Below are 46,847 nucleotides of genomic sequence, written 5' to 3' on the forward strand. Positions count from 1 at the left end.
GTCACCGAGGGGCTGCCGCGGGGCTCGTTCGACACCATCATTCTCAACTCGGTCGTCCAGTACTTCCCCAACGCCGGATATCTCACCGAGGTCATCGACAACGCCATGGAGCTGCTGGCCCCCGGCGGGACATTGTTCATCGGCGATGTGCGTAACCACAGCCTGCAGGGCGCGTTCCAAACCGGAGTCGCGCTGGCGCGCACGACCACTGACGACGTTGCCGAGATCCGCCAACGGGTGTACCGGGCCATGCTCGGCGAACCCGAATTGCTGCTGGCCCCTGAGTTTTTCACCACCTGGGCCGCCGAGCGCACGTCGGTGGGCGGAGTCGGTATCGAAGTCAAGCGTGGCTCGGGCGACAACGAGCTGACCCGGTACCGCTACGACGTCAGCATCCACAAGACGCCCACAGCGGTTCGTTCACTGGCCACTGCACCTGCCTGGCCGTGGACGCGGTGCGCAGGCTTGAGCGGGTTGCACACCGAGTTGACAACCCAACGTCCCGCCACCGTGCGCGTCACCGGTATCCCTCGCGCGGGGGTGATCACCGACGTCGAGATTGAACAGGAGCTGGCCGCGGGGCTGCCCTTGGCCAAGGCGCTGACCCAAGCCGCCGGCGCCGGTGCTGTTGTCCCCGAAGACCTTTACCGCCTGGGTGAGGCCGCCGGCTACAACGTCGCGGTCACCTGGGGCGCTCAACCCGGCACCTTGGATGCGGTCTTCATCGACGCCACCGGTACGGACGCCGATAGCACCCCACCGCTGACCGATCTGTACCTACCCCCCGCGGGGGCGCACCACCGCACCACCTACACCAATGACCCCGACACCAATACCAAGGTGAGTGCGGTCCGGCAGTGGATGAGCGCGCGGTTGCCCGATTACATGGTGCCGACACAGATCGTGGTGCTCGACGAGTTCCCGCTGACCTCCTCGGGCAAGATCGACCGAAAGGCGCTGCCGGCACCGGTATTCGCCGCTACCGCCTTCCGGGCGCCGCAGACCGATACCGAGAAGACCGTCGCCGAGGTGTTCGGCGAGGTGCTGGGGGTGGATCGGGTCGGACTCGATGACGACTTCTTCGCCCTCGGTGGGGACTCGTTGATCGCCACCCGGGTGACCGCGCGGCTGCAGTCTGCGCTGGGCAGGGACGTTTCGGTGCGGTACCTGTTCGACGCGCCCACCGTGGCCGGGTTGGCCGAATGGATCACTGCACATTCGGGGGAACGGGCGGGGACGCAATTGACGGCCCAACAACGGCCTGCGGTGGTGCCGTTGTCTTACGCCCAGCAACGGTTGTGGTTCATCGACCAATTCCAAGGCCCTTCGCCGGTCTACAACATGGCGGTGGCGCTGCGGTTGAGCGGGCGCCTTGATGCCGAGGCGTTGGGGCTGGCGCTGGCCGATGTGGTGGGCCGCCATGAGAGCTTGCGCACCGTGTTTGCCGCGTCTGAAGGGATACCTCAGCAGGTGGTGGTGCCCGCCGAGCGCGCCGACTTCGGTTGGCGGGTGGTTGATGCCATCGGCTGGTCTGCGGACCGGCTGGGTGAGGACATCGGCGCGGTGGTGGGTCACAGTTTCGACCTGGCCGCCGAGATCCCTTTGCGGGCAGGGGTTTTCCGCGTTGGCGAGGACGAACACGTGCTGGTCGCCGTGGTGCACCACATCGCCGCCGACGGCTGGTCGATCGCCCCGCTGGTGCGGGATCTGGGGCTGGCCTATGCCAGCCGGTGTGCGGGGCAGGCCCCCAACTGGACGCCGTTGCCGGTCCAGTACGCCGATTACACGCTGTGGCAGCGTGAACAGCTAGGTGATCTCGACGACGGTGGCAGCCGCATCGCCGCGCAGGTGGGCTACTGGCAAGAGGCCCTGGCCGGGATGCCCGAGCGGCTGCAACTGCCCACCGACCGGCCTTATCCGCCGGTGGCCGATCACCGCGGCGCCAGTGTGATAGTGGACTGGCCGGCCGAGCTGCAGCAGCGGGTCGCAAGAGTGGCCCGCGAGCACAACGCGACCACCTTCATGGTGATGCAGGCCGCCCTGGCGGTGCTGCTCTCCAAGATCAGCGCCAGTCCTGATGTGGCAGTGGGTATTGCGACCGCCGGCCGCGGCGACCCCGCGCTCGATGAGCTGGTGGGATTCTTCGTCAACACCTTGGTGTTGCGGCTCGACCTGTCCGGGGATCCCAGTGTCGCCGAGCTGCTGGCCCGGGTGCGGCAGCGTGGACTGGCCGCCTACGAGCACCAGGACGTGCCCTTTGAGGTACTCGTCGAGCGGCTCAACCCCACTCGATCGCTCACTCATCACCCCTTAGTCCAGGTGATATTCACTTGGCAGAACCTTCCCGGGCAAGTCAATAACCCTGCGGCCCAGCCGGTCTTGGGTGATCTGCAGGTCACGCCGCTGCCGGTGGACACGCAGACCGCCCGCATGGATCTGACATTTTCCCTGGCCGAACGCTGGACCGAGACTGGTGAGCCCGCCGGGATTTCCGGGTCGGTGGAATTCCGCACCGACGTGTTCGACGCCGACAGCATTCGGACGCTGATCGAGCGGTTGAGGCGGGTGGTGATGGCGATGACCGCCGACCCGACGCGGCCGTTGTCGTCGGTGGATCTGCTCGATGCGCCTGAGCACGCCCGGCTGGATGCGATCGGCAAGCGGGCGGTGTTGACCCGGCCCGCGACGGGGGAGTCGATTCCGGCGTTGTTCGCCGCGCAGGTGGCGCGCACGCCCGAGGCGGTGGCGCTGACCTGCGCGGGTCGATGCGTGACGTATCGCGAGCTGGACGAGGCGTCGAACCGGTTGGCGCACCTGTTGGCCGCGCACGGCGCGGGCCCGGGACAGTCTGTGGCACTGCTGTTTTCCCGGTCGGCTGAGGCGATCGTCGCGATTCTCGCGGTGCTGAAAACCGGGGCGGCGTATCTGCCGATCGATCCGATGGTGCCGGATGCGCGGATGCAGTTCATGGTGGCCGACGCCGCGCCGATTGCCGCGGTCACCACTGCGGGGTTGGCCGAGCGGCTAGGGGGCTGTGACGTCCTTGTCATTGATGTCGACGATCCCCGCATTGCCGCACAACCCACCACCGCGCTGCCGGAGCCCGCGCCCGATGACCTCGCGCACATCATCTACACCTCCGGCACCACCGGTGTGCCCAAGGGGGTGGCGGTCACCCACCACAACGTGACCCGGCTGTTCGACTCGCTCGATGTCGGCCTAGAGCTTGGGCGGGGACAGGTCTGGACGCAATGTCACTCCTATTCCTTTGACTACTCGGTCTGGGAGATCTGGGGTGCGCTGCTGTTTGGTGGGCGGCTCGTGGTGGTGCCCGAAGCGGTGACGCGGTCACCGGACGACTTCCACGCCCTGCTGGTCGCCGAAAAGGTCAGCGTGTTGAGTCAAACCCCGTCCGCCGTGGGGGTTCTCTCGCGCGACGGGTTGGACTCGGCGACGTTGGTGATCGCCGCTGAGCCCTGCCCAGCCGAGGTGGTGGACCGCTGGGCGCCGGGACGGGTGATGATCAACGCCTACGGCCCGACAGAGACCACGGTGTACGCCACGATCAGCGCGCCGCTGACACCCGGGTCGGGCGCGGTGCCGATCGGCTCACCGGTGCCGGGCGCGGCGTTGTTCGTGCTGGACGGGTGGCTGAACCCGGTGCCTGCCGGTGTGGTCGGCGAGTTGTATGTAGCCGGTACCGGTGTGGGCGTCGGGTATGTGCGCCGGGCCGGGTTGACCGCGTCGCGGTTTGTGGCCTGCCCCTTCGGGTCGCCCGGGTCGCGGATGTATCGCACCGGCGATCTGGTGTGTTGGGGTGCCGACGGACAGCTGCAGTATCTGGGGCGCGCCGACGAGCAGGTCAAGATCCGCGGGTATCGCATCGAACTCGGTGAGATTCAGGCCGCACTCGCCGGGCTGGACGGGGTGCAGCGGGCGGTGGTGATCGCCCGCGAGGACCGCCCCGGCGACAAACGCCTGGTGGGCTACATCACCGGCACGGCAGACCCGGCCACGGCGCGTCGCCAGTTGGCCGAGCGGCTACCTGCCTACATGGTGCCGGTCGCGGTGATCGTGTTGGACGAACTGCCGCTAACACTCAACGGCAAACTCGATACTCGCGCCTTGCCGGCACCCGAATACCAAGATGCCGGCGGCGGGTATCGGGCCCCGGCCACACCCACCGAGGAGATCCTGGCCGGCATCTACGCCAAGGTGCTGGGACTGGAGCGCGTCGGGGTCGAAGACTCGTTCTTCGACCTTGGGGGAGACAGCATTTCGGCGATGCGGGTGGTCGCCGCGATCAACAAGGCATTGGATGCCGGCCTTGCGGTGCGCACCATGTTCGACGCCCCGTCCGTGAGAAGTTTGAGCCGGCGGCTGGGCAAACACGCCGACGCGGCGGAAGTAGTCCCCCTCGAGGTCCTGAAGGCGGGCACGGGCGTTCCGCTGTGCTGTATTCACGATGGTTTCGGGCTTAGCTGGTCGTATCGGGCCCTGGGCGATTACTTGGATTGCCCGATTATCGGGATTAACCAACTCCCGCAAGATGGCGAAACCGAACCCGAATCCATTCGTGGCATGGCGGCAAGCTATGCAGACAGGCTCCAGGCCATTTATCCCGACGGGCCCTACAATCTTCTCGGATGGTCTTTTGGGGGCGTCGTCGCGCACGAGGTCGCAATCGAGCTTCAGCGACGCGGGTGCGAAGTCCAACACCTTGTGCTGCTCGACGCTGCATTCATCGCCAGCAAGCTCATCACAAGATTAAGCGCCAAGCGAGTCAAGGTCGTCGCTAGAAATCAAGCTCTGGTGCAGGGTCAAGTCCTTGAATACATCCTGCGCGCCAATTGCATAGATGTTCCGGCGCAGTCCGGTCCACTTACCTATGCGCAGGCCGAGGAATTAATCCACCAACGAGACGCAGGGGAGTTCGTTCTTCCGCCAAGGCAGCTGTTGGAGTTCATGGTGAAAAGCTTTAATGCAAGCCAGTCGTATCTCCTGCAACACACACCTGAGGTGTTTGTTGGCGATATGGCCATATTCTCCGCTGCACGAAATGGCAACGAGCACGGTCTCGGCCCGAGGTCACGCTGGCGAGGGCCGCGAATCCGGTTGGCTACCCGGTCACACCTGCGGAGTTGGCGACCTCACGTTGCCGGCGACATTACAGAGCGCCCGGTCGACTGCACCCATTACGAGATGCTGACCGCCAGATCGCTCGCTCTCTATGGTCAACAACTCAAGCGTTTATTAGAACCGTAAGGAATCGCGTTATGTTCTCTAGCGCTCGGGGCAACGCAATTTCTGAACGAAGGCGATGCTCAATTGATCCGGTATTTGGCGGCGGCGCGGTCCACCTGTCTCCAGGGTTGCGAAGACCAATCCAATGCTCGGTACAAAATTGTTTCAATCGCGCACTGGCCAGGCGATGCCTGACTTCTGGCTCAACGGTTCAACCGGCAAGTGTTCTCGGGAGTTTCTGATGCAATACCTTGATTTCACCGATGTCGTTCAGATGTACTACACGGAGGTCGACAAGGGGGACGTTGACGGGATCATCGCGCTGTTCGAAGTCGACGCCGAGTACTCGCGGCCCGGCTATGCGCATCTGAACGGAAGGGACGCGATCAGGTCCTTCTACGTGGATGGCCGCATCATCGAGTCGGGCAAGCACAATATCGAATCGATCGTTTTTGATTCCGGAACAGTGGCCGTCGAAGGGAGCTTCGAGGGCACCGTGCGTGGGGGAAAGGCCGCCGACGCCAGGTTTGCCGACTTCTTCCGGCCCGGACCAAACGGGCTGATAAAGAAGCGGTGCACGTATTTCTATGCGCCACTGATATGAAAAATCGACCGATATCGTCAGGCGGAGCAAAATGTCGATAGCCAGGGAAGCGGAGCCTATGTCCGAGGTTTTTCGGATCGATGTCTCCCCATCGCGAATATCGGACGCTGAGCGGGCCGAGATTTTGGCCGACCCAGGGTTCGGCCGTTTCTTCTCCGACCATATGTCGATTGTTTGCTGGGACGCAGACAACGGTTGGCATGGGGCGGCCGTAACAGAACTCAGACCGTTCACCATTCACCCGGCATGTAGCATGCTCCACTACGCGCAAGGCGTCTTCGAGGGCTTGAAAGCTTATGGTCGAACAGACGGCAGCATTTGGTTGTTCAGACCGCTGCTCAACGCTCGCCGCTTCCGCCAATCGGCTGCGAGGTTGGCTCTTCCGCAGTTAAGCGACGACCTTTTCCTCTCGAGCCTGATTTCGCTCGTGCAAGTGGACCGTGCGTGGGTGCCAACCGATGACAGAGAATGCAGCCTGTATCTTCGGCCATTCATGTTCGGCGCGGAAGAGGGGCTCACCGTTCGGCCAAGTCAGCGCGTGACCTATGCAGTTATCGCGAGCCCGTCAGGACCGTATTTTCCAGGCGGAGCCAACGGAATGTGGCAGTGGGTGGGAAAGTACCCTCGCGCCTGGGCGGGAGGCACCGGAAGTGCCAAATTCGGCGGCAACTATTCGTCGAATCTCCTGGCGGAAATGGAAGCTCAGGAGCATGGCTGCGATAACGTGCTGTTCCTCGACCATGATGGCTATGTCCAGGAATCCGGCACGATGAACGTATTCGTCATCACTTCTGACGGGGAGCTCGTCACTCCAAGCTTGGGAACCATTCTAGAGGGGGTTACACGGGCGAGCATGCTTTCGCTGGCGCCGGCCCATGGGTTGGCCCCGGTCGAACGACAAATCCCGTTCGGCGAATTAAAAAGGGATTGCATCTCTGGCAAAATACGCGAGATCTTCGCGGTGGGCACCGGGGCGGTGGTGAACCCAATCGTTGGGTTCAAGGGCCCGGAGTGTGAATTTATTGTGGCCGACGGTGCGCCGGGCCCGCAGAGCCAAGCACTGCGCACCCACCTCCTCGACATTCAATACGGCCGGCGAGATGACCCGTTCGACTGGATGGTTGAAATCCCGTTACCGAACCACCGTGCCGCTCGAGAGGGGAGTTGACCCGTATGGCTACCACGGACTTCGACATCGACACCATGCCGCGCGGCGGACCGGACGCGTCGTGGCTGGATCGGCGGCTGCAGACCGATCGCCTGGAATACCTCGACCGCGACGACGTCGACCACCTGAAACGAAAAGTGGTCCGCTCCATGGAGCGCGTCGGAAGGATTTTCGGTGTGCACAAGGCGTTGGCGCGCATCACGCTCGACGAGGTGGCGGACATACCCGACCCCAAGATTCTCGAACTCGGCGCCGGCCACGGGGAGCTGTCACGAGCGCTGCTGGAGATGCATCCCACCGCCCACGTCACGGTCACCGACATCGAGCCCACGTCGGTGGCCGCCATCGCCGCCGGTGACCTGGGCAAGCACCCGCGCGCGGAGGTCCGCGAGATGGATGCCACCGCCATCGACGCGCCCGATGGGCGCTACGACCTCGCCGTCTTCGCGTTGTCGTTGCATCACCTGCCACCGGCGCAGGCCTCTCGGGTGTTCGCAGAGGGAACGCGCGTCGCAGACAAACTGCTGATCGTCGATTTGCGGCGCCCGCGCCCGCTACGGCACCTCACGAAATTGGCGGTGAGGCTGCCATTCACACCGGTGAGACCGGTACAGCACGACGGGTTCATCAGCTCGCTGCGCGCCTACAGCCCCTCGGCGCTGCTGGCGCTTGCCCGCCACGCCGATCCGGCGATCACGGTCGAGCTGCGCGGCGGCCCATTCAGACCCCAGATCGCGCTGGCCAGCCGGCTGCGCAGCCGTCAGTGAAACTCTGTCCTGAGGTGGCCCGATCCGGAGGTAACTCGACATGGTCGGCGCGACAACGGGTTACGACGTCATCGTGGTCGGATTGGGCGGTATGGGAAGTGCCGCCGCGTATCACCTTGCGTCCCGGGGATGCCGGGTGCTCGGCCTGGAGCGGCATGAGCCCGCGCATGACAAGGGATCCAGCCACGGTGGGTCTCGGATCATCCGCCAGGCCTATTTCGAGGACCCCGGTTATGTTCCGCTGTTGCTACGGGCCTATGAGTTGTGGGAGAAGCTCGCTGCCGATTCTCAGTGCGACGTTTACCGACTCACCGGGGGCCTTCTCATCGGGCCACCGGACAGCCTGATCGTTGCCGGTAGCCTGCGTGCCAGCCGCCAATGGGATCTGCCGCATGAGTCGCTCGACGCTGCCGAGATCACCGCCCGGTTCCCGAACTTTCGCCCAGGCCCTGAGGATATCGCGGTCTACGACGCGAAGGCTGGGTTCGCGCGACCTGAGCTGACGGTGCGTGCACACCTTGAAATCGCCGAAAAAGCCGGGGCCACATTGCAATTTGGTGAGTCCGTGCTGCATTGGAGCCAGACCGCTACGGGTGTGCGGGTCGTTACCGCTCACGGGACGTACACCGCGGGACGGTTGGTGATCTGTCCGGGCGCCTGGGCTCCCCAGGTGCTCGGTGAGTTCGGCATTCCCATCCAGGTGGAACGTCAGGTGATGTACTGGCTAGACCCCGCTGGCGGCGCTTCCGCGTTCGAGGCTCACCCCGTCTTCATCCACGAGAATTACTCCGGCACACACATATACGGCTTCCCGGCGCTCGACGGACCGCGGGGCGGCGTGAAGGTCGCCTTCGCTCGCAACGGGACCGCCTGTACGCCGGAGACCATCGATCGGGTGGTGCACGAGCGGGAAATCAGCGAGATTCAGGCGCGGGTGGCCGAGGTGTTGCCGGCGCTGGCGGGCAAGTGCGTGCGCGCCGCGACGTGCATGTACTCCAACAGTCCCGACCGGCACTTCGTGATCGGGCGCCACCCGCAAAGCGCCGACATCATCATGGCGTGTGGATTCTCCGGGCACGGCTTCAAATTCGTTCCGGTAGTTGGCGAGATCCTTGCCGACCTTGCCATCGACGGAGCCACCGACCACCCCATCGCGTTGTTCGACCCGCTGCGACCGCGCCCCGCATGACCGCCACAACGCGGCAGGCCGGGCTCCTAGCAACAGCTCAGAAGGTGCCCATGCCCTTGGCGACCAGCATGACCCCAACCACCACGAAGATGGCTACCACGATCAGCCGAGTGCGGGGCCGCACCCAGTCGTGCACCACTCGCAGTACCGCCTGGGTTTTCGCCGGCATCACCAGATAGCTGACGAGAATGATCTCGACAACGGCGAGCATCCCGACAACGAACGCGATGGCGGCGCTCACCTGCATGCCGATCGCGGCTCCCGAGGTCGCAATGGTAGTGAGCACGAATAGAAATGGGGAGGGCGGCGGCCCCGATATGAGGCCGACCACGAACGCGACCCATAAGGATCCGCCTTCCCACGCATCGCGGGCGCGCCCGGGCAGCCGCCGGATTGCAGATCCTTTGTCCGCCGGCGCATCATTCCCGCGGTCCAGCACCATGACCGACGTGCCGCCGTTTGCTCTGGGCAGCTGCGCCCGCTGACGCGCCGAGGAGCGAGCCGTCATCAGCGCGGCCATCGACAGTGCGAACAGACCCAGGCCGATTTGGAAGTACCGGACGGACGCGCTCGCCTCCGATCTCGGCGTGGCCAAATCATGCGCGAGATGTGAAAACTCTGGCGTGAAGTGCAGCACCAGCAGCGGAACCAGCAGATAGGAACCGGTCGTTATCAAGCAACCGATCCAGTACACGAACAAGTTTTGCGCGGGACGTGACCGCGAGATGATCAGCAGGATAAAGCCGAAACGCAGGGGATCGAGAGCGGTCAGCAGGGCGACCACCGGCACTGAGCTCCACATGGCCGGAACGGTACCTCGTCGGCTCTTTATCTGTTGGCTCTTTTGAAGCCTTCCCCGTCGAATCCCGCCCCGGGGCATGCTCACAACGTCGCGGGATACCCGCGAGGCCGCATCCTCGCGTAACAGCCGAAGCCGGTGGTGTCGACGAAAAATGCTGTTGCAGAACGTAATCCGCACCAGCACGCTAATTTCGATCGAGTAAATTTCTGCCGCTGCGGAAGCCATTACTCTATTTACTGGCGTCCACCACTCAATGCACGCGCATCGGCTACTCTACCCGCTTCATAAGCCGGACAACAGGATTGAAACCCATAACGCTCTGGTTCATGCGATTGGTCGGACCGTTCAGGGCCATGACCACAAATAGTTAGCGCACTGAACTGTTCGACCGTGCCAGAGCGAAATTTGGAGGACTGGTGAGTATCAATCTGTTCGACGACGACGGTATGCAGCGCTCGCCTTCGACCGATTCTTCGCCCCCGGTCGCCACCACATCTGTCACTCCTGTTGCCGTGATCGGCATGGCTTGCCGGCTACCCGGAGATATCAACTCGCCGGAGCGGTTGTGGGAAGCGTTGATGCGCGGCGATGACCTGGTTACCGAGATTCCGCCCGACCGGTGGGACGCCGACGAGTATTACGACCCCGAGCCGGGTGTGCCGGGCCGCTCGGTGTCGCGGTGGGGCGCATTCATCGACGACGTCGCGGGCTTCGACCCCGAGTTCTTCGGGATCAACGAGCGGGAGGCGATCGCGACCGATCCGCAACACCGGGTGCTGTTGGAGACCTCCTGGGAGGCCATGGAACATGCCGGCCTCACACGGGAGCGCATCGCCGACTCGCGGACCGGCGTGTTCATGGGGTTGACGCATGGCGACTACCAATTGCTGGCCGCAGACGCACACACCGTGGAGCGGGCGTATGGCTTTTCCGGCAACAGCTTCAGCCTCGCCTCCGGACGCATCGCCTATGCCCTCGGCATACGGGGTCCCGCGCTGACGGTAGATACCGCGTGTTCTTCCGGCCTGATTGCGATACACCTGGCCTGCCGCAGCCTGCACGAGGGAGAAAGCGACCTTGCTCTGGCCGGTGGCGCCAGCCTGGCGTTGGACCCAAGGAAATTCTCCGCGGGGTCGGCTGAGGGGATGCTGTCGCCGACCGGACAGTGCCACGCCTTCGACGTCGCGGCCGACGGGTTCGCACCCGGCGAGGGCAGTGTAGTGGTGTTGCTCAAGCGGTTGGCGGACGCGCAACGCGACGGCGACCGAGTCCTGGCGGTGCTGCGCGGGACCGCGGCCAATCAGGACGGGCATACCGTGAATATCGCGACACCGTCGGAGACCTCCCAGACAGCGGTGTACCAGGCGGCGTTAGCCGCCGCGGGTGTGGACGCCCGCACGGTCGGCATGGTTGAGGCGCACGGGCCTGGCACCCCGGTTGGTGACCCCATCGAATACGCGAGCCTCGCGAACGTCTACGGCATCGACGGCCCCTGCGCGCTGGCGTCAGTGAAGACCAATTTCGGGCATACGCAGGCGGCCTCCGGAGCGCTCGGGCTGATGAAGGCGATCCTCGCGCTGCAACACGGTGTGGTTCCACGGAATCTGCACTTCACCCACCTGCCCGATGAGCTTGCCAAGATCAATACGAAACTCTTTGTGCCGCAGGAGACCACACCGTGGGTCACCAACGGGCACCACCCACGACGGGCGGCGGTCTCGTCGTACGGGCTGTCGGGAACCAACGTGCACGCCATCGTGGAACAAGCACCCCCCGAAGCCGCTGTGCCCGAAAGCGTCTCAGCCGAACCGTCGACCACCGAGCCACTGCTGTTCCCTCTGTCGTCCACCTCGGCCGACGAACTGCGCCGCACCGCCGGCCGGCTGGCCGACTGGGTACAAGCACATGACGATCTGGTGTTGCCTGATCTGGCCTACACCTTGGCGCGTCGGCGCGCGCACCGCCCGGTACGAACCGCCGTCATTGCCGACGACCGGTCCGAGCTCGCAGATGCCTTGCGCGAGGTTGCCGACGGCGACACTCCATACCCGGCCGCGGTCGGACAAGACGACCGTGGACCGGTCTGGGTGTTCTCCGGACAGGGTTCGCAATGGGCTGCGATGGGTGCAGACCTGCTGGCGACGGAACCGGTGTTCGCCGCCACCGTCGCACAAGCCGAGCCGGTGATCGCCCACGAGTCCGGGTTCTCGGTGACCGAGGCGATCTCGGCGCCGCATGTCGTGACCGGTCAAGACCGGATCCAGCCGACGCTGTTCACCATGCAGGTCGCGCTGGCCGCCACCATGAGGTCCTACGGAGTCCGCCCGGGCGCGGTCATCGGGCACTCTCTCGGCGAGGCCGCCGCGGCTGTCGTCGCGGGCGCACTGTCGCTGGAAGACGGGCTGCGTGTTATCTGCCGCCGCTCGCGGCTGATGTTCCGCGTCGCCGGTTCCGGCGCCACGGCATCGGTAGAATTGCCTGCGCAGCAAGTGCTTTCGGAGCTGACGGCCCGCGGTATCAACGACGTCGTGGTGGCGGTGGTGGCCTCGCCGCAGTCCACGGTGATTGCCGGCGCCGCGCAGACGGTGCGTGACCTTGTCGCGGCCTGGGAGCAGCGGGACGTGATGGCGCGCGAGGTCCCCACCGACGTCGCCTTCCATTCACCTCAAGTCGATCCGATCATGGACGATCTGACCGACGCACTATCGGATATCAGCCCGATGACGCCGGAAGTTCCCTTCTACTCGGCGACCCTGTTCGACCCGCGCGAGCAGCCGGTGTGCGATGCCAGATATTGGGCGAACAACATGCGCCGTATGGTGCGGTTCGCCACGGCGGTGCAGGCTGCTTTGGAGGACGGCTACCGGGTCTTTGCCGAACTGGCGCCGCACCCACTACTTGTCCGCGCTCTCGAGCAGACCGCCCGCAGTCGCGAGATGCCGATGGCCGCTCTGGCCGGTATGCGCCGCGAACAAGCGCTTCCGCACGGGCTGCGTGGCTTTGTGGCGGATCTGCACAGCGCGGGCGCCGCGGTCGATTTTTCCGTGCTCTATCCGAGTGGGCGGCTGGTGGACGCGCCGCTGCCGACCTGGACGCACCGCCGGCTGTGGTTGAGCGGCGCCGGTCAGGACTCCCCGGCACATGGCGGTTGCACCGTTTCGGTACATCCACTGCTGGGCTCGCACGTGCACTTGCAGGAGGAACCGGAACGCCACGTCTGGCAGGCCGAGGTCGGCACCGCCGCCCAGCCCTGGCTGGCCGATCATTGCATTCGCGACGTACCCATGCTTCCGGGTGCCGCTTACTGTGAGATGGCGCTGGAGGCCGCCCGTACCGTGCTGGGCGACGCGGCTGAGGTTCGTGACATCAGCTTCGAGCAGGCGCTGCTGCTGGATGAGCAGACCACGATCTGCGCCTCGGGTTCGTTGTCGTCGCCGGGCGTTGTCGACTTCACCGTCGAGTCAGATCAGGGCGGCGAACAAGCGCGGCATGCCGTGGCGGTCCTCCATGCCGCAGACGACGAGCAGCCGCCTGCGCACTACGTGTCCGCGCTACTTGCCGCGCATCCGGGTTGCGATGATGGCGACGAGGTGCGCAAGCGCATGGACGAGCGTGGCGTTCACTACGGTCCGGCGTTCGCCGGTCTCGGTGCCGTGCACACCGGCGACGGGACCGGCACCGTGCTGGCCGAGGTCGCGCTACCCCGTCAAATCCGTTCGCAGCAAGACGCTTACGGCGTGCACCCCGCACTGCTCGACGCCTGTTTCCAGTCCGTTGAAGCTCATCCGGACGTCCAGGCGCTGGGCGAGGGTGCGCTGGGGTTGGTGTTGGGTATCCGTCGGCTCCGCTCCTACGGTTCTGCCCGCACCGCGCACTACTGCTACACCCGGGTGACCAAAGCCGATAGTTCCGGGGTCGAGGCCGACATCGACGTGCTCGATCAGCACGGTCAAGTTCTGCTGAGCGTTCAGGGGCTGCGCTGCGGCACCGGGGCTTCCGGGACCGGGCGCGACGAACACGTGCTGGCCGAGCGGCTGCTGACCATCGAATGGCGGCAACGGGAGTTGCCCGCGGTGGAATACGTCGACGCCGGAAACTGGCTGTTGATCAGTACCACCGCCACCGCGGACGTGGTCGCGACCACGTTGACCGACGCCCTGAAAAGCCATGGCGCGCAATGCACCACCATGTGCTGGCCGCTGCAGGCGGTCCATACGTCCAACACGGAGCAGCTCAGGGATCAGCTTCGTGACGGTGGATACGCCGGTGTGGTGATCCTCAGCGGACCGAAAAACGGCAACCCCGACGACCAGGCTCCGCTGTTGGGCCGCGAGTACGTGGAGCATCTGGTGCGCATCACGCGCGAATTGCCGGAGATTCCAGGAGAGCTCCCGCGGCTCTACGTCGTCACGCGCAGCGCCCAGCAAGTGTTGGCCGGCGACGTGACCAATCTGGAACAGGCCGGGTTGCGAGGTTTGATGCGGGTGATCGGCACCGAGCATCCGCATTTGCGCCCCACCCAGGTCGATGTCGATGAGGCCATTGACGCCGAACAGCTGGCGCAGCAACTGCTCGGCGGGTCGGAGGAGGACGAGACCGCCTGGCGAAATGGCGCCTGGTACACGGCACGGTTGTACCCGGCTCCGCTGCTCCCAGAGGAGCGGCAAACCACCATGGTGGACCTCGAGCAGGACGGGATGCGTCTGCAGATTCGTACGCCCGGTGATCTGGAGTCAATGGAACTCGTTGCCTGCGATCGGGTTCCGCCAGGACCAGGCCAGATCGAGGTCGCGGTCAGCGCGTCCAGCATCAACTTCGCCGACGTGCTGGTCGCCTTCGGCCGCTACCCCGCCTTCGAAGGGCGCCTGCCGCAACTGGGCACCGACTTCGCCGGCGTGGTGACCGCGGTCGGACCCGACGTGACCGACCACAAGGTGGGCGATCACGTCGGCGGCCTGTGCGCCGATGGTTGCTGGAGCACGTTCATCACGTGCGACGCGAGCCTGGCGGTCACCCTGCCGGCCGGCTTGACGGACGAGCAGGCGGCCGCCGTGACCACCGCCCACGCCACCGCTTACTACGGCCTGCACGACCTGGCGCACATCAAGCGCGGCGACAAGGTGCTGATCCATTCCGGAACCGGTGGGGTGGGACAGGCGGCAATCGCCATCGCCCGCGCCGCCGGCGCCGACATCTTCGCCACCGCCGGCAGCGAGGAGCGCCGACAATTGCTGCGCGACATGGGCGTTGAGCATGTCTACGATTCGCGGAGTCTAGAGTTCGCCGATCAGATACGGAGTGACACCGACGGGTACGGCGTCGATATCGTACTGAACTCGGTTACCGGCGCCGCCCAGCGTGCCGGGATCGAATTGCTGGCGTTCTGTGGGCGATTCGTCGAGATCGGCAAACGCGACATCTACGGCGATACCCGGTTGGGGCTCTTCCCGTTCCGGCGCAACCTCGCGTTCTTCGGTCTCGACTTGGGATTGCTTTCCGCCACCGATCCGGAACGGTTGCGAAACTTGCTGAACACGGTGTACCGGCTCACCGCGGACGGCTCGCTGCCGATCCCGGAGAGCACGCATTACCCGCTTGCCGACGCCGCCACCGCTATCCGGGTGATCAGCGGGGCCCAGCACACAGGGAAACTCGTGCTTGATGTCCCGCACACCGGGCGCAGGCGCGTGACGGTGCCGCCGGCGAAGGTTCGGGTCTTCCGCGACGACGGCGCCTACATCGTCACCGGCGGGCTGGGCGGTCTCGGGCTGTTCTTGGCCGAAAAGATGGCTTCTCCTGGTACGGAACCCGGCTGTGGTCGTATCGTGCTCTCGTCGCGCTCGCAGCCGACCCCCGAGGCGCTGGAGGCGATCGAGCGCATCCGCGCGACCGGTGCCGACGTGGTGGTGGAATGCGGCGACATCTCCGAACCCGAAACCGCGGGGCGGTTGGTGGCCACAGCGACCGCCACCGGGCTTCCGGTGCGCGGCGTGCTGCATGCGGCGGCGGTGATCGAGGACGCCACCCTGACCAATATCACCGACGCGCTGATCGAGCGTGACTGGGCGGCAAAGGTTTACGGTGCGTGGAACTTGCACTCCGCCACCGCTGACCAGCCATTGGACTGGTTCTGTGCGTTCTCGTCGGCGGCCGCGCTGGTGGGCTCGCCGGGCCAGGGCGCCTACGCCGCGGCCAACAGTTGGCTGGACGCCTTCGCCCGGTGGCGCCGGGTGAGAGGCCTACCGGCGACCGCGATCGCCTGGGGGGCCTGGGGCAAGATCGGGGCCGGCACAGCCTTGGCCGAGGGCATGGGCGTGGCTATCGCTCCCGACGAGGGCGCTTACGCGTTCCAAGCGCTGTTACGCCACGACCGCGCCTACACCGGTTACGCACCGATCATGGGCACACCGTGGTTGACCGCTTTCGCCCAGCACAGCCCCTTCGCTGAGGCGTTCCGCGCCATCGGGCAAAGCTCCACGGGCACAAGCAAACTGCGCGCCGAGCTCAGTGAGCTGCCCCGGGAGGAGTGGCCCACCCGGTTGCGGCGTCTGATCTCCGACCAGGTCGGCGTGATCCTGCGTCGCGGCGTCGATCCGGACCGTCCGCTCTCCGAGTACGGCATGGACTCGTTGGGCGCCCTGGAGCTGCGGACCCGTATCGAGACGGAAACGGGGATACGCATCACACCCGCCGACCTCGCGAACGAGAACACCATTCGTGGTATGGCAGGTGTGCTGTGCGACAAGTTGGCGCCCGTGGAGGCCGCCGCCTGATAACCACGAAACGCCCTGTGCGCAAAGAAGAATACAAGACCGAGTTATGCGCGAAGACCTGCCAAGGATTGAGCAACAATGACATCTCCTATCGCATTTACAGTTTCGCCGACAAGTGAGACGGCGAGTCATGGCGGCGAAGGGCGCGGTGACGCACTGCCCGTACCCGGGACTTCCATTTCGGACCTGCTGTGCGAACGTGCCAGCCTGCAGCCCGGCGATACGGCGTTCACCTTCATGGATTACGAGCAGGACTGGGACGGGGTTGCCCAGAGCCTGACGTGGTCGCAGCTCTATCGGCGGACGGTGAACGTTGCACGGACCCTTCGAGATTACGGATCGACCGGTGACCGCGTCGTGATCATGGCACCGCAGGGGCTCGACTACATCGTGGCGTTTCTCGGCGCACTGCAGGCGGGACAGATCGCCGTTCCGCTTTCGGTTCCGCTGGGCGGTGTCAGCGATGAGCGTGTCAGTTCGGTGCTGCGCGACGCATTGCCGACGGTCATTCTCACCACATCGACTGCCGCAGTTACCGTTGCCGAGTACGTCAAGTCGCAACCCGGCGGGCCCGTTCCGTCCGTCGTGGAGGTCGACCTGCTCGACCTTGACGCCCGGACGGGATCTGGCCTCGGGAGTGAGGCTGACTCAACGGGTGTGGCGTATCTGCAGTACACGTCAGGGTCGACCCGCCAACCGGCCGGGGTCATGGTCACGCATCGGAACTTGCTGGCCAATTTCGAGCAGATCATGTCCGACTTGTTCGTGGAGTACGGAAGCGTTCCCCCGCCGGACGCGACCATCGTGTCCTGGCTGCCGTTTTATCACGACATGGGCTTGGTCCTGGGGGTGTGCGCACCCATCCTCGGCGGAATTCGCACCGTGCTGACCAGTCCGGTGGCGTTCCTGCAGCGGCCGGCCCGGTGGATGCAATTGGTGGCCAAGGAAAGTCACGCGTTCACGGCCGCGCCGAATTTCGCCTTCGAATTGGCGGCTCGCAAGGTATCGGCCGAGGACATGGCCGGGCTGGACCTGGGGAACGTGCTGACCGTCCTCAGCGGTAGCGAACGGGTGCACCCTGCGACGCTGCGGCGTTTCACCGAGAAGTTCGCCCAATTCAATCTGCCCGACAAGGCGGTTCGGCCGGCCTATGGGCTGGCAGAGGCGACGGTATATGCGCTGACCCGAACGCCGGCGCAGCCACCTGAGATCGTGCACTTCGACTCCGAGAAGCTGGTCACCGGCACCGCGGAGCGCTGCGAAAGCCCAGCCGGCACACCGCTGATCAGCTATGGAGTGCCACGGTCACCGATGATCCGCATCGTCGATCCCGACACCAAGGTCGAGTGCCCGCAGGGAACGGTCGGTGAGATCTGGGTGCACGGCGGCAACGTCGCCATGGGCTACTGGCAAAAGCCGCAGGAGACTCAACGCACCTTCGGCGACCGACTGGTCGCTCCGTCGGCCGGCACGCCCGAAGGGCCCTGGCTGCGAACCGGCGACTCGGGCTTCTTGTCCGACGGCGAGTTGTTCATCATCGGCCGCATCAAAGATTTGTTGATCGTCTACGGGCGTAACCACTCACCCGACGACATCGAAGCGACGGTTCAGGAGATCACCCGGGGTCGCTGCGCGGCGATAGCGGTTCCGCAAGGCAACATGGAAAAGTTGGTGGTCATCATCGAGGTCAGAAACCACGGTGCGTCGGACGAAGAGGCGGCGGACAAGCTCGGCGTCGTCAAGCGCGAAGTCACCTCGGCGATCTCCAACTCGCACGGCATCGGGGTCGCGGATCTGGTTCTGGTGACGCCCGGTTCGATACCGATCACCACGAGTGGCAAGGTTCGGCGAGCGGCATGCGTCGAGCATTACCGGCAAGGTCAATTCGCCCGCCTGAACGTTTAGGTGTTGCCGCGCCGGAGGTTTCGCGGTGGTGTTGGCGGCCCCGGCCGGGATCAGTAGAGGGGTTGATCTCGGTCGGCCGCCCCCGCGGGCTCTCGTCGACGCCATCCGCGCAAACTCCTTGTCTACGGCCAAGATTCGTTCGTTGCGCTCCGGCGACGCACGACCTGCGTCTGCGGGGGTCGACGCGCCTCGGTCGAGGCTCGTCGGCCGTATGTCGGTCCAGTCCTGTTCGATGTGGTCCAGGCACGCAGTGCGGCCCGGGTACGCCGTAAACCGCTCGCCAGCCGGTCCGTCGGCGAAGGCCTGCTACAGAATGATGTGCTGCTTTTCGTCGTTGACCAACACGAAAAAGTCGAAGTTGTCGACGTCGAACGGGCTGATGCTCACCGCTTCTGCAGTTCGTCTAGTCGAGACGAGCAGGCGGGATGGCAAGCCCTTAGGGTTCGGCAGGATTTTGAAAAAGTCGGGAAGTTCTCGGTGCGATCTTCCTGAGCTGCAGAAACAGCCTCGATTCCGCTGTTTACGTCCGCTTTACGCCAGCGAAATTTGAAGGTTCCATCACTCTGTTTCGTCCATCGTCGTCTTCGTTGCGCCCCAGTACTTTCCAACGGGGCGCCAGCAGAACTGATTGCTGCCCTGGCGGTGCCAGAGGTAAGTGTCGATATCGCCCAGGCTGGCGTGCATCACAAACTTCCACGCCGAAAAGTCTCGTGGGGTGGATTTTTTATGCATTATTCCTCCCTTTTTTACAAGTGGAACCGACAAAACCCGAGTCGGTCGATTCCGGTCGCGCACCGATGGAGCGCGACGGCTTCGGCGTAGACACACCCGGGAGGACCAGCGGCGATAGCCGCATCAGCGGGGCAGCAGAGCGAGAGTGGTGCGCCGGTGGATTTAATGGACGCAGTCGACCGTGATTTTGTTTCGGTCGCGTTCTGCTTGACGCCGCAAAGGTCTACGAATGCCGCTGGCGATGGGGTCAAGCTGCAGATTGTCATCTGGCGGCCGCCCGGCCACATGCTCGACTGCGTGTCATGCCGGGAGCTTATGGTCGCGTTCGCTGCGATAGGGGCAGGTAGGAGCCAATTAGAGTAGTGCATACGCCCAGCTAGAGTGGTGGTTACAAAACATTCCGACCCGGGGACAATCAGCCCGGCGAATCGGTCCCGCGAATGAGTGCGGCCAGAAGTGCAGACATAATCAACGCGCAACACCACCGCCGCGCGGAATTTCGCAAAGGACGCATGAATTACCGCGCGTTTTCGGTGTTGTTAATGGCGTCGCTGCGCTGCTGCGGTCCTGTGGGTGATGCACAACCCGGCGTTTGCGGCCGACTCGGGCGCGCGCCGTCGAGGGCCTGAAAACGTAGGCGCGCAGGCGTGTTCCCTCAGGTGCTCGCACGGTACGTTGGCGATCATGACATCGCTGCAGGACAAAGTCGTTTTCATTACCGGTGGTGCCCGGGGGATCGGGGCAGAGACCGCTCGCCGGCTGTGCGCCAAGGGCGCCAAGCTGGTGCTGACCGATCTCAACGAACCCGACCTCAAGGCCCTGGCCGCCGAACTTGGCGAAGAGCGGGTGCTCACGGCCGTCGCCGATGTGCGCGATCTGTCCGCGATGGAGGCCGCCGCCGCCCGCGCCGTCGAGCGATTCGGCGGCATCGATGTGGTGCTGGCCAACGCCGGTATCGCCAGTTACGGGTCGGTGCTCCAAGTCGACCCCGACGCGTTCAGGCGGGTGCTCGACATCAACGTGCTCGGCGTCTTTCACACCGTGCGGGCCACATTGCCCGCGCTGATCGAGCGCCGCGGCTACGTGCTGATCGTGTCGTCGCTGGCCGCCTACGCCGCCTGCCCCGGGCTGGCGCCGTACAACGCCTCCAAGGCCGGCATCGAGCTGCTGGCCAATGCGTTGCGGCTGGAGGTGGCGCATCGGGGCGTCACGGTCGGCTCGGCGCACATGTCCTGGATCAACACCGCCCTGGTTCGTGACACTCAGTCCGACCTGCCGGCATTCAACCAGCTGTTGGCCAGCCTGCCGTGGCCACTGAGTAAGACCACGACCGTCGACAGGTGCGCGGCCGCTTTCGTCAAGGGCATCGAGGGCCGTCGCACCCGCGTTTACTGCCCGCGCTGGGTGGCGCTGTTCCGTTGGGTCAAGCCGGTATTGGGCAGCCGGGTAGGCGAGATGCCGCTGCACAAATCCACCGCCGAGCTGTTGCCGCAACTGGACGCCCAAGTCGCCGCGCTGGGCCGCTCCACCAGTGCCTACAACCGCGACCTCGGCACGTCCTAGTCCGTCTGGGCCGCGCGCTCCGATCCGACGGTCGCCACCCGGCTGCGCACCAGGAACCACCCGCCGCTCAGCACCGGGACGATGACTGCGACCGCTGCGATGGTCCAGGAGCCGGTCTTCTTGTCGAGGGCCATCATGACCAGGACGGCGGCCAGGAACGCCAGGGTGAGATAGCCCGAATACGGTGCCCACGGCATGCGAAACCGCGGCCGTTGCATCAGCCCGGCCTTGGCCCGCCGGTAGACGCGCAGCTGGCACAGCACGATGGTCGCCCAGCAGGCGATGATGCCCGGCGCGACGAGGTTGAGCACGATCTCGAAGGCTTCGCCGGGATTGACGGCATTCAAAGCGATGCCGAGCAGGCAGATGGCGGCCGCCATGGCGATACCGACGTAGGGCACTCCGGTACTGGACATCCGGGTCGCGAACCTGGGTCCGCTGCCACTGGACGCCATCGAGTGCATGATGCGGCCGGTCGAGTACAGCCCCGCATTCAGGCTCGACAGGGCGGCGGTGAGCACCACCACGTTCATCACGTCCCCGGCGCCGTGGAAGCCGATCCTGGAAAAGAATGTGACGAAAGGACTTTCGGTGGCCTTGTAGGCGGTATAGGGCAGCAGCAACGCCAGCAGCGCCACCGAGCCGACGTAGAAGATCGCTATGCGTGCGATCACCGAATTGATCGCGCGCGGCATGACCTTCTCCGGCTCGGCGGTCTCCCCGGCGGCCGTGCCCACCAATTCGATTGCGGCATAGGCGAACACCACACCCGAGGTGGTCAGCAGCACCGCTAACACGCCGGAGGGGAAGAGTCCGCGGTGGTCGGACCACAGACTCAGTCCGGTGCTCTGGCCGTCGATCTGGTAACGCCCCGCGAGGAAGACGATTCCGACGACCAGGAATGCGACGAGTGCGAAAACCTTGACCAGCGCCGCCCAGAACTCGAGCTCACCGAACCACTCCACCGAGATCAAGTTCATCGACAGCACGACGAGCAGGGCGAGCAGCGCCAAAATCCACTGGGGGATCGATGCGAAGGTTGTCCACCGCCGCAGATAGGTGGCTATCGCGGTGGTGTCGACGATCGCCGTCATCGACCAGCCCAGGAAATACATCCAGCCGATCGCATAGGCGGCCTTCTCGCCGAAGAATTCGCGCGCATACGACACGAACGAACCCGACGTTGCGCGATGCAATACCAACTCGCCCAGTGCTCGCAGGATCAGAAACACAAAGACGCCGCACACGGCGTAGACCAGAAACATTCCCGGTCCCGCGCTGACCAGGCGGCCGCCCGCGCCCAGGAACAGGCCGGAGCCGATCGCGCCGCCAATGCCGATCATCTGCACTTGCCGGGGCTTGAGCCCTTTGCGATAACCGGCGTCTTCGCCGATCACCGGATTCGGGTCGCCATCACCAGGGGCCATCAACCGTCCAATCGGTGGGTCGCGCAGCGATGCTGCCGTACTCGGTCGGCCGTCGGCAAGTTCGGGCGGGACCCACGGCGCCCGCGAGCGTCAGTTTCAGTGGTGGCGACCCGCTTCGCCCGGCTGCGCCGCGCTCGCGATCGCGACTAGTTCCGATGGTGGCGACCCGCTTCGCCCGGCTGCGCCGCGCTCGCGATCGCCACTAGCGCCCGAAGCCGGGGCGACGGCGGCGCAGATACCGCTCGAACTCGGCGGCCAGCGCGTCGCCGTCGATCTTGCCCAGGGCGTCGTTCATGTCGACCTCGGCGTCGCCGCGTTGCTCGAGCGACAGCACATACTCGGCGAGGTCCTCGTCCTCGGCGGTCATCTCGGTGACCGCCTGCTCCCATTCCTCGGCGTCCGTCGGCAGGTCGGCCAGCGGCACCTCGATGTCGAGCACGTCTTCGACCCGGCGCAGCAGGGCCACCGTCGCCTTGGGGTTCGGCGGCTGCGACACGTAATGCGGCACCGCCGCCCAGAACGTCACCGCCGGGATCCCGGCCGCCACGCAGGAGTCCTGAAACACCCCGGCGATGCCGGTCGGGCCCTCGTAGCGGCTTTCCTCCAGGCCGAAACGCTTCGCCGATTCGGGGGAGTAGGCCGCGCCCGAAACCGGGACCGGCCGGGTGTGCGGGGTGTCGGCCAGCAGCGCGCCCAGGATCACGACGGTGTCCACGTTGAGCTTGTCGGCGATGGCCACCAGCTCCGAGCAGAACGTGCGCCAGCGCATGTTGGGTTCCACCCCGTGCATCAGCACGACATCGCGGTCGCTGCCTGGCGGCCGGCAGTGCGAGATCCGCATCGCCGGCCACACCAACTCCCGGGTCACCCCGTCCACCTGCCGGATCACCGGGCGATTCACCTGGTAGTCGTAATACGCCTCGTCGTCGATCTCCAAGATCGGATCCGCTTCCCAGATGGCCTCGAGGTGTTCGAGGGCATCGCTGGCCGCGTCACCGGCGTCGTTCCAGCCCTCGAACGCAGCCACGACGACGGTGTTGTGCAGTTCGGGCAATGCGGCTTTGCCGAAGGGGGGGCCGTCAGGCGGGGTCACAGAATCAGGGTACGGCCTTTGACGCAGATCTTTGGGGCAGCCTGGCAGGGCGCTGTCAACCACCGGGCCTATTCCATACGGCCACTATCCTTGGGGGCGTGACCGCTGCGAGCGAACACGCGGGTGGTGGTCGGCGCCGACACGGTCGGGGCGAAATACGTTCGGCTGCAAACTGGTTAACATAGGTAACTATGACATCGCCGACAAGGTCCGCACGCTGGCGCTCATGGGCACGGCGCACGCCAAGCGGATCGGGTCGAGCTGGGCGTCCAGGCGTCGGGTGACGACGTAGACTTCTCTGGTCGAGAGGCGTTGCAACGGTTATTTGGGGGGGGCCGGTCCCCTTCGGGTATCCGCCACGCTCGGCAGAGTCAAGGACGCCTTCCGTAACGGAAGGAACGCACGTGAACGCCACCGTGAACACCTCGGCGCCGAACACCTTGGAGCCGAACATCCGCCCTGACTGCACCGACGAACTGACGGCAGCTCTGCGCCAGCGGATCATGGTGATCGACGGCGCGATGGGCACGGCGATCCAGCGCGACCGGCCGGACGAGGCGGGCTACCGCGGCGATCGGTTCACGGAGTGGCCGACCGCTCTGCAGGGCAACAATGACCTGCTCAACCTGACTCAGCCGCAGATCATCGAGGGGATCCACCAGGAGTACCTCGAGGCGGGCGCCGACATCCTGGAGACCAACACGTTCAACGCGAACGCGATATCGCTCTCCGACTACGACATGGCGGACCTGGCCTACGAGCTGAACTACGCCGGCGCCGCCCTGGCACGCAAGGCCGCCGACGAGTACAGCACCCCGGACAAACCGCGCTACGTGGCCGGCGCAATCGGGCCGACGACGCGGACCGCGTCGATCTCGCCGGACGTCAACGACCCAGGGGCCCGCAACGTCTCCTACGACCAGCTGGTCGCCGCCTACCTCGAGGCTGCCAATGGCCTGGTCGACGGTGGTGCCGACCTCCTCATCATCGAGACGATTTTCGACTCGCTGAACGCCAAGGCGGCGGTGTTCGCCGTCGAGACGCTGTTCGAGGACCGCGGACGCCGCTGGCCGGTGATCATCTCGGGCACCATCACCGACGCTTCCGGGCGGACGCTGTCCGGTCAGGTCACCGAGGCGTTCTGGAACTCGGTCAGGCACGCGAAGCCGATCGCGGTCGGCCTCAACTGCGCCCTGGGCGCGCCGGAGATGAGGCCCTACATCGCCGAGATGGCGCGCATCGCGGACACCTTCGTCTCCTGCTACCCCAACGCCGGCCTGCCCAACGCCTTCGGCGAATACGACGAGACGCCGGAGCGTCAGGCCGGCTACATCGCCGATTTCGCTCAGGCGGGTCTGGTCAACCTGGTCGGCGGCTGCTGCGGGACGGCGCCGCCGCACATCGCCGAGATCGCCAAGGTCGTCGAGGGCACGCCGCCGCGCGAGCTGCCGGAGATCGAGGTGGCCACCCGGCTTTCGGGCCTCGAACCGCTCAACATCACCGAGGACTCCCTGTTCGTGAACATCGGTGAGCGGACCAACATCACCGGCTCCGCCCGGTTCCGCAACCTGATCAAGGCCGAGGATTACGACACCGCGCTGTCGGTCGCGCTGCAGCAGGTCGAGGTCGGTGCGCAGGTCATCGACATCAACATGGACGAGGGCATGATCGACGGCGTCGCCGCGATGGACCGGTTCACCAAGCTGGTCGCCGCCGAGCCGGACATCAGCCGCGTCCCGGTGATGATCGACTCCTCCAAGTGGGAGGTCATCGAGGCGGGCCTGAAGAACGTGCAGGGCAAGCCGATCGTCAACTCGATCTCCATGAAGGAGGGCGAGGAGAAGTTCATCCGCGAGGCACGGCTGTGCCGCAAGTACGGCGCCGCCGTGGTCGTGATGGCCTTCGACGAGCAGGGGCAGGCCGACAACCTGGAGCGCCGCAAGGAGATCTGCGGACGCGCCTACCGGATCCTGACCGAAGAGGTCGGCTTCCCGCCCGAGGACATCATCTTCGACCCGAACTGCTTCGCGCTGGCGACCGGTATCGAGGAGCACGCAACCTACGGGATCGACTTCATCGAGGCCTGCGCCTGGATCAAGGAGAACCTGCCCGGGGTGCACCTCTCCGGCGGTATCTCGAACGTGTCGTTCTCGTTCCGGGGCAACAACCCCGTCCGCGAGGCAATCCACGCGGTGTTCCTGTACCACGCCATCAAGGCCGGCCTGGACATGGGCATCGTCAACGCCGGCGCGCTGGTGCCCTATGACTCGATCGACCCCGAGCTGCGGGACCGCATCGAGGACGTCGTCCTGAACCGTCGCGAGGACGCGGCCGAACGGCTGCTGGAGATCGCCGAACGGTTCAACAAGTCGGACAAGGCCGAGGATCCGAAGGCGGCCGAGTGGCGCAGCCTCCCGGTCCGGGAGCGGATCACGCACGCCCTGGTCAAGGGCATCGACGCCCACGTCGACGATGACACCGAGGAGTTGCGCGCCGAGATCGCCGAAGCGGGTGGTCGCCCGATCGAGGTGATCGAGGGCCCGCTGATGGATGGCATGAACGTCGTCGGTGACCTGTTCGGCTCGGGCAAGATGTTCCTGCCCCAGGTGGTGAAGTCGGCCCGGGTGATGAAGAAGGCCGTGGCGTACCTGCTGCCGTTCATCGAGGCGGAGAAAGAAGAGTCGGGCGCCACCGCCGGGAAGGACACCAACGGCACGATCGTGATGGCGACCGTGAAGGGCGACGTGCACGACATCGGCAAGAACATCGTCGGGGTCGTGTTGCAGTGCAACAACTTTGAAGTGATCGACCTCGGTGTGATGGTGCCCGCCCAGAAAATCTTGGACGCGGCTAAGGAGCACGACGCCGACATCATCGGGCTGTCCGGGCTGATCACCCCGTCGCTGGACGAGATGGCCAACTTCGCCGTCGAGATGGAACGCGAGGGGATGGACATCCCGCTGCTGATCGGTGGCGCGACCACGTCGCGCGCCCACACGGCGGTGAAGATCTCGCCGCGTCGCAGTGGTCCGGTGGTCTGGGTGAAGGACGCTTCCCGCTCGGTGCCGGTCGCCGCCGCGCTGCTGGACGACAAGCAGCGTCCGGCCCTGCTGGAGGCCACCGAGAAGGACTACGCGTCGCTGCGCGAACGGCACTCGCAGAAGAATGAGCGGCCGATGCTGACGCTGGAGAAGGCGCGCGCGAACAGGACGCCGATCGAGTGGGACGGCTACACGCCGCCGGTGCCCGCGATAGGTGTGGGGGTACGGGATTTTCATGACTACGACCTCGCCGAGTTGCGCGAGTACATCGACTGGCAGCCGTTCTTCAATGCCTGGGAGATGAAGGGCCGGTTCCCGGACATCCTCAACAACCCGGCGTCGGGCGAGGCCGCCCGCAAGCTCTACGACGACGCCCAGGAGATGCTCGACACCCTGATCAAGGAGAAGTGGCTGACCGCCAACGGGGTCATCGGCTTCTTCCCGGCGAACGCGGTTGGTGACGACGTCGAGGTCTACACCGACGACACCCGCAGCGAGGTGCTGACCACGCTGCACAACCTGCGCCAGCAGGGCGAACACCGCGACGGCATCCCGAACCGGTCGCTGGGCGACTACATCGCGCCCAAGGACACCGGCCTGGCCGACTACGTCGGCGCCTTCGCCGTCACCGCGGGGCTCGGCAGCCAGGAGAAGATCGCGGAGTTCAAGGCGGCACTCGACGACTACAGCGCGATCCTGCTGGAGTCGGTCGCCGACCGGCTGGCGGAGGCGTTCGCCGAACGGATGCACCAACGGGTCCGCAAGGAGTTCTGGGGATTTCAGCCCGACGAGCAGCTGGACAACGAGGCGCTCATCGATGAGAAGTACCGGGGAATCCGCCCTGCCCCCGGCTACCCGGCGTGCCCGGAGCACACCGAGAAGGCGACGCTCTGGAAGTTGATGGACGTCAAGGAGCGGACCGGCATCGAGCTGACCGAGTCGATGGCGATGTGGCCCGGTGCCGCCGTCAGCGGCTGGTACTTCTCGCACCCGCAGTCGCAGTACTTCGTGGTCGGCCGGATGGCCCAGGATCAGGTCGCCGACTACGCGAAGCGCAAGGGCTGGACTCTGCAGGAAGCCGAGCGTTGGCTCGCCCCGAACCTCGGCTACAACCCGGAGGACTGATCCCCGGGCGTACCCCGACCCGGAATCAGGAGCCGGTGGCCGTTCGGAACGCGGCGGTGATCATGGCGACGCGTGGGTCGGCGCGCAGCTGGTCCAGCGTTGCCGGCAGCGGCAGCCGCCAGTTCGGGTATTCGTCGATGGTGCCGGGCAGGTTCGGTTGTCGCGGCTCGGCGACGATGTCGTAGGGCGAAATCAACTTCAACCTGCTCGGGGTCGCCGCCAGGAAGCGGTGCATCGCGACGATGATGTCGTTCTCGTCCGGATCGGTCGGCAGCAGCCCTTCGGCGCGCAGCAAGGCCAGCCACTCGGTTTTTTCGTTGTCGGCCGAGGCTTGTTCGGCCGGCACATCGTCGAGCAGACCCAGCTCCGCGCGCACGCGCACGTGTTCGCCTCGTAGGAATCCGGCCGCGGTGGGCAGGTCGTGCGTGGACAGGCTGGCGGCCGCGCGCGGCGGCCACTTCGACGAGGGAAGCAACGGTTGTTCGGGCGCGGATTCGTCGCGGGTGAACCAGGACACCGCGCAGCCCAGCATTCCGTTGTCGCCCAACGCTTCCGTGACTTCCGGCTCGACCGTGCCCAGGTCCTCGCCCACCACGGTAGCCCCGGCTCGCTGCGCTTCCAGGGCGAGCACGGCAAGCATGGCGTCGGCATCGTAGTGGACGTAGGTACCCCGGTCGGCAGACTCGCCCGGCGGTATCCACCACAGTCGCCACAAACCCGCGACGTGGTCGATCCGCAAGCCGTCGGCGTGGACCAATATGGCGCGCAGCATGTCTCGCAATGCGGAGTATCCGGTGGCGGCGAGCCGGTCCGGCCGCCAGGGCGGTAGCCCCCAATCCTGGCCGCGGGGAGTGAAATTGTCCGGGGGAGCGCCGACGTGAACTCCGGTGGCCAGCATGTCGGCCAGGGCCCACGCGTCAGCGCCGTCCGAGTCGACCCCGACCGGGAGGTCGTGCAGGACGCCCAGCGCCATACCGGCCCTGCGCGCGGCGTTGCGTATCTCGCCGAGTTGTTCGGCGCAGCGTTGCTGCACCCAGGCATGAAAGGCAATCCGGGGTGCCAGTTCCCGGCGAGTCGCGGTGACGCCCGGTCCGTCGACGTCACGCAAAGATCCGGGCCATTGCGGCCAGCGGCCGCCGTGCCGCTCGGCCAGCGCGCAGTAGGTGGCCCAGTCGCGCAGCGCCCTGGACGATGCACCTTCCAGTGGGTCAGGCCGGTCCTCCGCCCGCCAAAGCGCTTCCAGCGCGGCACGTTTCGCGGCCCAAACGAGGTCATGGTCGATGCGCGCGGTGGCGGGCGAGACACGCAGTGCGTCGACGTCCGCGCGGGTCTCCGGGTCGGCTCGACGGTAAGCCTCGAGGTCCTCGATGCGCAGCGCCAACGGGTTGGCAAATCGTCGACTGGACGGGGTGTAGGGCGAAGGTTGAACCGGATGCGTGGGGCCGGGCGCGTTCAGCGGGTTGAGCAGCACCGCGCCCGCGCCGTGCGCCGCTGCGGTCCAGTCGATGAAGTCTCGCAGGTCGCCCAGATCGCCTATGCCCCATGAGCGATCGGAACGCAGCGCATACAGCTGCAGCATCCAGCCCCAGGTAACCGGTGTTTGGGGCACGCGCGGTGGGGCCGCTACCAGGGTGACTTGCTGGCCGTCCCTGGTGCGCAACCGGTACCAGCCCGGCGGCAAATCGCCGGGCAGCTCTTCGCGCAGGTCGGTCTGATTGCCGTCCTCGCCGACCAATTCGACCGCCCCGGGAAGGGTTCGCGGCCGGCCGTCCACCCGCACGGCGACCGTCGGCGCCAAGGCCCCCGCGCGCTTGCGCTCGGCCAGCCTCGCCAATTCCCGACGCCGGTCCGCGGCGCTGCGGGCATCGACTTCGAGCAATGCCAGCACCCGGACCACCACGTCCGCATCGACCTCGACCGGTTCCCGTCGTTCGTTGCGGTAAAAGGTGGCCACCCCGTGGGCCGCGGCCAGTTGGCGCAAGTCATCGGGCACCGGCTTCGGTCGCGCCATCAGGTCGTTCGCAATAGGGGTACAGCGGGGCGGATCGGTGACTTGTCATCGCAAACACGAGGAGTGCTCGAATGGCGAGTGCTCGAATGGCGAGTGCTCGGAAGGCGAGTGCTCGGATGGCGAAGAGGCGGGCGCACTTCCGGAATGTACCCATCCTGGCCCGACTTACACGGACGCTCACACCGCTCAGATGCGCAGCACCGGCGCCAGGGCGGACAGCGGGATGTGCGCCTGCACGGTGCCGCCGTCCATGAACCACTGCATGACCCCGGGCGTGAAGTTGATCGGTTCGTCGTGGGCCACCGGGTAGTCCGGCATGTACAGGATCAACTCGTCGGGAGTCACCGCCCACGCCTTGTACGCCCCGGAATAGACCTTGTCCGGGGTCCAGCGGTCGACGGTGAACGGGTAGCTGCCCGGATCGTGCGGCGGCGGCGCTTGGTTCAGCGCGGTTTCGATAAACGGTTGGGCCAGTGGGGGAATGGCGGTCAGCGGGTTCGACGTGGTCAGGTCCGCCAGCTGTACCCTCCTGCCGCTCGCCATGTCGAAGGTGAAGGTTCGATAGGCGTTGTTGGGTTTGGGCCCGTCGGCGTGATAGTCCTCGTGGAAGACCGCGCTGAGCAGGTTGCCGTGCCGGAATACCTCGAAGTTCTCCTCGCCGTAGCTGTCGGCGGCCATGCTGCCGTTGGCGGTCTTCCAGTTGTTGACCAGGGTGTGCAGGTAGTCGCGGATCGCCGGGCCGGTGGTCGGATTGTCGACCAAGTCGTCGGGCACGGCGACCTTGATGTCCCGCACGGCGTTGCGCTCCGAGGTCACCGTGGTGTGGCAGTACTGGCCGTCCCAGTCGCCGCCGAGCTCGCCGCAGAACGACGGCGCCGATGCGTGTGTGGTCGCGGTGCCGGGAATCGTTGCGGCCGCGACCAATACGAGGGCCACTGACAATCGCTTGAGCATGGGATGGCTCCGCTCGGCTCAGAGGAGTTGGACTTTGCTTGCCCGCCAACGGCCGTCGACCTTCTCCATGGTCATCTTGATCCTGCTGCGGTCGATGCGGGGGTCGGGTGCGGCCGTGTTGGTGACGGTCTGGTCGATGAAGAGCAACACGACGACCCGGTCGGTGGATTCGGACTGGATGGCGGAGTCCATCACCACGCCATGGGCGGTCGCCTTGTTGTCGATCAACAACTGCCGCAGTTTGACGCTGGACTGGGTATACATGTCCTTGAATTCGCCGGTCGCGCCGTCGAGCACCTGCTTGAAGTTGTCGTCGACCTTGTTCGAATCGATGCTTGTGAGCACCTGCGCGTAGGCGATGGCCGCCTGCCGGGCCTGGTCGCCCGCCACTTGCAGCTGATGATCTTGCCATTGTCGCCAGCCGAGGAATCCCGAAACGGCAAGTGAAGCAACGAGTAACGCGGGCAGCAAGCCGCGACGCAGATACCGCCGCCAGGGCCGCTTCGTGCGCTCGGTCTCGGGGCGCTTACGTTTGAGCAGCCCGCTGCCTTCGTCCGCATCGTCATCGGCCTGCTCATCAGCCGCGTCATCGGCCTGCTCATCAACCGCGTCGTCGGCCTCGAGCTGTTCGTCGGCGTCGCGTACCTCCTCGGCGTCTTCAGTTGCGGATACCGGCATTTCGTCATCCGGCTCCGATTCGGCACGCGCCTCGGCTTTCGGGTTCTTCTTGGTGGTCACGACCACGATCATCTCCTAACGGTCGATGGGTTCAAAGCTCAGTGCGGCGGTTCGATCGGCAGCGGCGGCCCGCCGTAGGGGGTGGGAATGGTGTAGCGGCCACGCGGAGTCGGATCGGTTCGCTGGCCCAGGTTCGCGCCCGGCGGCGGGCCGGCGGTGTCGTCACCGCCCGGTCGTGGGGCGTTCTTGGCGCCGCGGATCGAGACCGCGGGGTCGTCGTCACGGCAGTAGGTGTACATGAACGGCTCGTAATAATCGGCGGCGGACGGCGCGTGCGACGGTGTCCCGTAGTCGCACACGTAGCGGGGGTAGAGGTCGGCCGTCGCCCAGACTCCGCCATCGTGAAAAGCGCTCGTCACCGCGTCCAGTACCGAGCCACGGTAGTCGGGAAACAGCGCGTTGAGCGCCGGCACCCGCAGATAGAACAGCTGCGACATGGTGGCCATGCTGCCCAGCAGCTGCACCATGGTGTCGGAGTTGTCGGCGAACAGATTGTCGACGGCCGACAGGGTCCGCGGCGTCTGCTGAGTCAACCGGCGGTAGCCGGCCTGCATCCTGGCCACGCCGGTCAGCGTGCGGTTGAGCTCGGTTGCGGTGGCGCCCAATCCGGCGTTCTTGTCATTGGCCAGGGTGAGCACGACCCGGCTGGTCTTGATGATGCTCGTGGTTTGCGGTAGCACCGAATCAAGCGTCGACAGCAGGAAAGTGCCGCCGTCGACGATGGCGGTCAGCTTCGCCGGGCCCTCCTTGCTCAGGCTCAATTCCTTCTTGATCAGCTCGATCTTGTGCGGGTCGACCTGGGCCAGCATTCCGTCGGCGTCACCGAGCAACTGCGCCAAGCTGACCGGTACCGTCGCGTGATCAAGGGCGATGAGGCTGCCGTCGTGCAGATACGGTCCGGCGTCGGACGCTGCTTCGAAGTTGATGTACTGCTCCCCAGCCGGCGAGAGCGCCGACACGTGCACGACGCTGTTCGCCGGAATCCGCACCTTCGACGTAATGCTGGCGACGGCGTTCACCCCGTTGTCGGTGATCTGCAGCGACTCGACCCGGCCGATGCGCACCCCGCGCAGCGCCACGTCCTGATTGGGCAGCAGGCCACCGGATTCCGGCAACTGCACGGTGACCCGATAGGACGAGGCGAAGGGCTTCACTCGCAGCGCGCCGATGAGCAGATAGGCGGTCGCCACGACCAGGATGAGCACCAGACCGGCCACCGACAGCCAGACCTGCTGCCGGTGGCCCTTGCGCACCGCGCGCACAATGGCATTGGCGAAGTTGGCGCCGGCGCGCATCATGGTTGCGGTCCTGGTGGCGGCGGTCCCGGCGGCGGGGCCGGTGCCGGCGGAGGTCCGGGGGCGACGTCGATCTGGCCCGGGATGTTCGGGTCCGGTATCACCGGTACCTGTGGCGAGTTCGGCCCCCGACCGACCACGCGTTCCTGCAACCGCCACAGGGTGTACTTGAGGGTGCCGACGAGCAGGTTCACGTTGTAGTGGTGCGGCCCGTGCAGACCGATGTCACCGGGGAATCCGATGTCGGGGAGCGACCCGAGCATGATCTTGTCCACACTTACATTCACCGAAATCGAGTTCCCCGCCGTCGATTTGACCAGCGCCGGGATCAGCCGGTTGATCGACTGCCAGCTGGTATCAGGGCTCACCGCGACGTCGTTGGCGGCCCCGGCGATCGTGTTCAGGTCGCGGATCATGCTACGGCCGCTGGTGTCGGTCCCGCCGATCGACGGAAACCTGGCCAACAACCGGGAGGTGTCACCCACCTGGACGGCCAGGTTGGAAAGCTGGCTGGTGTTGTCGGCCAGGGCCGAGGTGGCGGGGCTGGCGGCCGCCATCAGGTCGCCGATGGTTTGGTTCTTGGCGTCGAGTTGGTCTGCCAGGCGCGATAATTGGGTCAGCGCGTGCGAGATCTGATCGGACCGGGCATCCAGCCTCCCGAGCAGCTCGTTGGACTTGCGGATCATGTCTCCGAACGCCTGGCCCTGGTCGCCGGTCGCCTTGCCGAATCCGTTGATGATGTTGGTGAAATTACGAACCGCCCCGCCGTTGACCAGAATCGCCGCCGAGCTCAACACCGACTCGACGGTCGCGGCGGCCGCGGTCGAATCCAGGCCGATGGTGTCGCCGTCGCGCAACAGCGGCCCGTCCGCGGGATCGTCGGGCGGTGGCTTCAGCGCGACGAACACGTCGCCCAGTGGTGTAGCGGTGCGCAGTTCGGCGGTGCTGCCCCGCGGCAGTTGCACGCCGTCGCGGATGCGCAGCCGGGTGACCGCGGTGTAGTTGCGTGCGACCATCGATTCGAGTTGCCCGACGTCGGCGCCGGCGAGCTTGACCTTCGCGTTCATCGGCAGGTTGAGCGCGTTGGAGAAGATCGCGTTCAGCGAATACCCGCCCGAGCCCAGCCCCGGGGCCGGAAGGGGCAGGCTGGCAAGGCCGTTCGTGGCACATCCCGCGGTGACCATCGCGGCGGCCACCACCGTCAGCGCGCCCCGCGCGGCCGCGGCCATCATTTCTGCCCCATGGCGGCCATGCCGTCGAGCACATACGTCAACCCGAAATCGGGGCCGAAGTCCTGGATGGTCCCCGTGCTGCAGCCCAGTTGCCGTAGGCCCATCAGGTTGCAGATCTCCTTGGTGTACTGGCTGTCGAAGAGCAATCGATCCGTGAGGAACCGGGCCCGCACGCTGCCGTTCGCCCGGTCGATCATGTTGTAGGCGTTGTCGGCCACCAACGGAGCCAGATCCAGCAGCTCGGCCAGGTCGCGCCGCTGGTCGGTCACCGTCTTCAAGGTGTCGTTGCCGTGCAGGACAGCCTGCTTGACGTTGTCCCGGTTTTCGTCGAGCAGGTCGCCGGCCCGCTGGATCAGCTGGTCGAGTTTGTGCCCGGTGCTGCCGCTGCCCAGGTCCTCGTCGGCCATGATCTGGCTGACTTGGTGAATGGTGGAGGCGAATTCGCGCAATTTCGTGTCATTGGCGGCCACGGCGTCGAACAGCGTACTGATGTTTTTGACGATCGTGGTGATCTGCCCGCGGGTCGCCGCGCCGCCGTCGCTGGACAGCCGCAGCGCCTTGGACAGCTCACCCAGCGCCGCCTTGATTTTTTCGCCGTTGCCGTTGACCACCTCGGTGCCGCCGCCCAGCACGTCGGCGATGGGCCCGCCGCCGTGGCCGTCGCCTTCGAGGGACTTGGTCACCTTGTCCAAAACGTTGAGGACGCTGCTGAATTCGACGGGTGTCTTGGTCCGGGGCAATCCGATGGTGTCGTGGTTCTCCAGGGTCGGTCCGCCGTGATAGGGCGGCGTGAGCTCGATCTGCCGGTCGGTGAGGATGGACGTCGACACCGTGACGGCTTGCGCGGTGGCGGGCACTTTGACGTGGCGGTCGATGGTGAACTCGACCTCGACGTAGCCGCCCCTGGGGTTGATCTTGGTGATCTTGCCCACCGGCATGCCCAGCACCGCCACCTCGTTGCCATCGTAAAGGCCCGAGGCACTGTCGAATTGGGCGGTCACGGTGATCGTGTCCTCGTCGGAGCTCAGGTACCACCAACCGATGCCGACCGCCGCGGCGATGACCGCGACCGCGGCGGCGATGGCCAGCGCCTTGGCGCCGAGGCCCCTCACTTGCAGTCCTTGAAGTACTGAATCATGCCGAACTGCTTGGCACGCCCGCTGATCGCGCACATCCACGAGTCGATCAGCGGGACGTTGGGGGCGTTGAAGTTGATCGCGTTGCCGTCACCGGTGAGGTTGGCGGCCTCGCGGAAGAAAATCGGGCTGGTTTGCAGCATGCTGTGCAGCAGGTCGTCGTGCTGAGACATCAGGTTGGTGAAGTCACGCATGTCTTTGATCAGCGCGTCCAGACCCGAGCGATCGTTGACCACGACCTGGCTCATGGTGTCGACGAGGCTCGAGAGGGACTGCATCATCGCGTGGAAAACGGCGCGCCGCGCAACGAATTGACCCAGTAGGTCTTGGCCCTGGTCGACCATAGCGCCGATGCCGGCCTGCTGGCGCCGCAGCGTGTTGGTCACCTGCTCGGTGCTGCGCAGCAGCTGTCCAAGTTGGTCGCGCCGTACCGCGATGATCGACGACAGCGTGTTGATGTTCGTGATCGCCTGCGGCACAACGGATGGTAGGCCCTCGAGCTGCTTGCCGAGCACCGCCAGCGACTGCGCGAACCTGTCGGAGTCGACCTGTTCGAAAGTGGTGGTGGCGTCCTGCAACGCGGCCTGCAGGTCGTAGGGCACCTCGGTGTGTGCCAGGTCGAAGGTGTTGTTGGGCAGGTGCGCCGGGCCGTTGGGCTCCAGTGCGAGGTAGCGCGAACCCAGGATGGTGGTGACCCTGATCTGTGCCCGGGAGTCCTTGCCCAGCTTGATGTCGTCGCGGACCTTCAGCCCCGCCTCGACGTGGTCGCCGACGAGTTTCATGCTCGTGACGTTGCCCACCGGTATGCCCGCGACCACGATCGGGTTGCCCGTCCGCAGAGAGGCCGCCTGCAGAAACTCCGCGGTGTAATGCCGGTAGCCGGCACCGATCGCATGGACCAGCAGCATGACCACGATCACCACCGCGACGACCGCGACGGCGATGAACCCGAGCCAGGTCTTGTTGTAGCTTTCCAGCGGACGCTTCTTCATCCCCGAAAGCCGCTGTCGTATCGATGTGTCAGCCATCGACCGTGCTCCTGCAGCGCGGGGTGTGCCAAGCCCTGTTGCCGGGCGTGGCAGCGTTGATGATGATCGGCACGACATCGTTCAGCCCGGGGAAGAACCCCATGAAGTTCACGTCGCACACGTAGGCGTTGCCGTAGGCGCCCTGATTGCCCACCCGGGTCAGCCCTTTCAGCAGCAGCGGGATGTTGTCGCCGAAGAATGCCACCTGCGGTTCGACGTCCATGATGTGTTTGGTGACGCCGGGCTGGCGATCGATGAATTCGCGCAGCGCCGGGTACACGTCCGTCGCCGAGGCCGATAGCCGGTCGGTCACCCGGGCCAGCGAACCGATCGAGGCGACCAGGTCCGGGCGGCGCCGGTCAAGCTCGCCGACCACGCTGCGGGTCTGCGTGATGACCCCGTCGAGGTTGTCGTTCTGTTGGGCGAGGTTGCCGACCACCTTGTTGAGGTCGGTGATCACATTGCCCAGGGCCTGATCGCGGCCCGCGAATGTTTCGGTGAGCGTAGAGGTTTGGCCGACCAGCGTGGTGAGCGACGACGTGTCGCCCTGCAGCGAGGCGATGATGCCCTTGGTGAGGTTGTCCGCGTCATGCGGGTTCAGCAGGCTGAACAACGGTTCGTAGCCGTTGAGCAGCGTGGTCACGTCGAAAGAGGGTTCGGTGCGTTCCAGCGGGATGGTGCTGCCCGGGGGGAGTAGCTGCGGGCTGCCGTCCTTGCCCAGGGACAACCCGAGGTAACGCTGGCCGACGATGTTCTGGTAGGTCACCGAGGCGAGGGTGTTTCCGAACAGCCGCTGTTCGGACTGCACGACGAACGAGACTTTCGCCAGTTTGCCGTCCAGCTCGACCTTTTCGACGCGGCCCACCCGCACGCCGGCCATGCGGACGTCATCGCCTTCGCGAAGCCCGTACACGTCGGTGAACACCGCCGAATACCGGGCGGTGTCGCCGGCCACGTCCCGCCGCAGGCTGACATACACCAGCCAGGTCAGCGTCAACGAGACGATCATGAACAGGGTCAGTGCGATGAGTGGGCCGCGAAATTTCATTTGGCCTCCCCGGGTTGATGAGCCAGCGACACGGTGGTGCCGCGGGCGACCGGACCCAGCAGCAGCTCGGTGGCGGCGGTGGTTGGCGCGCCGGTGATCACGCCCAGCATGTTTCGCTCGTATTGGCTTCCAACGGGTCCCACGTTTCCGCCGAAACGAGAGCCCCCGAAAGCGGCCTGCGGAATCCACGGCGCCTTGGGCGCCACCGGCGCGACCCACGGCTCGTGCGGTTGTGGTGTGGCCGGCGCCCCGGGCGAGGGGTTGTCGGGGTTCGCGCTGCCGGGCACGGGTGGCGACGGCGTAATCCCCGGGGCCAGCGGGGGATTGGGATCGGTCAGATTGGGATGCGGGTTGATCAGCGGCGGACCCACCGCGACGAGGTTGCCGTCCGGACCGATCACCGTGCCCGGCGGGGGCGCCAGGTCCTTGGGCGGCTGATAGTTCTGCGGCAGCAGCACGTCGGGCAGGTCGGGCCGCACCGGAATCAGCGGTGCGGTAAAGCAGCTGGGTCCCTTGAGCTCGCCGTAGTGCGGACAGTCGGCGCGGGTGTAGGTGGAACTGGGCGTGAAGGTCAGCATCGCGCGCATGTTGCCCAGGTTCGTTCGGGGGTTCCACACCTGTTCCATGAACTGGTTGGCCAGGTTGTCCAGCTTGGCGACGGCGGGCACGAAGTTGTTCGACTTCTGCGCCAGGATTCCGAGCACCGGCGTGAAATCGGTAGTGATCTTGATGAGTTGGTCGATGTGGTTGTCGAAGGATTGACGCGTCGTGCCGACCGTGTAGTCGGCACCCGACAGCAACGAGGCCAACTGCCCGCGGGTCTCGGCGAAGGTCCGCATCGGTTCGACGGCCTGATGCAATGCATCGAGAAGATCGGGCGCGGTCTGCGCGAGCCCGGTCGTCGCATCCAGCAGCGCCGACACCGTCGAGGGCCCGGCGTCGGTGCTGACGATCGAATTGAGTTGGTCGAGAAGGCGATTCAATTGCGCGCCGGCGTGCAGCAGGCTCACGCGACGGTGGTCGGTGGCCGCACCCAGGGCGGCCAGGATCCCCACCGACCTGTCGTCACGGTCGCGCCCCGCGGCGGCGAGCAGGTCGCGCAACTTGGTGACGGTCGTCTGGAACAGCACCGTCGGCAGCCGCTTGTCCTCCGAGATATGGTCACCATCAAGGATTTTCGCACCGGGGCCGTTGCCCACCAGCTGGACCGACGAGACGGCGAAAACGTTGCTGGGCACCACGCGTGCGGTCACGCTGGCCGGAATCGACTTGGCGTATTCCTCTTTGAGGTCGATGTGGACGTAGTTGGGCTTGCCGTGCGCCGCCGGGACGACGCCGTTGACCATGCCGACGAGCACGCCGTGGTATTTGACGTCGGACTTCTGCGGAAGTCCGTCGCCCACGTTGACCAGGTCGGCCACCACCCGCACGTAATCGTTGAGCCTGCCGGTGGATTTGATCAGCATCGCGCCGGTGACCAGGGCGCTGACCACCACGACCGCGATGCCGATGCCGAACAGCTGCCGGTCCGACGGGCCGCGGCCGTCCAGCTCAAAGGAATTGGGCATGTTCCACCGGCCTACCCGCCGAACCGTGCGCCGGAGTCGACGCCCCACAACGCCATGGTGAGCAGCATGTTGACGATGATCACGACGGTGATGCTGGCCCGCATGCCGTGCCCCGCGGCGACCCCGACGCCTTCGGGCCCGCCGCTGGCGTAATACCCGTAGTAGCACTGGATCGTCGATGCGATCCACACGAAGATGACGGCCTTGATCAACGAATAGACTATGTCCTGGCCGGCCAGCATCAGCGTGAAGTAGTGCAGGTAGGAACCGGTCGAGCCGCCGCTGCCGATACCCACCACGATCTGTGTGCTCAGATATCCGATCGCCAGGCATGCGGCGTACAGCGGGACGATCGCCACCACCGATGCGATGAGGCGGGTGGTCACCAGATAGGGGATCGGGCGGATGGCGATCGATTCCATCGCGTCGATCTCCTCGGCGATGCGCATGGATCCCAACTGGGCGGTGAAGCGGCAGCCGCCCTGCATGGCGAAGGCGAGCGAGGCCATCAGCGGAGCCAGCTCGCGAGTGTTGACCAACGAGGAGACGAACCCGGTGGCGGGCCCGAGACCGAGCAGATCGAGGAAGTTGTAGCCCTCGATCCCGACCAGCGCGCCGACGGTCATGCCGAGCACCACGGCCACACCGGCGGTGCCGCCACCCACGACGATGGATCCGTTGCCCCAGGTGATGTTCGACAACAGCCGCAGGAATTCGGCGCGGTACTGGCGCAAGGCGAGCGGCACGGCGACCAGCGCCCTGACGAAGAAGACGAGCAGGTGGCCGAGCCGGATGATCGGCACTTTGCCCCGGCGGTAAACGCGGATGAGCGGGACCGAAACCGGTGCGAACGGTCGATAAGCGGAGGCGGTCACGTCACAGCCCCGTCCTGGGCGACAACATGATGTAGAGCTGGCTGATGGCGACGTTGACGATCATCAACAGCAGGATCGCCTCGACCACAGCGGCATTCACGGAGTTGGCGACGCCGGTCGGTCCGCCCTTGGTGGACAAGCCTTTCTGGCTCGACACGATGGCCACGATGGCGCCGAACACGATCGCCTTGATCAGCGCCAGAATCATGTCGCCGGTCGTGGCGAACGACGCGAACGTCGACACGAAACTGCCCGGCGCCCCGTTCTGGAAGTACACATTGAACATGTAGCTCGCGAAGAATCCGGCGAAGCAGACGACACCGGTGAGGGCCACACCGATCATCACCGCCGCGGCGAAGCGGGGCACGACCAGGCGGCGAATCACCGAGACGCCCATCACCTCCATCGCGTCGGTCTCTTCGCGCATCGTCCGCGAACCCAGGTCGGCGGTGATGGCCGACCCGACCGCCGATGCCATCAGGACCGCGGCCACCAGCGACGCCCCCTGCCGGATGACCGCGAGCCCGCTGGCCGCCCCGGCCAGCGAGGTGGCACCGACCTGGCCGGCCAGCAATGCGAACTGAATGGACAGGGTGACGCTGATCGGCAGCGACACCAGGATCGTCGGCAACACGGCGGTGCCGGCCATGAACGCGCCCTGCCGGACGAACTCCTGCCACTGGAATCGGCCGGTCACCAGGTCGTAGAAGAAATATTGAGCCGTGCGCACGCCCAGGACGAACTGTTCGCCTACGGTCGTCAGCGAGGCGACCGGGTGACGTTGGACGTACCCGACCGACCAGTTCCGGATGGCGGTAACGCCGTCAAGCTGGGTCGTTGTCATAGCGGCGCGACCTGCGGCTCGTCTAGCAAACACAGGGCGCAGGTCATCGCGTACCGGCTACCGCTTGCATCGGCCCTCTTCCCACCCCTAAGTCTCGAGCGCCGAGCGGAGGGCTTTGGTCGGCCGTCGACCCCTATCCTTATTAAAATAGTGTCAACAAGTTCCAAGACTCCGCAGCTCACTGGTGTGTGCTGCATCACACTAGCCTACTTGATAGGGACTTTCAATAGTGTAGAGTCACTCATCTGAGTTCGTCGCTGGACGGCACCCTGGGGTTCAAATGTCGGATTGACGAAGGTGATGGCATGCCCTCAGCAAACACCGGTTCGTTGCGGGACCGACGCCGTGCCGAGCTGCTTTCCCAGATCCAGCAAACCGCGCATCGGCTCTTCGCCGAACACGGTTTCGACGCGGTGACCACCGAGGACATCGCCGCGGCCGCCGGCGTCTCCATCAGCACGTATTTCCGGTATGCGCCCACCAAGGAGGGCCTGCTGATCGATCCCGTTCGGGAGGCGGCCGCCGAGATCGTGGGTTCTTACAGCGCCAGGCCGCCGGACGAGTCGCCGGCCGAGGCGCTGATCCAGCTGTTCGTGACGCACGCCCGCGACGTCAGCGAGGTCGACGACCTGGATACCTGGCGCCTTGCCGTCGCGACCGCGCCCCACCTGTTGAGCAAGTCCGTGTTGGTCAGCGAAACCGATCACGGCACGCTGATCGAGCAGGTCGCCGGCCGGATGGGGGTCGATGCGGCGGTTGATGTCCGACCCGCCCTGTTGGTCCACATTAGTTTGGCCACAGTGCAATTCGTGCTCGACGGGTGGTTGACCTCAGACATCGCGGCACGGCCACCGTTTCACGTGCAGCTGGAGGAAGCGCTGCGCATCACGCTCGGCGGATTCGACTGACCGGGCGTTCGAAATCCGATCGGGGCGAAACCGAGGTGACTTTGCTCGCGGCCGCGTGAAACAATCGCTGGCCGTGAAGACCTTCGAGGATCTGTTCGCCGAACTGGGCGAGCGTGCCCGTACCCGGCCGGCCGGCAGCGCGACGGTCGCCGCGCTGGACGCCGGCGTGCACGGTCTGGGCAAGAAGATCCTCGAAGAAGCCGGCGAAGTGTGGCTGGCCGCCGAACACGAATCCGACGACGCGCTGGCCGGGGAGATCAGCCAGTTGCTCTACTGGACGCAGGTGTTGATGGTGGCGCGCGGACTGACCCTCGACGATGTGTATCGGAAGCTATGACCATGCTGCGGGTTGCGGTTCCCAACAAGGGCACGCTCAGCGAGCCGGCCAGCGAGATCCTCGCGGAGGCCGGCTACCGGCGCCGCACCGATTCCAAGGACCTGACCGTCATCGACCCGGCCAACCAGGTCGAGTTCTTCTTCCTGCGGCCCAAAGACATTGCCATCTATGTGGGTTCGGGGGAGCTCGATTTCGGAATCACCGGCCGGGACCTGGTCGGCGATTCAGAGGCGCCGGTGCGCGAACGGCTGGCGCTGGGATTCGGCTCGTCGAGCTTTCGTTACGCCGGACCGGCCGGGCGCAACTGGAAGATCGCCGATCTGGCCGGCAAGCGGATCGCCACCGCGTATCCCAATTTGGTCCGAAAAGACTTGGCCGGGCGCGGTATTGAGGCCACGGTCATCAGGCTCGACGGTGCGGTGGAGATTTCGGTGCAACTGGGTGTGGCCGACGCCATCGCCGACGTGGTGGGGTCCGGGCGCACCCTGAGCCTGCACGACCTGGTCGCCTTCGGCGAACCGCTGTGCGACTCGGAAGCGGTGCTGATCGAGAGCGACCACCGCAGCAAGTCCGGGACGCAGGCGGCGCGCGACCAACTGGTGGCGCGGATCCAGGGCGTGGTGTTCGGTCAGCAATATCTGATGCTCGACTACGACTGCCCCCGCGCGGTCCAGGACAAGGCCACGGCGATCACGCCGGGGCTGGAGTCGCCCACCATCGCACCCCTGGCCGACCCCGACTGGGTCGCCATCCGCGCGCTGGTGCCGCGTCGGGGCGTCAACGAGATCATGGACGAGCTGGCCGCCATCGGCGCCAAGGCGATCCTGGCTTCCGACATCAGGTTTTGCCGGTTCTGATTGCGCAGGCGGTGCAAGACCCGCGGCTGTGTTAGCGTCCGGCTCGGGGGACTGCCCGGGTTGGCGTGCGGGTCGTCCCCGCATCGGTCGCCGGCTGTCGTCTCCCAGGAGGGTCTTCCGTGACACATACGCTTCTTGTCTTGCTGGCTTTGCTGATTGGTGTGGTGGCCGGGCTGCGGTCGCTCACCGCACCCGCCGTCGTCGCCTGGGCCGCGTATATCGGCTGGATCGATGTGCACGGCACGTGGGCGGGCTGGATGGCCAGCATCATCACGGTGATCATCTTCACCGTTCTCGCCGTCGGCGAACTGATCAACGACAAGCTGCCCAAGACACCGGCCCGCACCGCGCCGCCGATCTTCGCGGCCCGGATCGTCATGGGCGGGCTCGCGGGCGCGGCGCTCGGCGCCTGGCCACACTGGACGTTCACCGCGCTGGGTGCCGGGATCATCGGCGCGGTGCTGGGCACCCTCGGCGGCTACCAGGCACGCAAGCGGCTCGTCGCCGCGACGGGCGGCAAGGACCTGCCGATCGCGCTGCTGGAGGACGCCGTCGCGATCGTGGGCGGGTTCGCCATCCTTGCCACGACGGGTCACCTGCTGACGGAGTACCTGCTGACGGCGGTTAAGTGACAGGCCATTTCGACGCGATCATCGTTGGGGCCGGGCAGGCCGGCCCGCCGCTGGCAGGCCGGCTGACCGCAGCCGGGCAGCGCGTCGCGGTGGTGGAGCGCAAACTGATCGGTGGCACCTGCGTCAACACCGGATGCATCCCGACCAAGACTCTGGTGGCCTCCGCGCACGCCGCGCATCTGGCGCGCCGCGGCGCGGAGTACGGCGTCGGGACCGGATCGGTCAGCGTCGACATGGCGAAGGTCAAGGCCCGCAAGGACGAGATCATGCTCGGCGACCGCAAGGGCGTCGAGGACTGGCTCGAGGGGATGAACGGCTGCACCGTATTTCGCGGGCATGCGGTTTTCCAGGATCCGCACACCCTGCGGGTCGGGGACGATGTGCTGCACGCCGACCGCATCTTCCTCAACGTCGGCGGGCGTGCGGTGGTGCCCGAGATTCCGGGCCTGTCCGAGGTCGACTTCCTCACCAACGTGTCGGTTCTCGAACTCGACGCCGTGCCAGAGCATCTCGTGATCTTGGGGGGCAGCTACATCGCGCTGGAGTTCGCGCAGATGTACCGTCGGTTCGGGGCCCGGGTGACCGTCGTCGAACGGGGCCCGCGGCTGGCGTCGCGCGAAGACGAAGACGTCTCGGCGACCGTGGCGGAAATCCTGCGGGCCGAAGGCGTCGACGTCATCACCGGAGCCGATGACGTACGAATAGCTAAGTCCGGCAACGGGTTCGAGCTGACTCCGCGCGAGGGTGCGGCACCCGTGCGGGGGAGTCATCTGCTGCTGGCGGTGGGCCGGCGGCCCAACACCGACGACCTGGGTCTGGACGCGGCCGGGGTGCGGACCGACGCGCGCGGCCACATCGTGGTCGACGATCAGCTCAAGACCAGCGTCGATCACATCTGGGCGATGGGCGACTGCAACGGCAAGGGTGCTTTCACCCATACCTCCTACAACGATTTCGAGATCGTCGCCGCCAACCTGCTGGACGACGATCCGCGCCGGGTGAGCGACCGCGTCCCCACCTACGCGCTCTACATCGATCCGCCGCTGGGGCGCGCCGGCATGACCGCCGACCAGGTCCGCTCGTCGGGACGCAAGGCCCTGGTGGGCAAGCGGCCGATGACCAGAGTCGGCAGGGCGGTGGAAAAGGGTGAGACACAAGGCTTCATGAAGGTCGTGGTGGACGCCGACACAAAAGAGATCTTGGGGGCCGCCATCCTCGGGGTCGGCGGTGACGAGGCCATCCACTGCATCCTGGACGTGATGTCGGCCAAGGCGCCCTACACCACGCTGTCGCGCACCATGCACATCCATCCCACCGTCAGCGAGCTCATTCCCACGATGCTGCAGGAGCTCTCGCCACTCGACTAGCGGCGGTTAGGCCGCCGGTTCGGTCGGATGCGAACCACTTTGCGCGACAAGAGTTTCCGGCCACCCCGGGTAGGGTGGCGGGGTGCCCCCGAAAAGCGGGCAGTGCTGTTGGTGGGGACACCAGTCGCACAACCGCGACTGGGTGGGACGGAAATCGCCTGTCTGCCCGGCGGATTGAATGGCCCGCCAGATCGCCATCAGCGTCTTCTCGAAGCGCAGCAGCTCATCGTGATCCGGCGTGTAGTCCAGCACCTGGCCGTCGGCCAGATAGATGAGCCGCAGCCGGGTGGGCTGCACACCGCGCGAACGCAACAGCGCCACCGCGTAGAACTTCATCTGGAACATCGCCTTGAACTCGGCCAGGGCCCGAGCGGCCGGCGGTGCCTTGCCGGTCTTGTAGTCGACCACCCGCACCTCGCCGGTGGCGGCGACGTCGATCCGGTCGATGAAGCCGCGCAGCAGCGTGCCGTCGGCGAGCTCGACCTCCACCCGCTGCTCGCAGCACTCCGGGTTGAAACGGGTGGGGTCCTCGAGCCGGTAATAGCCGGCGAGCAACGCCTGCGCCTCGGTTAGCAGCTGGGTGCGTTCCTCCGGAGGCAGTCCGGCGGTCATCTCGGGGGTGGCGGCGATGAGCTGGTCCCACGCGGGCTCGAGCAATGACATCGCGGTGTCGGGGCCGCGCTGTTCGGCGGGCAGGCCGTACAGCTGCTGCAGGGCGGAATGCACCAGCGATCCGCGCAGCTGCGCCGTCGACGGCGCCTCGGGCAACCGGTCGATGGCCCGGAACCGGTACAGCAGCGGGCACTGCTTGAAGTCCGCCGCCCGCGACGGCGACAGGGCCGGGCGGTATGCGGGCCCCGCCAGACCCACCCCCGACGGGGGTGCCTGCGGCGCGACGATCATGTCGGCAGCCTAGGACCGGGTGCCGACAACCCCCAAACACCAGCTGCGGCGAGTCGGCTGGCACGCTGGACCGCGTGTCCGTAACCGGCCCGTTCACCGAGGGCGAGCGTGTTCAGCTCACCGACGCCAAGGGTCGGCATTACACGATGATGCTCACCGCGGGCGCGGAGTTTCACACGCACCGCGGGTCGATTCCGCACGACGCGGTGATCGGGCTCGAGCAGGGCAGCGTGGTCAAGTCGAGCAACAACGCCGTGTACCTGGTGATGCGGCCCCTGCTGATCGACTACGTGATGTCGATGCCCCGCGGACCCCAGGTGATCTACCCCAAGGACGCCGCTCAGATCGTGCACGAGGGCGACATCTTCCCGGGCGCGCGAGTGCTGGAGGCCGGTGCCGGCTCCGGCGCGCTGACCTGTTCACTGCTGCGCGCGGTGGGGCCCGAGGGCCGGGTGACCTCCTACGAACAGCGCGCCGACCATGCCGAGCACGCCGAACGCAACGTGTCGGTGTTTCACGGCGGTCAGGCACCCGCCAACTGGCAGCTGATCATCGGCGACGTCGCCGAATCCGACCTGCCCGACGCCTCCTTCGACCGTGCTGTGCTCGACATGCTCGCGCCGTGGGACGTGCTGGAGTCGGTCGCGCGGCTGCTGATCCCTGGCGGCGTGCTGATCATCTACGTGGCCACCGTCACTCAGCTGTCGCGCACGGTCGAGGCCCTGCGGGCGCAGCAGTGCTGGACCGAACCGCGGTCCTGGGAGACATTGCAACGCGGTTGGAACGTCGTCGGTCTCGCGGTCCGGCCGCAGCATTCGATGCGCGGGCACACCGCCTTCTTGATCTTCACGCGGCGGCTCGCGCCCGGCGTCGTCGCGCCCGTGCCGCTGGGCCGCAAGCGCGAAGGCCGCGACGGCTAGCGGCGGGTTGCCGTCATCAACGTCGCCGTCATCAACGTCGCCACCATCAGCTAGGCCAGATCGTCGCTGCGAACCAGGGAACGCCGCACCGAGAGCAGTTCGAATTCGGGATGCGCGGCCACCAGCCGTTCGGCCGCGTCAAGGACGTCGACGGCATGGGCGCGGTCGCCGGACACCGTCGCGACGCCGATGCCCGCTCGCCGGTACAGCTCATGCGAACCCGTCTCGGCCGCCGACTGGATGCACCGACCACTGTCCATAGCGCTGAGCGCCGCCACCGTCCTGGCGGCGGTCGGGCTCGCCGCATGTTCGTCGCCGCACCCCAGGGCTGGTTCGTCGGCCGTCTCTTCGCTGCCGCCGGCCACCTCGCGGCCGGCTGTGCCGCCCGTCACGACTCCCCTGCCGCCGCCTGAAGCACTCACCGACGTGCTCTCCCGACTCGCCGACCCGAACGTTCCGAGCGCCAGCAAGGTGAATCTGGTGGAAGGCGCGACACCGGAGAGCGCACCCACCCTGGACAAGTTCACCAACGCCTTGCGGGACAACGGTTATCTGCCCATGACCTTCAACGCGAACGACATCGCGTGGTCGGACAAGAACCCGTCGAACGTGAAGGCCACCATCGCCGTTCACACCGCACAGGCCAACAACGCCAACTTCACCTTCCCGATGGAGTTCGCCCCCTTCCAGGGCGGAATGCACCAGCGATCCGCGCACCTACGCCGACGACGGCGCCTCGGGCAACCGGTGGGGCCCACACC

General features: G+C 65.9%; 33 protein-coding genes and 1 pseudogene. 16 read left to right on the forward strand and 18 right to left on the reverse strand.

Features of this window, described 5'->3' with window-relative positions; genetic code table 11:
* The 5 genes from A5688_RS23090 to solA form a co-directional block, all read left to right on the forward strand.
* Positions 1-5,265 (forward strand): non-ribosomal peptide synthetase (locus A5688_RS23090; RefSeq protein ID WP_120312586.1); only part of this gene is annotated, 5,265 nt, incomplete at its 5' end.
* A gap of 220 nt (positions 5,266-5,485) precedes the next feature.
* Complete coding sequence (locus tag A5688_RS23095) at positions 5,486-5,848, forward strand: nuclear transport factor 2 family protein (RefSeq protein WP_067828121.1); 363 nt, start codon at positions 5,486-5,488, stop codon at positions 5,846-5,848.
* 58 nt (positions 5,849-5,906) lie between these two features.
* Entirely contained in the window at positions 5,907-7,016 is a 1,110-nt protein-coding gene (locus A5688_RS23100; protein WP_067914351.1) for a branched-chain amino acid aminotransferase, read from the forward strand.
* Positions 7,017-7,021: 5 nt separating this feature from the next.
* Positions 7,022-7,783 (forward strand): class I SAM-dependent methyltransferase, encoded by a 762-nt coding sequence (locus A5688_RS23105; RefSeq protein WP_067828073.1) that lies wholly within the window; start codon positions 7,022-7,024, stop codon positions 7,781-7,783.
* A 40-nt stretch (positions 7,784-7,823) separates the two neighbouring features.
* Positions 7,824-8,972, forward strand: a complete 1,149-nt coding sequence (gene solA / locus A5688_RS23110) for an N-methyl-L-tryptophan oxidase (RefSeq protein ID WP_067914336.1) — start codon at positions 7,824-7,826, stop codon at positions 8,970-8,972.
* A gap of 37 nt (positions 8,973-9,009) precedes the next feature.
* Here the strand turns inward: solA and A5688_RS23115 are convergent, their stop codons facing one another.
* Entirely contained in the window at positions 9,010-9,999 is a 990-nt protein-coding gene (locus tag A5688_RS23115) for a GAP family protein (protein WP_242660391.1), read from the reverse strand.
* A 221-nt stretch (positions 10,000-10,220) separates the two neighbouring features.
* Between A5688_RS23115 and pks2 the strand changes: the two genes are divergently transcribed.
* Positions 10,221-16,547, forward strand: a complete 6,327-nt coding sequence (pks2, locus tag A5688_RS23120; RefSeq protein WP_067828126.1) for a sulfolipid-1 biosynthesis phthioceranic/hydroxyphthioceranic acid synthase — start codon at positions 10,221-10,223, stop codon at positions 16,545-16,547.
* A gap of 78 nt (positions 16,548-16,625) precedes the next feature.
* Positions 16,626-18,452 (forward strand): AMP-binding protein, encoded by a 1,827-nt coding sequence (locus tag A5688_RS23125; RefSeq protein WP_082955202.1) that lies wholly within the window; start codon positions 16,626-16,628, stop codon positions 18,450-18,452.
* A 159-nt stretch (positions 18,453-18,611) separates the two neighbouring features.
* On the opposite strand, the pseudogene A5688_RS27125 reads toward A5688_RS23125, so the two are convergent.
* Positions 18,612-18,839: pseudogene (locus tag A5688_RS27125) on the reverse strand (MbtH family NRPS accessory protein); the annotation flags it as partial.
* 171 nt (positions 18,840-19,010) lie between these two features.
* Positions 19,011-19,184, reverse strand: coding sequence for a hypothetical protein (locus A5688_RS27840; RefSeq protein WP_165606875.1), 174 nt, complete (start codon positions 19,182-19,184; stop codon positions 19,011-19,013).
* A gap of 684 nt (positions 19,185-19,868) precedes the next feature.
* On the opposite strand from A5688_RS27840, the gene A5688_RS23135 reads away from it, so the two are divergent.
* A complete protein-coding gene (locus A5688_RS23135) occupies positions 19,869-20,747 on the forward strand; it encodes an SDR family oxidoreductase (protein ID WP_067828081.1) in 879 nt (292 codons plus the stop codon).
* On the opposite strand, the gene A5688_RS23140 is transcribed toward A5688_RS23135, so the two are convergent.
* Positions 20,744-22,174 carry an amino acid permease gene (locus A5688_RS23140; RefSeq protein WP_067914339.1) on the reverse strand — a complete coding sequence of 477 codons (1,431 nt, stop codon included), beginning with the start codon at positions 22,172-22,174 and terminating at the stop codon, positions 20,744-20,746. The genes A5688_RS23135 and A5688_RS23140 overlap by 4 nt on opposite strands.
* Before the next feature lie 202 nt (positions 22,175-22,376).
* Positions 22,377-23,267, reverse strand: a complete 891-nt coding sequence (locus A5688_RS23145; RefSeq protein ID WP_207546731.1) for a PAC2 family protein — start codon at positions 23,265-23,267, stop codon at positions 22,377-22,379.
* A 404-nt stretch (positions 23,268-23,671) separates the two neighbouring features.
* On the opposite strand from A5688_RS23145, the gene metH reads away from it, so the two are divergent.
* Positions 23,672-27,433 carry a methionine synthase gene (gene metH, locus A5688_RS23150; RefSeq protein WP_067914342.1) on the forward strand — a complete coding sequence of 1,254 codons (3,762 nt, stop codon included), beginning with the start codon at positions 23,672-23,674 and terminating at the stop codon, positions 27,431-27,433.
* Positions 27,434-27,458: 25 nt separating this feature from the next.
* Here metH and malQ read toward each other — a convergent pair whose 3' ends face one another.
* From malQ to A5688_RS23205, 11 genes are all read right to left on the reverse strand, one after another.
* Positions 27,459-29,444, reverse strand: a complete 1,986-nt coding sequence (gene malQ / locus A5688_RS23155; protein ID WP_067914345.1) for a 4-alpha-glucanotransferase — start codon at positions 29,442-29,444, stop codon at positions 27,459-27,461.
* Between the two features lie 186 nt (positions 29,445-29,630).
* Positions 29,631-30,398 carry a mannan-binding family protein gene (locus A5688_RS23160; RefSeq protein ID WP_067828091.1) on the reverse strand — a complete coding sequence of 256 codons (768 nt, stop codon included), beginning with the start codon at positions 30,396-30,398 and terminating at the stop codon, positions 29,631-29,633.
* 18 nt (positions 30,399-30,416) lie between these two features.
* Positions 30,417-31,148: a hypothetical protein gene (locus A5688_RS23165; RefSeq protein WP_067828093.1), complete on the reverse strand. Its 732-nt coding sequence runs from the start codon at positions 31,146-31,148 to the stop codon at positions 30,417-30,419.
* A 26-nt stretch (positions 31,149-31,174) separates the two neighbouring features.
* Positions 31,175-32,434, reverse strand: coding sequence for an MlaD family protein (locus A5688_RS23170; protein ID WP_067828096.1), 1,260 nt, complete (start codon positions 32,432-32,434; stop codon positions 31,175-31,177).
* Complete coding sequence (locus A5688_RS23175; RefSeq protein ID WP_067828099.1) at positions 32,431-33,663, reverse strand: MCE family protein; 1,233 nt, start codon at positions 33,661-33,663, stop codon at positions 32,431-32,433. Before A5688_RS23175 ends, A5688_RS23170 begins: the two co-directional genes overlap by 4 nt.
* On the reverse strand, positions 33,660-34,775 hold the full coding sequence (locus A5688_RS23180) for an MCE family protein (protein WP_067914348.1): 1,116 nt from the start codon (positions 34,773-34,775) through the stop codon (positions 33,660-33,662). The genes A5688_RS23175 and A5688_RS23180 overlap by 4 nt, the downstream gene beginning before the upstream one ends.
* Positions 34,772-35,827, reverse strand: coding sequence for an MCE family protein (locus A5688_RS23185; RefSeq protein WP_067828106.1), 1,056 nt, complete (start codon positions 35,825-35,827; stop codon positions 34,772-34,774). Before A5688_RS23185 ends, A5688_RS23180 begins: the two co-directional genes overlap by 4 nt.
* Positions 35,820-36,875 carry an MlaD family protein gene (locus A5688_RS23190; protein ID WP_067828108.1) on the reverse strand — a complete coding sequence of 352 codons (1,056 nt, stop codon included), beginning with the start codon at positions 36,873-36,875 and terminating at the stop codon, positions 35,820-35,822. Before A5688_RS23190 ends, A5688_RS23185 begins: the two co-directional genes overlap by 8 nt.
* Positions 36,872-38,443: an MlaD family protein gene (locus A5688_RS23195; protein ID WP_068268290.1), complete on the reverse strand. Its 1,572-nt coding sequence runs from the start codon at positions 38,441-38,443 to the stop codon at positions 36,872-36,874. Before A5688_RS23195 ends, A5688_RS23190 begins: the two co-directional genes overlap by 4 nt.
* 11 nt (positions 38,444-38,454) lie before the next feature.
* Positions 38,455-39,318 (reverse strand): ABC transporter permease, encoded by an 864-nt coding sequence (locus A5688_RS23200; RefSeq protein ID WP_067827978.1) that lies wholly within the window; start codon positions 39,316-39,318, stop codon positions 38,455-38,457.
* Position 39,319: 1 nt separating this feature from the next.
* Positions 39,320-40,162, reverse strand: coding sequence for an MlaE family ABC transporter permease (locus A5688_RS23205; protein WP_067827982.1), 843 nt, complete (start codon positions 40,160-40,162; stop codon positions 39,320-39,322).
* A gap of 305 nt (positions 40,163-40,467) precedes the next feature.
* On the opposite strand from A5688_RS23205, the gene A5688_RS23210 reads away from it, so the two are divergent.
* The 5 genes from A5688_RS23210 (at position 40,468) to A5688_RS23230 (ending at position 44,263) form a co-directional block, all read left to right on the forward strand.
* Positions 40,468-41,070, forward strand: a complete 603-nt coding sequence (locus tag A5688_RS23210; protein WP_067827985.1) for a TetR/AcrR family transcriptional regulator — start codon at positions 40,468-40,470, stop codon at positions 41,068-41,070.
* A gap of 55 nt (positions 41,071-41,125) precedes the next feature.
* A complete protein-coding gene (locus A5688_RS23215) occupies positions 41,126-41,407 on the forward strand; it encodes a phosphoribosyl-ATP diphosphatase (RefSeq protein WP_067827988.1) in 282 nt (93 codons plus the stop codon).
* A gap of 2 nt (positions 41,408-41,409) precedes the next feature.
* Complete coding sequence (gene hisG, locus A5688_RS23220) at positions 41,410-42,264, forward strand: ATP phosphoribosyltransferase (RefSeq protein ID WP_067827997.1); 855 nt, start codon at positions 41,410-41,412, stop codon at positions 42,262-42,264.
* Positions 42,265-42,383: 119 nt separating this feature from the next.
* Complete coding sequence (locus A5688_RS23225) at positions 42,384-42,896, forward strand: DUF4126 domain-containing protein (RefSeq protein ID WP_067907499.1); 513 nt, start codon at positions 42,384-42,386, stop codon at positions 42,894-42,896.
* Positions 42,893-44,263, forward strand: coding sequence for an FAD-containing oxidoreductase (locus A5688_RS23230; RefSeq protein WP_067907496.1), 1,371 nt, complete (start codon positions 42,893-42,895; stop codon positions 44,261-44,263). The genes A5688_RS23225 and A5688_RS23230 overlap by 4 nt, the downstream gene beginning before the upstream one ends.
* A gap of 6 nt (positions 44,264-44,269) precedes the next feature.
* Here A5688_RS23230 and A5688_RS23235 read toward each other — a convergent pair whose 3' ends face one another.
* Complete coding sequence (locus A5688_RS23235; RefSeq protein WP_067907493.1) at positions 44,270-45,166, reverse strand: RecB family exonuclease; 897 nt, start codon at positions 45,164-45,166, stop codon at positions 44,270-44,272.
* 74 nt (positions 45,167-45,240) lie between these two features.
* Between A5688_RS23235 and trmI the strand changes: the two genes are divergently transcribed.
* On the forward strand, positions 45,241-46,086 hold the full coding sequence (trmI, locus tag A5688_RS23240; RefSeq protein ID WP_067907491.1) for a tRNA (adenine(58)-N(1))-methyltransferase TrmI: 846 nt from the start codon (positions 45,241-45,243) through the stop codon (positions 46,084-46,086).
* Between the two features lie 50 nt (positions 46,087-46,136).
* On the opposite strand, the gene A5688_RS23245 is transcribed toward trmI, so the two are convergent.
* Positions 46,137-46,412, reverse strand: a complete 276-nt coding sequence (locus tag A5688_RS23245; protein ID WP_431768079.1) for a DUF503 family protein — start codon at positions 46,410-46,412, stop codon at positions 46,137-46,139.
* Between A5688_RS23245 and A5688_RS23250 the strand changes: the two genes are divergently transcribed.
* A partial coding sequence (locus A5688_RS23250) for a hypothetical protein (protein ID WP_068268291.1) occupies positions 46,327-46,847 on the forward strand: 521 nt, incomplete at its 3' end. The two genes, A5688_RS23245 and A5688_RS23250, sit on opposite strands and share 86 nt — an antisense overlap.

It is taken from the genome of Mycobacterium mantenii (genome assembly GCF_001667865.1).
GTDB classification, from domain to species: domain Bacteria; phylum Actinomycetota; class Actinomycetes; order Mycobacteriales; family Mycobacteriaceae; genus Mycobacterium; species Mycobacterium mantenii_A.

Bases quoted from the DNA above. Each gene is read 5' to 3' on its own strand.
- A5688_RS23100 (WP_067914351.1), top strand. From the start codon at position 5,907: ATGTCCGAGGTTTTTCGGATCGATGTCTCCCCATCGCGAATATCGGAC.
- A5688_RS23190 (WP_067828108.1), bottom strand. From the start codon at position 36,875: ATGAAATTTCGCGGCCCACTCATCGCACTGACCCTGTTCATGATCGTC.
- A5688_RS23105 (WP_067828073.1), top strand. From the start codon at position 7,022: ATGGCTACCACGGACTTCGACATCGACACCATGCCGCGCGGCGGACCG.
- A5688_RS23140 (WP_067914339.1), bottom strand. From the start codon at position 22,174: ATGGCCCCTGGTGATGGCGACCCGAATCCGGTGATCGGCGAAGACGCC.
- A5688_RS23115 (WP_242660391.1), bottom strand. From the start codon at position 9,999: ATGGCTTCCGCAGCGGCAGAAATTTACTCGATCGAAATTAGCGTGCTG.
- A5688_RS23165 (WP_067828093.1), bottom strand. From the start codon at position 31,148: ATGATCGTGGTCGTGACCACCAAGAAGAACCCGAAAGCCGAGGCGCGT.
- A5688_RS23170 (WP_067828096.1), bottom strand. From the start codon at position 32,434: ATGATGCGCGCCGGCGCCAACTTCGCCAATGCCATTGTGCGCGCGGTG.
- A5688_RS23095 (WP_067828121.1), top strand. From the start codon at position 5,486: ATGCAATACCTTGATTTCACCGATGTCGTTCAGATGTACTACACGGAG.
- A5688_RS23195 (WP_068268290.1), bottom strand. From the start codon at position 38,443: ATGCCCAATTCCTTTGAGCTGGACGGCCGCGGCCCGTCGGACCGGCAG.
- malQ (WP_067914345.1), bottom strand. From the start codon at position 29,444: ATGGCGCGACCGAAGCCGGTGCCCGATGACTTGCGCCAACTGGCCGCG.
- A5688_RS27840 (WP_165606875.1), bottom strand. From the start codon at position 19,184: ATGCATAAAAAATCCACCCCACGAGACTTTTCGGCGTGGAAGTTTGTG.
- A5688_RS23160 (WP_067828091.1), bottom strand. From the start codon at position 30,398: ATGCTCAAGCGATTGTCAGTGGCCCTCGTATTGGTCGCGGCCGCAACG.
- A5688_RS23210 (WP_067827985.1), top strand. From the start codon at position 40,468: ATGCCCTCAGCAAACACCGGTTCGTTGCGGGACCGACGCCGTGCCGAG.
- A5688_RS23135 (WP_067828081.1), top strand. From the start codon at position 19,869: ATGACATCGCTGCAGGACAAAGTCGTTTTCATTACCGGTGGTGCCCGG.
- hisG (WP_067827997.1), top strand. From the start codon at position 41,410: ATGCTGCGGGTTGCGGTTCCCAACAAGGGCACGCTCAGCGAGCCGGCC.
- A5688_RS23185 (WP_067828106.1), bottom strand. From the start codon at position 35,827: ATGGCTGACACATCGATACGACAGCGGCTTTCGGGGATGAAGAAGCGT.
- pks2 (WP_067828126.1), top strand. From the start codon at position 10,221: ATGCAGCGCTCGCCTTCGACCGATTCTTCGCCCCCGGTCGCCACCACA.
- A5688_RS23125 (WP_082955202.1), top strand. From the start codon at position 16,626: ATGACATCTCCTATCGCATTTACAGTTTCGCCGACAAGTGAGACGGCG.
- A5688_RS23175 (WP_067828099.1), bottom strand. From the start codon at position 33,663: ATGATGGCCGCGGCCGCGCGGGGCGCGCTGACGGTGGTGGCCGCCGCG.
- A5688_RS23235 (WP_067907493.1), bottom strand. From the start codon at position 45,166: ATGATCGTCGCGCCGCAGGCACCCCCGTCGGGGGTGGGTCTGGCGGGG.
- solA (WP_067914336.1), top strand. From the start codon at position 7,824: ATGGTCGGCGCGACAACGGGTTACGACGTCATCGTGGTCGGATTGGGC.
- A5688_RS23205 (WP_067827982.1), bottom strand. From the start codon at position 40,162: ATGACAACGACCCAGCTTGACGGCGTTACCGCCATCCGGAACTGGTCG.